The following is a 49,243-nucleotide window of genomic DNA, read 5'->3' on the forward strand; positions in this document are numbered from 1 at the left end:
GCAGGTCGGCCCACGACTTGGGCACCGGCTTGCCCTTGAGCGCGTCGACGTTGACCATGAAGCCGAGCGTGCCCGAGTGGATGGTGAACCAGTTGCCTGCGGGGTCCTTCAGGCCGTCGGGAATGTCTTTCCACGCGGCCGGCTTGTAGGGCTCGACCACGCCGTCTTTCGCGGCCTGCACCGCGAAGGTCACGCCGAGGTAGGTCACGTCGGCCACGGGGCTGGCCTTTTCGGCGACCAGCTGCGCGAGCGACTGGCCCGAATTCTTGTTGTCGGCCGGCACGGTGATGCCGGTCTTGGCCTTGATGGCCTTGAGCTGGGTGCCCCAGTCGGCCCATTCGGTCGGGCAGTTGTAGCAAATGGCGGTCTGGGCCATGGCGCCGCCGGCGGCGACGAGGGCGGCGGCCAGCACGCCGAGGCGGGCGAGTCGGTGAAAGCGCAGGGACATGGAAAAACTCCTGGGAGGGGTGGTGAGGTCAGGACAGTGCGGCGTCGTTGTCTTCGCGCGCATTCGCGCACGACTCGCCGTCTCGGAAGGCATGAGGCAGCAGCAGGCTCGCGTCGGCCTGCAGCGCGCGGCCGCCGGCGATCGCCTGCGCCAGCAGCTCGACGCTGTGGCGGCCGATGTCGCTGTTGGGCTGCGCGACGGTGGTGAGCGCGGGCGTGAGGTCTTCGCCGAGCGCGATGCCGTCGAAGCCGACCACGCTGAGGTCGTCGGGCACCACCAGGCCGCTCAGGTGCGCGGCGCGGATGCTGCGGATGGCGAGCAGGTCGTTCGAGCAGACCAGCGCCGTGGGGCGGCTGCACGGGCGCAACTCGGCGCACAGCGCATCGACGGCGGTCTCGACGAAGGGCACCTCGACCAGCGGCGGCGCATCGAGTCCTGCTTCGGCCATGCCGCGCTGGTAGCCGCGGTAGCGCTGCTGCGCGCGGTCCGACGCGGCCAGCGTGCCGCTGACCATCGCGATGCGCCGGTGGCCCAGCAGCACGAGCCGCGTGACCGCGTCGGCCACGGCGCCTTCGCTGTCGACCGACACGCAGGGGTGGTCGGCGTGCCGGTTGTAGGCCAGCACGTAGGGCACGCCGGCGGCCTGCAGGCGCTGCAGCGCGGCCGAGGTGGACGGGTTCGACACCACGAGGATCAACCCGTCGACGTTGCCCGCCAGCAGCAGCTGGACGGCGCGCTCTTCCTCCTCGAGCCGGTAGCCGGTGGTGACCGGCAGGATCGCGTAGCCGCCCGCGACGGCCGCGCGCGCGATGCCCTGCAGGCATTCGGCAAAGGTTGGGTTCAGCAGCGTGGGCAGCACCACGCCGAGCGTGCGGCTGCGCTGGGTGCGCAGGGTGCGGGCGCTGGCGTTGGGCAGGTAGTTGAGTTCGCGCGCCACGCGTTCCACCAGCTCGCGCGTGGCCGGCGTCACCTTGTCGGGGAAATTGAAGGCGCGCGAAACCGTGGCCACGGAGACCCCGGCCTGGGCGGCTACTGCTTGGATGCTCATCGTGCGGGGTCCGTGGGGTGGGTCATGTAATCGATTACATTGGACCGCCGCAGTATGACTTCGCGATGACAGGGCAGGGAAGTGGGGAGAACCCCGGGGGCCGCTGGTGCAGCGTGCGGCCCAAAGAAAAAGGGGCCCGTGGGCCCCTTTGGTCTAGAACTGGCTTACTTGCCGCGTCGGACTCGCCGGATCTCGTCGACGATCAGGCAGATCGCCCCGAGCGTGATGGCGCTGTCCGCCGCATTGAACGCCGGGAAGTACCAGTTGCCCCAGTGGAAGCTCAGGAAGTCGACGACGTAGCCGTGCATCATGCGGTCGACCACGTTGCCGATCGCGCCGCCCAGGATGCAGGCCATCGCGAACGAGAAGAGCTTCTGGCCTGCGTGCGACCGCAGCATCCAGACGATGAAGATCGCTGCCGCCACGCCGATCGCCGTGAAGAACCAGCGTTGCCAGCCCGAATGGTCGGCCAGGAACGAGAACGCGGCGCCCGTGTTGTGCGCGCGCACGACGTTGAAGAAGCTCGTCACGTAGGTCGCGTCACCGAGCTTGTAGTAGCCCAGGATCAGCGTCTTCGTGAACTGGTCGATGATCACGATGATCGTCGCCAGCCCGAGCCAGGGCCAGATGCTGGCCCCGCGCGAACGCGAGGCCGATGAGGCGGAGCGTGCGGTCGCCATCAGGCCACGCTGCGCGATTCGCCCGCGCCGAACAGGTTGCTCGTGCAGCGGCCGCAGATGGTCGGGTGCGCCGGGTCGTGGCCCACGTCCTCGCGGTAGTGCCAGCAGCGCTCGCACTTCTGCGCGGTGCTGGGCGTGACCACGGTCGACAGCGTGTCGCCCGCCGCCAGCGCCACGGCCGAGGCGATGAACACGAACTTCAGGTCGTCGCCCAGCGAACCCAGCAACGCGAGGTCGTCTGCCGGTGCGTTCAGCTGCAGGTTGGCCTGCAGCGACGAGCCGACCTTGCCTTCGGCGCGCACCGCCTCGATGTCCTTGTTGACGCCGTCGCGGATCTCGCGGATGCGCCCCCACTTGGCGAGCAGTGCTTCGTCGGGTGCGGCGAACTGGCTGTAGGTCTGCGTGAAGATCGACTCGCCGGCCTTGCCGGTGCCCACGATCTTCCAGGCCTCTTCGGACGTGAAGCTCAGGAACGGCGCCATCCAGCGCAGCATGGCTTGCGAGATGTGCCACAGGGCCGTTTGCGCGCTGCGGCGCGCGAGCGAGCCCGGGGCCGTCGTGTAGAGGCGGTCCTTCAGGATGTCGAGGTAGAAGCCGCCCAGGTCTTCCGAGCAGTAGATCTGCAGCTTGGCTACCACCGGATGGAACTCGTACACCTGGTAGTGCGCGAGGATCTCGGCCTGGAACTGCGCCGCGCGCGACATGGCGTAGCGGTCGATCTCGAACAGCTGGTCGAGCGGCACGGCATCTTTCGCGATGTCGAAGTCGCTGGTGTTCGCGAGCAGGAAGCGCAGCGTGTTGCGGATGCGGCGGTAGGCGTCGACGACGCGCGCGAGGATCTTGTCGTCGCCCGCGATGTCGCCGGAGTAGTCGCTCGCGGCCACCCACAGGCGGATGATTTCCGAGCCCAGCTTGTTGCTGATTTCCTGCGGGTCGATGCCGTTCTTGAGCGACTTGCTCATCTTGATGCCCTTGGCATCCACCGTGAAGCCGTGCGTGAGCAGGCCCTTGTACGGTGCGCGGTCTTCCAGCATGCAGGCGATCAGCAGCGACGAGTGGAACCACCCGCGGTGCTGGTCGTGGCCTTCGAGGTACAGGTCGGCCTCGGGCCCGGTCTCGTGGTGCACGTTGGGGTGCGTGCCGCGCAGCACGTGCGAGAAGGTCGAGCCCGAGTCGAACCACACCTCGAGGATGTCGGTGCTCTTGGTGTAGCTCGGTGCGTCTTCGGCGCCCAGGATGTCTTCGACCGTGACGCGGCTCCAGGCCTCGATGCCGCCCTTCTCGACGATGTCGGCGGCCTGGTCGAGGATCTCCATGGTGCGCGGGTGCAGCTCGCCCGAATCCTTGTGCAGGAAGAACGGGATCGGCACGCCCCAGCTGCGCTGGCGGCTGATGCACCAGTCGGGCCGCCCGGCGATCATGTCGTGCAGGCGGGCCTTGCCGTTCTCGGGATAGAAGCTGGTCTGCTCGATGGCGTCGAGCGCGGTCTGGCGCAGCGTCTTGGGCGCCTTGTCCTTGGTGAACACGCCTTCGCCTTCGTCCATGCGCACGAACCACTGGGCGGCCGCGCGGTAGATCACCGGCGTCTTGTGGCGCCAGCAGTGCGGGTAGCTGTGGGTGATGGTCTCGGTGGTCAGCAGGCGGTTGGCCTCGCGCAGCGCGGCGATGATGACCGGCACGGCCTTCCAGATGTTCTGGCCGCCGAACAGCGGGAAGTCGGGCGCGTAGCTGCCGTTGCCCTGCACCGGATTCAGGATGTCGTCGTACGCCACGCCGTGGGCGATGCAGGAGTTGAAGTCGTCCACGCCGTAGGCGGGCGAGGAGTGCACGAGGCCCGTACCGTCGGTGGCGGTGGCGTAGTCGGCCAGGTAGATGGGCGACAGGCGCTGGTAGCCCGCATCCACGTCGTACAGCGGGTGCTCGAACTCGAGCCCGCCGAGCGCTTCGCCCTTGACCGTGGCCAGCACCTTGCCGTCGAGCGCGTAGCGCGTCATGCACATCTCGACCAGCGAGTTGGCCAGGATCAAGAGGCCGCGCTCGGTGTCGACCAGCGAGTACTCGAGCTCGGGGTTGAGGTTGATCGCCTGGTTGGCGGGGATCGTCCACGCGGTGGTGGTCCAGATCACGGCGAAGATGTCGCCCAGGATCGTGTGGTCGGTACCGAAGGCCTTGAGCACCTTCTCGCGCTCGTGCGCCTTGAAGGCCACGTCGATGGTCTGGCTCTTCTTGTCGGCGTACTCGATCTCGAACTCGGCCAGCGAGGAGCCGCAGTCGAAGCACCAGTACACGGGCTTCAGGCCCCGGTACACGAAGCCGCGCTCGATCACGCGCTTGAACGCGCGCAGCTCGCCGGCTTCATTGGCGAAGTCCATCGTCTTGTAGGGGTGGTCCCATTCGCCCAGCACGCCCAGGCGCTGGAAGTCGGCCATCTGCTGGGCGATCTGCTCGGTGGCGTAGGCGCGGCTCTTGGCCTGCATCTCGTCGCGGCTCAGGTTGCGGCCGAACTGCTTTTCGATGGCGTTCTCGATCGGCAGGCCGTGGCAGTCCCAGCCGGGCACGTACAGCGCGTCGAAGCCTTCAAGCTGGCGCGCCTTGGTGATCATGTCCTTCAGGATCTTGTTCACCGCGTGGCCCATGTGGATCTGGCCGTTGGCGTACGGCGGGCCGTCGTGCAGGATGAACTTGGGCGCGCCGTGGCGGGCGTCGCGCAGGCGGTGGTAGCGGCCTTCGTCGTTCCATTCCTTGACCCAGCCCGGTTCGCGCTTGGGCAGGTCGCCGCGCATCGGGAAGGGGGTGTCGGGCAGGTTCAGCGTGGAACGGTAATCTTTGGGGGAAGCGGCGTCAGACATGTTGGGGTGCGGCGAAACAGAGGGGCTTCGACAGGCTCAGCCCGAACTGCATTGAGCGGTCGGTGCGGAAGATATAGCCGTTCGCCCTGAGCTTGTCGAAGGGCGGCAGCACGGGGCGTGCAGGGCTAAATTCGGTCGCGCGTGGTCTGGCGGTGGGTCTCGGCGTGGGTCGATGCGAAGAACGCGCGTGCGTCGCGGCCATCCTTCGCGATGCCCGCAGTGAGGGCTTCGAGGCTGGTGTAGCGCAATTCGTCGTGCAGTTTGTGCAGGAGTTCCACGCGCACGATTTTACCGTAGGCCCCTTCGGCCCCCAGATGCGAGGGCCACTCCAGGCAATGCGTCTCCAGCAGCACGCGCCCGGCGTTGACGTCGTTGGCGTCCAGCGAGGGCCGCACGCCGAGGTTGGCCACGCCGGGCAGCGGCTGGTCGGCCAGGCCGTGCACCAGCACCGCGAAGATGCCGCTGGCGGCCGGTTTCCAGTGCTTGAAGCGCAGGTTGAGGGTGCGAAAACCGTCGTCCTTGCCCGGCGACGACGCGCCCAGCGCCCGGCCCAGCTTGCGGCCGTGGACCACGTGGCCCGAGATGGTGTACGGACGCCCCAGCAGCGTGTGGGCGTCGGCCATGCGGCCTTCGGCCAGCGCCTCGCGCACGGCCGAGCTGGACACGCGCAGGCCGTGCACCTCGTAGCTGTTCATGCGCGCGACGTCGAAACCGTGGGCTTCGCCGGCGGCATCGAGCATGGCGTAGTCGCCCGCGCGCTTGGCGCCGAAGCGGAAGTCGTCGCCCACCAGCACGTAGCGCGCGCCCAGACCGTCGATCAGCACGTTCTGGATGAACGCCTCGGGCGACTGGGACGCCAGCCGGCCGTCGAAAGGCAGCACGATGGTCTGGTCGACGCCGCAAGCCGCCAGCTCGGTCAGCTTGTCGCGCAGCGTGCCGATGCGGGCCGGGGCCAGGTCGGGTTTCTTGGTGACGGCGGCGAAATAGTCGCGCGGGTGCGGCTCGAAGGTCAGCACGCAACTGGGCAGCCCGCGATGGCGGGCCTCGGTCTGCAACAGCGCCAGCATGGCCTGATGGCCGCGGTGGACGCCGTCGAAATTGCCGATCGTGAGGGCGCAGGCCGGAGCTACGCCCGGGTGTCGGAAGCCGCGGAAAACCTGCATGGGAGAGTATCTTTTTGATAGCGCCTGATGCCCGTCGAATGGGCAAATCAGGCCGATTTGTCACAAAGCCGGTATATTGTGACGCAGTGCGTGGGTTGGCGTGAGTCGCCGATGCACCCCGAGTCTCTGGTCTCTGCGTGTTTTTCTCGTGTCGAGGAGGCGTGTGTGAAGGTCTTGAAGCTGTCGGCCCAAGGGCTGCCCCAGTCATGGATATCGCTGGAACAGGCGGTGATCCACTACGCAGCGGACGAAGTCCGTTGGGAAGTGGGCGCGCAGGTGGCCGTGTTCCGTGGCGGCCACAACGCGATCACGGGCGAGCAGTCGCAGATTGCGATCAACAGCATCATCGGCACCAAGGGCGTGCCGCGCATCAACCCCTTCGCGCAGCGCCCGGGCCTCACCAACAGCAAGCTGTTCTCGCGCGACCGCAACATCTGCGCCTATTGCGGCGGCCATTTCCACGAAGACGAACTCACGCGCGAGCACATCATTCCGTTCGCGCAGCGCGGCATCGACACCTGGATGAACGTGGTCACGGCCTGCAAGCCCTGCAACCACCGCAAGAGCAGCCGCACGCCCGAGCAGGCGAACATGCCGCTGCTGTACGCGCCCTATGTGCCGAGCCTGTGGGAAGACTTCATCCTGCGCAACCGCCGCATCCTGGCGGACCAGATGGAGTTTTTGATGGCGCACCTGCCGCAGTCGTCCCGGTTGCACGACATCTGACACCCGACGCGCAAGAAAAAAGGAGGCCTCGGCCTCCTTTTTTCTTTCAGCCCTTCCAGGCCGGCGGTCGCTTCTCGATGAAGGCCTGCACCCCTTCCAGCGCGCTCTCGTCCATCATGTTGCAGGCCATGGTCCGGCTGGCGTCGGCCAGCGCGGCCTCGATGCCGGTTTCGAGCTGGCGATAGAACAGCGCCTTGCCCAGCGCGAGTGCCGTGCGGGGCTTGGCGACGATGCTGGCGACCAGCGCCTCGACCGCGGCGTCGAGCGCCTCGGGCGGTGCGACCCGGTTGACCAGGCCTTTCTCGCGCGCTTCCTCGGCGCCGATGAATTCGCCCGTCACCAGCATTTCGAAGGCTTCCTTGCGCCCCAGATTGCGCGACAGCGTGACGCCGGGCGTGGCGCAGAAGAGGCCGACGTTGACGCCGCTGACCGCAAAGCGCGCGTCGCTGGCGGCCACGGCCAGATCGCACACCGCCACCAGCTGGCAGCCCGCCGCGGTCGCGATGCCGTGCACGCGCGCGATCACCGGCACGGGCAACCGCTGGATCGACAGCATCATCGCGCCGCACCGGTCGAACAGCTGCTGGTAGTAGCCGAGCGAGGGCTCGGCGCGCATCTCCTTCAGGTCGTGGCCCGCGCAGAAGGCCTTGCCCGCCGCGGCGATGACGACGGCGCGCACCGTGTCATCGGCGGCGACCGCGCCGAGCGCCTGTTCGAGCGCGCCGAGCATGCCTTCGGACAGCGCGTTGAAGGCGGCGGGGCGGTTCAGCGTTAGCGTGACCACGCCGCGCGCGTCGCGTGCCGTCAGGACGAAGGGGGCCGTGTCGTTCATGGCTGTTCAGTACGTCAGCTCGAGCACCGTCGTGTGCCCTTGCGCGGCGGGCCAGCTCTGGCCGGTGAGGCGCTCGCCGTTGAACTCGGCGCTGACCGTGCGCTGCGGCGCGCCGGCCGCGATGCGCAGCCGCGAGCTCGACTGCCCCGCGCCCTGGGCCGGTACGCCGGGCGGCGGGCTCTGGCCGTCGAAGTTCATCGTGTCGCGCTGCGCATCGAAGTAGCCGCGCGGGCGCGTGAAGACGACCACCGCGCCCGCGCCGCTCTCGGCCGGCGCCAGGCGCTCGGTCCGCAGGTTGACGACGCCGCTGCTGCGCACGAACGGGCTGCGGTAGATGTGCGTGGTGCCCTGGCCGGGCACGTCGAGCACGAACTCGTAGCGTGCGGTGGGCTGCGCGCTGAACGGGCCCCAGCGGCCGTCGGCGCCGACCGTCTGCTGGTGCGCCGCCTCGCCGCGCCGCGCGCCCGAGGCCGGGTCGATGGCAAAGACCGTGACGCGCGCGCCTGTCAGTGCCAGGTTGTCCGCGCCGGTCGCGCGGCCGTCGAGCACGACCTTCGATTCTGGTGCCACCGCCGTGCTGGCCGGCGCCTGGCCGGTCAGGAAGCGCCAGGTCGCCGCGAAGGCCGCCGGCGAGAACGAGGTCTCGCGGTGGTCCACGCGCGGCAGCACGAGGTTGGTGGCGCCCTTGAGCGCCGGCCCGTCGAAGCCGATGTTCGTCGGCTGGCCCGGCGCGCCGATCCACAGGCCGTCGGGCTGGGCGTACTTGTCGTTGGTGTCCGAGCGCAGCGTGAGCCACTGCACGCCGGGCGTGACCTCGTCGCCGTTCGGTCCCTTGGGCGCATTGAGCTGCTGCATGAAGGCCGAGAGCCCCGAGAACTCGTTGTTCTCGCGCAGGCCCTTCACCTTCCAGATGCCGTGCGCCGGATTGCCGCCCAGCACCACATGGCTCGCTACGGCCGCGCCGCCGCCGTTCTGCACGTAGTTGCGGATGGTGTTGCCGCCGCGCGAATTGCCGATGAGCACCACCTTGGGCGCGCCCGTGGCCTTCAGCACCTTCTCGACCTCGGCGCGCAGGAACGCGGCCGAGTCGGCGGTGGAACTGCGCCCCGGCTGGGCCACGGCGTCGTCGTCGCGGGCCAGGGGATTCGGCTGGTCGAGTGCAAACAGCCGCTCGCGCGGCCAGCCGTTCAATTCGAAGCGCCAGATCGTGGTCTGCCACAGCGCGGCCGAGTCGCCGTTGCCGTGCATGAAGACGATGGGCGGACGCTCGGTGGAAGAGGGCGCGGAGGTGGCGCAGCCGGTCAGCAAGGTGACGGCGGTGCTTCCGGCAAGGGCCAAGGCAAGCAGGGTGCGGCGGGAAGGCATGTCTGTCTCTCTCCTGGCTGGGGGCTTGGGCCCCACAAGTGAAAACGCCCGCCGGCGCAAGGCGGGCGGGCGTTGGATGCTATAGAAAAACAGCCGTCAGGCGAAGACGCCGGCCGTGTCCTGCATGCGTGCCGACACTTCACCCAGGTGGTGCAAGGTGTCGCCGAAGGTGAGTTCGAGCTGCGTGAGCTTGCGGAAGTAGTGGCTGCCGATGTATTCGTCGGTCACGCCGATGCCGCCGTGCAGCTGCACCGAGTTCGCGGCAACGTAGCGCATCGACGTGCCCAGCTGGTACTTGGCGCGGGCCAGCGCCTGGCGGCGCTCGTCGGCCGGGGCGTTGAGCTTGAGTGTCGCGTAGTAGCTCATCGAGCGTGCCAGCTCCAGCTGCATCTTCATGTCGGCGACGCGGTGGCGCAGTGCCTGGAAGCTGGAGATGACCACGCCGAACTGCTTGCGCTGGTTCATGTAGTCGATGGTGACGTCGAGCGTCTTGTCGAGCACGCCGACCGCTTCGGCGCAGGTGGCGGCAATGCCGACATCGACCGCGTACTCGAGCGCGGCCAGGCCGTCGGCCGTGACCAGCGTGGCGTCGGCCTTGTCGAACACCACTTCGGCCGCGCGGCCGCCGTCCTGCGTGCCGTAGCCGCGGGCTTCGACGCCGCTGGCGCTGCGCTCGACCAGGAAGAGGGCGATCTTGCCGTCGACCTTGGCGGGCACGATGAAGGCATCGGCCTCGTCGCCCACGGGCACCACGCTCTTGGCGCCGGTCAGCGAGTAGCCGTTGCCCGACTTGGTGGCCGTGGCCTCGCACACATCGAGGCGGTAGCGCGCCTTGCGCTCCTGGTAGGCCAGCACCACGAGGGCCTGGCCGCCGGCGATGCGCGGCAGCCAGTTTTCCTTGGTGGCCGCGTCGGCGTAGCCGCCGAGCACGGCGCCGGCGATCAGCGTCTGGGCGAAGGGCTCCAGCACGATGCCGCGGCCCAGTTCTTCCATCACGACCATGCCGGCCACCGGGCCCATGCCCAGGCCGCCGTCGTCTTCGCTGATGTACAGGCCGCCCAGGCCGAGCTCGGCCAGTTCGTCCCAGGCTTCGCGCGAGAAGCCGCCCTTGGCCTCGATGCCGCGGCGGCGCTCGAAGTCATAGCCCTTGTCGACCCACTTGCGAACGGCGTCGCGCAGCTGGTCCTGGTCTTCCGAAAAATTGAAATCCATGTTGGTGTCTCCTCAGCCCAGGACGGTTTGCGCCACGATGTTGCGCTGGACTTCGTTCGAGCCGCCGTAGATCGTGGTCTTGCGCATGTTGAAGAAGGTCGATGCCAGCGGTGCCAGCGCCGGGTTGCCGCCGGGGAAGTTGCCCTGCCAGCCGGCTTCCATGGCTTCGCGGATCAGCGGCAGCGAGTAGGGGCCGCCGGCCAGCATCATCAGCTCGGCGTAGCGCTGCTGGATCTCGCTGCCGCGGATCTTGAGCAGGCCGGCCACGTCCAGCGAGTTCTTGCCCGAGGTGGCGGCGGAGAGCACGCGCAGCACCATCATCTCGAGGGCGACGATGTCGACCTCGAGCTTGGCAATCTCGTCGCGGAAGCGCAGGTCGTCGTACACGCCTTCGCTCTTGGCGATGCGCTTCAAGCGCTCGAGTTCGCGCTTGGCGCGGTTCACGTCGGCGATGTTGGTGCGCTCGTGCGAGAGCAGGTGCTTGGCGTAGGTCCAGCCCTTGTTCTCTTCACCGATCAGGTTCTCGGCGGGCACTTCGACGTTGTCGAAGAACACCTCGTTCACCTCGACGCCGCCGTCGATCAGCTTGATCGGGCGCACGGTGACGCCGGGCGACTTCATGTCCAGCAGCAGGAAGCTGATGCCGGTCTGGGGCTTGCCTTCGTTGCTGGTGCGCACGAGGTTGAACATCCAGTCGCCGTGCTGGCCGAGCGTGGTCCAGGTCTTCTGGCCGTTGACGATGTACTTGTCACCCTTGCGCTCGGCCTTGGTCTTGACCGAGGCCAGGTCGGAACCCGAGCCGGGTTCGCTGTAGCCCTGGCTCCACCAGACTTCGCCGCTGGCGATGCCGGGCAAGAAGCGCTTTTGCTGCTCGGCGTTGCCGAAGGCCATGATCACCGGGGCCACCATGACGGGACCGAAGGGGATGATGCGCGGCGCGCCGGCCAATGCGGTTTCTTCCTCGAACAGGTGGCGCTGCACGGCGGTCCAGCCGGGGCCGCCGAATTCCTTGGGCCAGCCGTAGCCCAGCCAGCCCTTCTTGCCGAGGATCTTGGCCCAGCCTTGCAGATCGTCGCGCGTCAGTTCGAGCGCGTTGTGCACCTTGTGCGAAATCTCCTGGGGGAGGTTGTCCTTGACCCATGCGCGAACTTCTTCGCGGAACTTCTGTTCTTCGGGTGTGAAGCTCAAATCCATGCGTGCCTCGCTGTGTTGATCGGTCCACCGCAGACGCGGGGTGTCTCCGGAACTGCGAGTTTTAGCACGGTCGTGCTGCGATCCGGTGTCCGCGTCGCGACAAGCCCGCCGGCGTGCGGGTTGGCGGGAGGCTGATCGGGGTGTTGGCGGGGCACGGATAATCCCGGCCTCCCATGAAGAACATCGTGATCCTGATCTCCGGCGGCGGCTCGAACATGGCGGCCATCGTGCGCGCCGCCGAGCGCGACCGCTGGCCCGAGCGCTTCGGCGCGCGCATCGCCGCCGTCATCAGCAACAAGGCGGAGGCCGGCGGGCTGGCGCTGGCCGCATCGCACGGCATCGCGACCGCCGTCGTGCCGCACCAGGCCTTCGACAGCCGCGAGGCCTTCGACGCGGCGCTGGCCGAGGCGGTCGACGCCCACGCGCCGGCGCTGGTGGTGCTGGCGGGCTTCATGCGCATCCTGACGCCGGGCTTCGTGGCGCGCTACGCGGGGCGGCTGGTGAACATCCACCCCTCGCTGCTGCCGGCTTTTCCGGGGTTGCACACGCACCAGCGCGCCATCGAGGCGGGCTGCAAGGTGGCCGGGGTGACGGTGCACCAGGTCACGGCCGAGCTCGACCACGGGCCGATCCTGGCGCAGGCCGTGGTGCCGGTGCTGCCGGACGACACGGCCGCCACGCTGGCCGCCCGGGTGCTGTCCCAGGAGCACCTGCTGTATCCGCGCGCCATCGCTGGATGGCTGTTGGATACATTGAGTCACAAAGCTTAAAGTTGTTTATATTGTTGGGTTTTCGGGAGCACAGAACTTTGAAAACCCAATCGCTGCTGTTGACGTTGGCCACCGCGGCCCTGCTGGCCGCCTGCGCCGCCCCGGCCCCCGCGCCGGCACCGGGCGCCGCTGCGCCCGCGCCCGCCGCGCCGGCCGAGCCCGTCTTCCAGTGCAACGCCGAAGGCGCCCGCTTTGCCGTGGGCCAGCAGGTGACGCCCCAGCTCGAAGCCGCCGCGCGCGCACGTGCCGGCGCCGGCACGGCACGGGTGCTCAAGCCCAACCAGGCGGTCACGATGGAACTCAACCCCGGGCGGCTCAACATCAGCGTCGACGCGCGTGGCCGCGTCAAGGACGTTCACTGCGGCTGAGCGTCGACCGGGGCAAACCGGCGCTGCGGGCGGCCGTCGATCTCGATGGTTTCCTCGAACATCGCGGCGGGCCGGACCCACAGGCCGCGGGCACCGTAGAGGGCGCGGTACAGCGTCATCGGCTCCAGCGTCTCGCTGTGGCGGACGGTGCCGATCACGTCGTACTCGCCGCCCTTGTAGTGGCGGTAGCGACCGGGGGGCGTTTCGATCAGGGGAGGGAGGTCTTCGTCGTTCAACGGGGGCTTCTTTCTTCGGTAACAACTGTCGGATGAGTCTTTGACGGGAGTCGGATGGACCGTGCGGATTTTGTTCACCTGGTTCGCCTGAGCGAGCACGCGAGTGCGGACGACAGCGCGCGCTACCGGCGTGGCGTCGCGGCGTTCGCCGCGCTCGGCTACCTTTGGGTGCTGGCCTGCCTCGGGCTGGCGGTGGGCATTGTGGCCTGGGTGGTCGTGTCGGTGGCCGACGGGCGCTTCAACTTCACCCGCGGCTGGCTGCTCGTGTTCGCGCTGGGCCTGTTCTGGGCGACTTTGCGTGCGCTCTGGGTGCACTTCGACGAGCCCGACGGCGAGCCGCTCACGCGCGCCGACGCGCCGGGGTTGTTCGAGGCGCTGGACCGCATCCGCGAGCGCATCAAGGGTCCGCCGGTGCACCGCGTCTACCTGGACGACAACTTCAACGCCAGCATCAGCCAGGTGCCGCGCTTCGGCCTGTTCGGCGGTGCGCTCAACTCGCTGAGCATCGGCCTGCCGCTGCTGATGATGCTGGACCGGCAGCGCCTGCTGTCGGTGCTGGCCCACGAATACGGTCACTTGCGCGGCAACCATGGCCGGCTGAGCGCCTGGATCTACCGCACGCGGCTGTCGTGGCTGCGGCTCGATGCCAGCCTGCAGCGCGACGAGGGCGTGATGGCGCTGGTGTCGCAGGCCTTCTTCCGCTGGTACTTTCCGCGCTTCGCCGCCAAGACCTTCGCGCTGGCCCGCCAGGACGAGTACGAGGCCGACCGCATCTCGGGCCGGCTGCTCGGCACCGCGGTGGCCGCGGCTGCGCTCACCGAAGTGGCCATCAAGGGCAACTGGTACGCCAGCGAGTTCTGGCCCTGGCATTGGGCGCGCGCCGAGCGCGAGCCGCTGCCGCCCGGCCCGTTCGCCGCCCTGCGGCAGCGCGCCCGCACGCCGCCGAGCGAGGAGTTCGCGCGCCAGGCGCTGCGCGAGGCGATGCGGCGCGTCAGCGACCTGGACGACACCCATCCGGTGCTGCGCGACCGGCTGGAAGCGCTGAACCAGAAGGCGGCGCTGCCGGCCTGGTCGCAGCGGCCCGCACTCGACATGCTGGCCGACAAGCACAAGTGGATCGCGCATTTCGACAACGCCTGGCGCCGCGCCCACGCTGCCGACTGGAAGCAGCACCACGCGCACCGCTCGCGCATCCGCGAGCGCATTGCGGTGCTGGCGGCCCGCGGCGAGCGCAACACGCCTGACGAGATGGTCGAGTGGGCCGACGCCGAGCGCCGGCTCGATCCGGCGGCGCCGGTGCGCGCGCGCTACGAAAGCGCGCTGCGGATCGCGCCGGACCATCCGGGCGCGCTGCGCGGGCTGGCCCAGATGCTGCCCGTGCGCGAGCGCGCCGAGCGCCTGACGGTGCTCGAACGGCTGCACCAGTCGGGCGTGGCCAGCCGATGGTGGGCGGCCAAGAACGCCGTCGCCTCGCTCGAAGACGCCGAGGCGGGGCCGCACGACGAGCAGGGGCTCAAGCTGTGGCGCGCGCGGCTCAAGGAGGCGGAGGAGGCCGAGGCGCGCGCCTGGGAAGAGATCACCGACACGCCGTTCTTCAGCCAGATCTCGCGCCACGACCTGAACGACCACGAGCTGGGCGAGCTGCGCGCCGACATCGCGCGCTGCCTGCCGGTGTCGCGGATGTGGGTGGTGCGCAAGAACCTGCGCGAGTTCGCCTGGCGGCGGGCCTACATCGTGTTCGTCGAGGTGCCGGGGCTCGACGACGAGGACCGCTGGCACCTGTGCCGCGAACTCGAGCAGACCCTGACCTTGCCGGGCGCGGCGCTGGTGCTCTGGGCGGGGCATTCGCCCACGCTGGAAGACATCGAGAGGCAGGCTTTCGGAACCGTCTGGGTGCGCGGCGCCTGAGGCGTTTCGGCCGCGAGGTCGGCCGGCTGAGACAATCGGGGCTATGCATCCCAAAGCCCTGTTGGAGGCCACCGCCGATCTGGTCGGCCTGGTCCTGAAATTCGATCACCCGGCCGACCAGGTCGTTTCGCGCTTTTTCCGCGACCACCGCGAGTTCGGCCCGCGCGAGCGCGCGACGCTCGCCGAAACCGTCTACACCGTGCTTCGCAAGAAGCTGCTGTTCGATCACCTGTCGCCCTCGGGCAGCGGTTCGAAGGAGCGCCGCATGGCGATCCTGGGCTTTCACGGCCCGCGCGACTTCCTGAAGAGCGCGCTCAACGACACCGAGAAACGCTGGCTCGACAACTGCGACGCCGTCAAGCCCGACGACCTGCTCGAACGCCATCGCCACAACCTGCCCGAATGGCTGGTCGCGCCGCTCAAGGCGCAGCTGGGCGACGGCTTCTGGCCGATGGTCGAGAGCCTGCAGCAGCCGGCGCCGCTCGACCTGCGCGTCAATGCATTCACCGACAAGCGGGCCGAAGTGAAGGCGGAGCTTGCGAAGGCTGCTATCAAATCGGAAGTGACGCCGTTCTCGCCCTGGGGGCTGCGCATCGACGGCAAGCCGGCGCTGACCAAGCTCGACGCGTTCGTGCGCGGCGCCATCGAGGTGCAGGACGAGGGCTCCCAGCTGCTCGCGCTGCTGCTGGACGCCAAGCGCGGCGAAATGGTGGTCGATTTCTGCGCCGGCGCGGGCGGCAAGACCCTGGCCATCGGCGCGACCATGCGCAACACCGGCCGGCTCTACGCCTTCGACACCTCGGCCCACCGCCTGGACGCGCTCAAGCCGCGGCTGGCGCGCAGCAAGCTCTCGAACGTGCACCCGGCTGCGATCGCCCACGAGCGCGACGACCGGATCAAGCGCCTGGCCGGCAAGATCGACCGCGTGCTGGTCGATGCGCCCTGTTCGGGGCTCGGCACGCTGCGCCGCAACCCCGACCTCAAATGGCGGCAATCGGCCAAGTCGGTGGCCGAGCTGACGGCCAAGCAGACCGCCATCCTGCAAAGCGCGGCCCGGCTCGTGAAGTCGGGTGGCCGGCTGGTGTACGCCACCTGCAGCGTGCTGCCGGAGGAAAACGAGGCCATCGCCGAGGCTTTTGCCGCCGCGAACCCCGATTTCGTGCCCATGGATGCCGCGGAACTGCTCCAGGCTCTCAAGGTGGAGGGCGCCGAGGCCCTCTGCGCGGGCGGGGAAGACGGCCGGCGCTACCTGCGGCTGTGGCCGCATCGCCACGCCACCGACGGCTTTTTTGCTGCCGTGTGGAACCGGAAATAGGCGCGGGGCTCCAAACTAGGGTAAATCTGCGGTGTGACAGAAGGACAAAAGGCCTCGTTTTGGCCCTGACATCCTAAAATCGCGGGTTACCTGAAGGCTGCACCTTCGTGTGGCCATGGAGTACCTGACTCAATGATGCTTCCTGACTCCGCCGTTCTGAACGCGGTCATCCAATGGCTCGGACACGGCCTGTGGGACATTGCCTGGTGGCAAGTCGTGCTGTACACGCTCGTCACCACGCACATCACCATCGCAGCGGTCACGATCTTTCTGCACCGCACGCAGACACACAAGGCGATGGACCTCGGTCCGATCCCCTCGCACTTCTTCCGTTTCTGGCTCTGGCTCGGCACCGGCATGGTGACGAAGGAATGGGTCGCCATCCACCGCAAGCACCACGCGAAGTGCGAAACCGTCGACGACCCGCACAGCCCGCAGGTCAAGGGCATCGACGAAGTCTTCTGGCGCGGCGCCGAGCTGTACCGCAAGGAATCGAAGAACAAGGAAACGATGGAGCGCTACGGTCACGGCACGCCCGATGACTGGATCGAGCGCAACCTGTACACGCGCTACAGCTGGCAAGGCGTGGGCCTGATGCTGGTGATCAACCTGGCGCTGTTCGGCGCGCTCGGCCTGACCGTGTGGGCGGTCCAGATGCTCTGGATCCCGATCACCGCCGCCGGCATCATCAACGGCATCGGCCACTACTGGGGCTATCGCAATTTCGAGGCGTCCGACGCCAGCCGCAACATCATGCCCTGGGGCCTGATCATCGGTGGCGAAGAGCTGCACAACAACCACCACACGTACCCGACTTCGGCCAAGTTCTCGGTCAAAAAGTACGAGTTCGACATCGGCTGGGTCTACATCCAGGTGTTCCAGAAGCTTGGCTGGGCCAAGGTCAAAAAGGTGCCGCCGAAGATGCAGATGGGCGACATCCAGCCCGTGGCCAACGAGAAGACGCTCGAGGCCGTCATTGCCAACCGCTACGAAGTGATGGCCGGCTACGCCCGCGAAATGCGCCGTGCGACCAGCGAGGAAATCGACGTACTGAAGGCCAAGGGCGCCGACCTGTCGGTGCTCAAGGCGGCCAAGCGCTGGCTGCATCGCGACGACGACAAGGTGCCTGCCTCGGCGCGCACCCATCTGGTGCAGGCTCGTGCTGCGCACCCGGTGCTCGACAAGATGGTCACGATGCGCGAAGAGCTGCGCCAGCTCTGGCTGAACACCTCGCAATCGCGCGAGCAGCTGGCGGCCGACCTGGCGGCCTGGTGCCACCGTGCGGAAGCCAGCGGCATTGCCGGCCTGCGCGAGTTCTCGACCCGCCTGCGCGCTGCGCGCGCCTGACGAAGAGCAAAGGGCCGGCGCCTCCCGCGCTGCTGCTCTTGCCCAGTGAAGAAGCCGACCTGCGGGTCGGCTTTTTTGTGCCTGCCTTTTTCTGCTTTCACAAAAACGACAGGCAATAAAAAACCCGCTGGGTGAGCAGCGGGTTTTTTGGGGAGAACAGGCCGAATTACTTCAGCTTGATTTCCTTGTATTCGACGTGCTTGCGCGCCTTGGGGTCGAACTTCATGATCGACATCTTTTCAGGCATCGTCTTCTTGTTCTTGCTCGTCGTGTAGAAGTGGCCGGTACCCGCGGTGGATTCCAGCTTGATCTTTTCGCGTCCGCCTTTGCTCGTTGCCATGATTCAGCTCCTTAAGCTTGGCCGCGGGCACGCAGGTCTGCGAGCACGGCATCGATACCGTTCTTGTCGATCAGGCGCAGTGCAGCGCTCGAAACGCGCAGGCGAACCCAACGGTTTTCGGTCTCGACCCAGAAACGGCGGTATTGCAGGTTCGGCAGGAACCGGCGCTTGGTTTTGTTGTTGGCGTGGGAAACGTTGTTTCCGACCATCGGGCCTTTGCCCGTTACGTCGCATACGCGTGCCATGTGGACACTCTTTCTTGAACAGCTGGCACCGGCGCAATCAGGGCGATTGCAGGGTGTTTTACAGCTTGACCTCGCCAGAAACGGGTGGCGGTACCCCGGATTTGCCGCAACCCGACTCCCGGTGGGAGGTAGGCCCTGTTTCGGCAAAGCCTCGGATTATAGCCCTTTCGGGCTCAGCGAGGCAGGAGGGCGTCGCAGATACGGGCAATCCGGCCGCGCTGGCCGGTGCCCCGTTCCCCGTGGGATAGGCCTCAGTGCTCTTCCAGGAAGCGCTGCGCGTCGAGGGCAGCCATGCAACCCGTGCCGGCGCTGGTGATGGCCTGGCGGTAGATGTTGTCCTGCACGTCGCCGGCCGCGAACACGCCGGGCACGGTGGTCATCGTCGCGAAGCCCTTCAGGCCCGAGCGGGTCACGATGTAGTTGTCCTTCATTTCCAGCTGGCCCTGGAAGATGTCGGTGTTCGGGTGGTGGCCAATCGCGATGAAGCAGCCCTTGAGCGTGATCTCTTCGGTCGCGCCGGTCTGCGTGTTCTTGATGCGGATGCCCGTCACGCCCGTGCCGTCACCGAGCACCTCGTCAAGCTGGTTGTGCAGCTTCAACACGATCTTGCCTTCAGCCACTTTTTCCATGACCTTGTCGATCAGGATCGGCTCGGCGCGGAACTTGTCGCGGCGATGCACGAGTGTGACTTTGTTTGCAATGTTGGAGAGGTACAGCGCCTCTTCGACGGCCGTGTTGCCGCCGCCGATCACGCAGACCTCTTGCTCGCGGTAGAAGAAGCCGTCGCAGGTCGCGCAGGCGGAGACGCCGCGGCCCATGAACTTCTCTTCGGAATCCAGGCCCAGGTACTTGGCCGATGCGCCCGTGGCGATGATCAGCGAGTCGCAGGTGTAAGTGCCGCTGTCGCCCGTGAGCGTGAACGGGCGCTTGCTCAGGTCGACCTTGTTGATGTGGTCGAACACGATCTGCGTCTTGAAGCGTTCGGCGTGCTCGAGAAAGCGCTGCATCAGCTCCGGGCCCTGCACGCCGTGCACGTCGGCCGGCCAGTTGTCGACCTCGGTGGTGGTCATGAGTTGACCGCCTTGCGCGATGCCCGTGATGAGCAAAGGCTGGAGGTTGGCGCGTGCGGCGTAGACGGCGGCGGTGTAGCCGGCCGGGCCGGAGCCCAGAATGAGAACCTTGGCGTGTTGGGGTGCGGACATGAGTAGAAAACCTAGGATGGACGCTGCGGCAGCGTGTACATTTTCAGGGTGGTAGCGATACGTGGGGAGTATCACCGCCCGGTTCAACACCGGGTGCACGGTGTTTTCAATGCGCGCGATTGTAGTAATCCATGGGCTCAGCATCAGGATCACATCGCGCGCTGTTTCAGGGATTGATTAATGTCGATGCTGTCCAACCTTGAATTGCTTCGGCGCGTTCCATTGTTCGCGTCGTTGACGGCCTCGCAGTCCGCAAGCATTGCGGATGCGATCATCAAGAAGCGCTTCAAACGCGCCGAGGTCGTCGTGGAGCAGGGCAAGAAATCCGATGCGCTGTACATCATCCTGACCGGCCGCGCCCGCGTCACGAGCGCCGACAGCCGTGGCCGCGAGGTGATCCTGGCCACGCTGCATCCCGGCGACTACCTCGGCGAGATGAGCCTGATCGACGACGAGCCGCATTCGGCCACCGTGCGCACCGAAATCCAGTGCGACGTGCTCATGCTGGGCCGCGACGCCTTCGCGCGCTGCCTGCCCGAGAACTCCTCGATGGCCTACAACATCATGCGCGGCCTGGTGCAGCGCCTGCGCCACGCTGACCGCAAGATCGAGTCGCTGGCGCTGATGGACGTGTACGGCCGCGTCGCCCGTGCGCTGCTCGAGTTCGCCAGCCAGGACGGCATGGGCAACCTCAAGGTCCGCGACAAGATCTCCCGCCAGGACCTGGCCAAGATGGTCGGCGCGTCGCGCGAAATGGTGAGCCGCGTCATGAAGGACCTGGAAGAGCGCGGTTTCGTGCAGTCCCAGGAAGACGGCTCGGTGATCATCAAGGACCGGCTCCTGACGCTGACCTGAGCCCATAGGCCGGGCGCTTTCGGCGTCCACGGCCTTTTGTTGTAGTGTTCGGGGCGGTCGGCCTGCGTTTTTTCGGGCCGGGCGCCGTGCTTTTCATGACCTATTCGCTCCATACGCTTCAATCGTCCTCCTCTTCTTCCGCTGCCGAAGGGCAACCCGTGCGCCTGCGCGCCCTGCGCTTCGCCCACGAAATCACCTTGATCGCCGGGTTCGCAGCCCTCCTGTTCTGGCTGCTGGCGATGCTGAGCTTCACCCCGTCCGATGCCGCCTGGTCGACCTCGGGCACGGGCGGTGAGATCAAGAACTGGGGCGGCCGCATCGGCGCCTGGCTGGCCGATGGCAGCTACTTCCTTGCCGGCTATTCCGTCTGGTGGTGCCTTGCGGCGGGCCTGCGCGCGTGGCTCTCGTCGCTGGCCGGCTGGCTGCGCGGCGGCGAACCGACGCCGGCGGTCGAACAGCCCCCGCGCGGTCGCTTCAACCGCAGCCGGCTGGCTTTCTGGTTCGGCCTGGTCCTGCTGCTGTGCGCGAGCGCGGTGCTCGAATGGTCGCGCCTGTACCGCCTCGAATCGCACCTGCCGGGTTCGGGCGGTGGCGCCCTGGGCTACCTCGTGGGACCGGCGAGCGTGCGTTGGCTGGGCTTCACGGGCTCGGCGCTGGTCGCCATCGCCGGCGGCGTGATCGGTTCGGCGCTGGTGTTCCGTTTCTCCTGGAGCCTGATCGCCGAGCGCATCGGCGCGCGGGCTTATTCGTTGTTCGAGTCGCGCCGTGAAAAGCGCGAAATGGCCGCCGACATCGCCATGGGCAAGCAGGCCGCACGCGAACGCGCCGGCGACGAGGAAGAGCTGGCGCCCGCGCCGCGCGCCAAGAAAATGCGCCCCAGCAAGGAGGCCGCGTTCGGCGACGCCGGCCCTCTCGAGCCGAGCTTCGACGACGAAGAGGAAGAAGTCGCGCCCAAGCGCCGCCCCGCATCGCCGCCCGTGCAGATCGAACCCGCGATGACCGAGGTCCCCCGCAGCGACCGCGTCGTCAAGGAGCGCCAGAAGCCGCTCTTCAAGGAACTGCCCGACAGCAAGCTGCCGCAGGTCGACCTGCTCGACGCCGCGCTGGTGCGACAGGAAACGGTGTCCTCCGACACGCTCGAGATGACCTCGCGCATGATCGAGAAGAAGCTCAAGGACTTCGGCGTCGAGGTGCGCGTGGTGCTCGCTTCGCCGGGCCCCGTCATCACGCGCTACGAGATCGAGCCCGCCACCGGCGTCAAGGGCTCGCAGATCCTGGGCCTCGCCAAGGACCTGGCGCGCTCACTCTCGCTGGTGTCGATCCGCGTGGTCGAGACCATTCCTGGCAAGAACTACATGGCGCTCGAACTGCCGAACGCCAAGCGCCAGTCGATCAAGCTCAGTGAAATCCTGGGCTCGCAGGTCTACAACGAGGGCAAGTCGATGCTCACGATGGGCCTGGGCAAGGACATCATCGGCAACCCCGTGGTGGCCGACCTCGCGAAGATGCCGCACGTGCTGGTGGCCGGTACCACCGGCTCGGGCAAGTCGGTCGGTATCAACGCGATGATCCTGTCGCTGCTCTACAAGGCCGAGGCACGCGACGTCCGCCTGCTCATGATCGACCCGAAGATGCTCGAAATGTCGGTCTACGAAGGCATCCCGCACCTGCTGGCGCCCGTGGTCACCGACATGCGCCAGGCGGCGCACGGCCTGAACTGGTGTGTGGCCGAGATGGAGCGCCGCTACAAGCTCATGAGCAAGCTCGGCGTGCGCAACCTGGCCGGCTACAACACCAAGATCGACGAAGCCAAGGCGCGCGAGGAGTTCATCTACAACCCCTTCAGCCTCACGCCGGACGATCCGGAACCGCTGAAGCGCGAGCCGCACATCGTGGTCATCATCGACGAGCTGGCCGACCTGATGATGGTGGTCGGCAAGAAGATCGAAGAGCTGATTGCCCGCCTTGCGCAAAAGGCCCGCGCCGCCGGCATCCACCTGATCCTGGCCACGCAGCGCCCCAGCGTCGACGTGATCACCGGCCTTATCAAGGCCAACATCCCCACGCGCATCGCGTTTTCGGTGGGCTCCAAGATCGACAGCCGCACCATCCTCGACCAGATGGGCGCCGAGGCGCTGCTGGGCATGGGCGACATGCTCTACATGGCCAGCGGCACGGGCCTGCCGATCCGCGTGCACGGCGCCTTCGTGAGCGACGAGGAAGTGCACCGCGTGGTGGCCTACCTCAAGAGCCAGGGCGAACCCGACTACATCGAAGGCGTGCTCGAAGGCGGCACGGTCGATGGCGACGGTGACGGCGACCTGCTCGGCGGCGGCGACGGCGAAAAAGACCCGATGTACGACCAGGCGGTCGAGGTCGTGCTCAAGAACCGCAAGGCCAGCATCTCGCTGGTGCAGCGCCACCTGAAGATCGGCTACAACCGCGCCGCGCGCCTGGTCGAGGACATGGAAAAGGCCGGCCTCGTGAGCGCCATGAGCGGCAGCGGCCAGCGCGAGATCCTCGTGCCCGCACGCCAGGCGGAGTGACCCGCCGGCGCACCATCGACGACGACCCCCATCACCACCGCGCCAGGACTGGTTACGTGCTGAGAGGCAATTTGCAAACGCGCACCGGCGCTGCTGCAAATCTTCATGAAAGCCTACAGAAGCCGGCACCTGCGGCGGGTAGTGTCGATGGGCATCGCAGCAACGTTTTTCCGAGGAACCTCCCATGAAGAAAACCCGCCTCTGGCTGTTGGCCGGCCTGATCTGCACGGTGGCCGGCAGTGCCTGGGCCGACGGGCTCGAAAGCCTCGAAGCCTTCGTGAAGACGGTCAAGTCCGGCCGTGCCGAGTTCACCCAGACCGTGACGGCCCCGCCGCGCGAGGGCCAGCCGGGCCGCGCGAAGACGTCGACCGGCACCTTCGAATTCCATCGCCCCGGCAAATTCAAGTTCGACTATCGCAAGCCCTTCGCCCAGAGCATCGTGGCCGACGGCAAGACGCTGTGGCTCTACGACGCCGACCTGAACCAGGTCACGCAGCGCACCCAGGCGCAGGCGCTGGGTTCGACGCCCGCCGCGCTGATTGCTTCCGCCGCCGACCTGCGCGCCCTGCAGGCCGACTTCGCGCTGGAAGCCGCGCCCGAGCGCGACGGCCTGCAGTGGGTCAAGGCCACGCCGAAGAACAAGGACGGCCAGCTGCAGAGCGTGATGGTCGGCTTCCAGGGTGACGCGCTCGCGGCCCTCGAGATCCTGGACAGCTTCGGCCAGCGCTCGGTGCTCAAGTTCAGCAAGGTCGAGGTGAACCCGGCCTTGCCCGCCAGCACTTTCGAGTTCAAGGCGCCCGCGGGTGCCGACGTGCTCAAGCAGTAATCACCCACAGCAGGACAGTCCCCGGTTTGGCCCCGCGCACCCACCAGCCCCTCGCCGAGCGCCTGCGTCCCAAGACGCTCGGCGAAGTGATCGGCCAGCAGCACCTGCTCGGTCCGGGCATGTCGCTGCGCATCGCCTTCGAGTCGGGCCAGCCGCACTCCTGCATCCTCTGGGGCCCACCGGGTACCGGCAAGACCACCATCGCGCGGCTCATGGCCGACGCCTTCGACGCGCAGTTCCTGAGCATCAGCGCAGTGCTGGGCGGCGTGAAGGACATCCGCGAGGCGGTCGAGCAGGCCACGGCCGCGCGCGACGGGCTCACGCAGCAGCGCACCATCGTCTTCGTCGACGAGGTGCACCGCTTCAACAAGAGCCAGCAGGACGCGTTCCTGCCGCACGTCGAGTCGGGCCTGTTCACCTTCATTGGCGCGACCACCGAGAACCCGTCGTTCGAAGTCAATTCGGCCTTGCTGTCGCGGGCGGCGGTGTACGTGCTGCAGTCGCTCAACGAAGGCGACCTGAAGCAGATCGTCGCCAAGGCGCAAGCGATCCAGGCGGTTCCGGCCATCGACGAGGCGGCCATCGACCGCCTGGTCGCCTACGCGGACGGCGACGCGCGCCGCCTGCTCAACACGCTGGAGACGCTGGCGGTTGCGGCCGGCGCCGAGAAGCTCACGAACATCACCGACGAGTGGCTGCTGCGCGTGCTCGGCGAGCGCATGCGCCGCTACGACAAGGGCGGCGAGCAGTTCTACGACACCATCAGCGCGCTGCACAAATCGGTGCGCGGCAGCGACCCCGACGCCGCACTCTACTGGTTCGTGCGCATGCTCGACGGTGGCGCCGACCCGCGCTACATGGCGCGCCGCCTGGTGCGCATGGCCAGCGAAGACATCGGCCTGGCCGACCCGCGCGCGCTGCGCCTGGCGCTCGATGCGGCCGAGGTCTACGAGCGCCTGGGTACCCCCGAAGGCGAGCTGGCACTGGCGGAATGCGTGGTCTACCTGGCCATCGCACCCAAGTCGAACGCGGTCTACAAGGCCTACAACGCGGTGCGCGCATTGGTGAAGAAAGACAGCACGCGCCCGGTGCCGATGCACCTGCGCAATGCGCCGACCAAGCTCATGAAGGAGCTCGACTACGGCAAGGGGTACCGCTACGCGCACGACGAGGAGGGCGGTTTCGCCGCCGGCGAGCGCTACCTGCCCGAGGGCCTGGAAGGCCAGGTGTTCTACGAACCGGTCGAGCGTGGACTCGAAATCCGCATCGCGGAAAAGCTGCGCGAACTGCGTCGCCTCAACACAAATTCAGATCGCTGATACAGGTTTGCGCATCTGCATGACTTCACGCGCATACAGCATGAAGTGAGCGGGTAAACCCCGGTCATCCCGCCCCAAAACAGCGCCGGGGCGTGTCTACAATCCCGCCCACCAAATCTGCCGGCGACACATGTTGGCTGGTTTTTTGCTTGTCAAGCCAGTGGCGCCAAACCGGTGCCTCGGTAGGTGAATGGCACCCGCAAGGTGCAACACATAGGGAATCGCGTTATGGAAATATTGCTGCAGCAGATCATCAACGGTCTGGTTCTCGGCAGCATGTATGCCTTGATAGCCTTGGGCTACACCATGGTGTACGGCATCATCAATCTGATCAATTTTGCGCACGGTGAAGTGCTGATGGTGGGGGCGCTCACAAGCTGGACCATCATCGGGCTCATGAAGGACGGAATGCCCAACACACCGGGCTGGCTGATCCTCTTCGTTGCGCTGATCATTGCCTGCGTCGTCGCGGCAAGCCTCAACTTCGTGATCGAGAAAGTGGCCTACCGGCCGCTGCGCAACAGCCCCAAGCTCGCACCGCTCATCACCGCCATCGGCGTGTCGATCCTGCTGCAGACGCTGGCCATGATCATCTGGAAGCCGACCAACAAGGCGTATCCCAACCTGCTGCCGACCGACCCCATCCACGTGGGCGGCGCCGTGATCTCGCCCACGCAGGTCATGATCCTCAGCGTCACGGCGTTCTCGCTCGTGATCCTGATGTGGCTGGTCAACTACACCAAGCTCGGCCGCGCGATGCGCGCCACTGCCGAGAACCCGCGCGTCGCGGCGCTCATGGGCATCCGGCCCGACATGGTCATCTCGGCCACCTTCATCATCGGCGCCGTGCTCGCGGCCATCGCCGGCGTGATGTACGCCTCCAACTACGGCATCGCGCAACACGCGATGGGCTTCCTGCCCGGCCTCAAGGCCTTCACCGCGGCCGTGTTCGGCGGCATCGGCAACCTGGCCGGCGCAGTGGTCGGCGGCATCCTGCTCGGCCTCATCGAGGCCATCGGCTCCGGCTACATCGGCACCCTCACGGGTGGCGTGCTGGGCAGCAACTACAGCGACATCTTCGCTTTCATCGTGCTGATCGTGATGCTCACGCTGCGGCCTTCGGGTCTGCTCGGCGAGCGCGTGGCGGACCGGGCCTGAGGAGCAGCACACCATGAAGAACAGCAAGAACCTCGCGCTCTACATCCTCGGCGTGGTCGCCGTGCTGGCGCTGCCCATCCTGTTGCAGACCCAGGGCAACGCCTGGGTGCGCATCGCCGACATCGCATTGCTCTACGTGATGCTCGCGCTCGGCCTGAACATCGTGGTCGGCTACGCCGGCCTGCTCGACCTGGGCTACGTGGCCTTCTTTGCGGTCGGCGCGTACCTCTACGCGCTGATGGGTTCGTCGCACCTCTCGGACACCTTTCCGTGGTTCAAGGCGATGTTCCCGAACGGGCTGCACACCTCGCTCCTGATCGTGGTTCCGCTTGCGCTGGTGGTGGCCGGGGTGCTCGGCGCGATGCTGGGGGCGCCCACGCTGAAGCTGCGCGGCGACTACCTCGCGATCGTCACGCTCGGCTTCGGTGAAATCATCCGGGTGTTCCTGAACAACCTCGACCAGCCGATCAACATCACCAACGGGCCGAAGGGCATCACGGCGATCGACTCCATCAAGTTCTGGGGGCTGGACCTCGGCAAGGCGTGGAAGTTCGACGGCTTCACGATCTCCTCGGTCACGCTGTATTACTACCTGTTCCTGGCGCTGGTGGTGGCCACGATCATCATCTCGCACCGCCTGCAGATCTCGCGCATCGGCCGCGCCTGGATGGCCATCCGCGAAGATGAAATCGCTGCCAAGGCGATGGGCATCAACACCCGCAACATGAAGCTGCTGGCCTTCGGCATGGGCGCCAGCTTCGGCGGCGTGTCGGGCGCGATGTTCGCGGCCTTCCAGGGCTTCGTGTCGCCCGAGTCCTTCAGCCTGATGGAGTCGGTGATGATCGTCGCCATGGTCGTGCTGGGCGGCCTCGGGCACCTGCCCGGCGTCATCCTGGGTGCCGTGCTGCTGGCCGCGCTGCCCGAAGTGCTGCGCTACGTGGCCGGCCCGCTGCAGGCGATGACCGACGGCCGCCTCGACGCGTCCATCCTGCGCCAGCTGTTCATCGCGCTGGCCATGATCGTCATCATGCTGATGCGCCCGCGCGGCCTGTGGCCCTCGCCGGAACACGGCAAGACATTGGCGAAGAAGAACGGCGCGCCCGTCGACCCGGCCCATGCGGCCGTGGCGCCCGGCACGCTGCAGACCCATGCACCGGGCATCGACAGCCCCGCTGACGAAGTGCCGGGTGCGGCATCGCGTCCCATGTCCATCAATCCGTGAGCCAAGGACACACAGACATGACGACAGACACCATCCTCGACGTTCGCGGCATCTCCAAGCGCTTCGGCGGACTGCAGGCCCTCTCGGACGTGGGCATCACCATCAAGCGCGGCCAGGTCTACGGCCTGATCGGGCCCAACGGCGCCGGCAAGACGACCTTCTTCAACGTGATCACCGGGCTGTACACGCCCGACAGCGGCACCTTCGAACTGGCCGGCAAGCCCTACCAGCCGACGGCCGTGCACGAAGTGGCCAAGGCCGGCATTGCGCGCACCTTCCAGAACATCCGCCTCTTCGCCGAAATGACGGCGCTCGAGAACGTGATGGTCGGGCGCCACATCCGTACGCACTCCGGCGTGTTCGGCGCCATGCTGCGCACCAAGGGCTTCAAGGCCGAAGAAGCGGCCATCGCCAAGCGCGCGCAGGAGCTGCTCGACTACGTGGGCATCGGCAAGTTCGCCGACTACAAGGCGCGCACGCTGAGCTACGGCGACCAGCGCCGCCTCGAGATCGCGCGCGCACTGGCCACCGACCCCCAGCTCATCGCGCTGGACGAACCGGCCGCCGGCATGAACTCGACCGAGAAGGTCCTGCTGCGCGAGCTCATCGACCGCATCCGCAAGGACAACCGCACGATCCTGATCATCGAACACGACGTGAAGCTCATCATGGGCCTGTGCGACCGCGTCACCGTGCTCGACTACGGCAAGCAGATTGCCGAGGGCAACCCGGTCGAGGTACAGAAGAACGAAAAGGTGATCGAGGCCTACCTCGGCACCGGAGGACATTGAGATGAGCCCCGCAGAAGCAACGATGGCCACCGCGACGGCACCGGCCGCCACCACCAAGGCAGCGGGCAAGAACCTGCTCAAGGTCCGCGGCCTGAAGGTGGGCTACGGCGGCATCCAGGCCGTGAAGGGCGTGGACTTCGACGTGTTCGAGGGCGAGCTGGTCTCGCTCATCGGCTCCAACGGCGCCGGCAAGACCACCACCATGAAGGCCATCACCGGCACGCTGCCGGCCGGCGCGGGCGACATCGAGTTCCTGGGCCGCAGCATCAAGGGCCGCGGCGCCTGGGACCTCGTGGGCGAGGGCCTCGTGATGGTGCCCGAGGGCCGCGGCGTGTTCACGCGCATGACGATCACCGAGAACCTGCAGATCGGCGCCTACATCCGCAACGACAAGGCCGAGATCGCGAGCGACATGGAGCGCGTGTTCGTGACCTTCCCGCGCCTGCGCGAGCGCAAGGACCAGCTGGCCGGCACGATGTCCGGCGGCGAACAGCAGATGCTGGCGATGGGCCGTGCGCTCATGGCGCGTCCGAAGGTGCTGCTGCTCGACGAGCCCACCATGGGCCTGTCGCCGATCATGTGCGACAAGATCTTCGAGGTGGTGCAGACCGTGGCCTCGCAGGGCGTCACGATCCTGCTGGTGGAGCAGAACGCCAACCGCGCGCTGCAACTGGCCGACCGTGGCTACGTCATGGAGTCGGGCCTCATCACGATGAACGGCGACGCCAAGGAACTGCTGCGCGATCCGCGCGTGCGCGCCGCCTACCTCGGCGAGTAAGCACCCGCCAGCGCCACCGGCCAGCACCGCAGAACGCGGTGGCTGGCCGTTTTTTCGTCCAGCCCTATCCCATCATCGCGGCGGCGGCCTTGATCGCCTCGCGGATGCGTCCGTAGGTGCCGCAGCGGCACACGTTCTCGATGGCGTCGATGTCGGCGTCCGTCGGGGTGCGCGTGCGGCGCAGGAGGTCGACCGCGGCCATGATCTGGCCCGGCTGGCAGAAGCCGCACTGCGGCACGTCCAGGTTCATCCAGGCCTGCTGCACCGGGTGCAGCGTGTTGCCGTTGGCCAGGCCCTCGATGGTCGTCACCTGGCGCCCGCGCACGTCGGACACGCGCACCGAGCAGGTCGTCACGGCCTTGCCGTCGACGTGGCAGGTGCAGGCCTTGCACACGTTGATGCCGCAGCCGTACTTCGGGCCGGTGATGCCGAGCTTGTCACGCAGCACCCACAGCAGCGCCAGGTCGTCGGGCGCCTCGACGTCCACGTTCTGGCCGTTCACCTTGAAAGATTGCACAGGCATGGCGGGTCTCCTCAAGCGGGGATCGGAACGTTGACGGGCGTGGGCAGCTTGCCCGGCGGGATCGGCGTGAAGTCGACCGGGAAGTTCAGCGGGAAGCTGCGCGGCTTGATGCCGGTGGCGCGCCCATAGGCGTTGGCAATGGCGCCCGAGCTCGCCGACAGGCCGACCTCGCCCAGGCCGCCGATGGCCTCGCCATTGGCCGGCAGGATGATGATCTTCACGTCCTTCGGGTAGTGCTTCATGCGCGAGAAGTGGTACTGCGAGTAGCTGCCTTCCAGCGGCAGGCCGTTCTGGATGTGCAGCCCCGCCGACAGCACCAGCGCGATCGATTCGCACAGGCCGCCCTGCAGTTGCGCCTCGATGCCCGAGGGGTTGATCGGCGTGCCCACGTCGATGGCGATGGTTGCGCGCACCACGCGGGCCTGCGCCGGCACGCGCGCGTCGATCTCGACGATGCAGGCCGTGAAGGACTTCGACTCCTGGTGCACGGCCACGCCCTGCGCAAAGCCCGCCGGCATCGCCTTGCCCCACTGCGCGGCCTCCGCCACCGCCTTCAGCACCGCGCGGGCGCGCGGCAGGCGCAGGTACTCGAGCCGGAAGGCGATCGGGTCCTTGCGCGCGGCGCGGGCCATCTCGTCGACCAGGATCTCTTCCACCAGCCGCGCGGGCTGGATGTGCACCGAGCGGTAGGAGCAGGTGTTCATGTCCATCGGCACCGGCGTCAGCAGCTTGGTCGTGACGCCGAAGTTGTAGGGCGAGGTCACCATGGTCTTGAACATGACCTGCTCGATCGCGAAGTTGCCCACCGTCTGCGGGAAGGCGTTGGGCAGCGCGATGGCGGCGGCCTCGAGCATGTTGCCGAAGCCGTGGCGCGTGTCCAGGCGCACGCTGGCGATGCGCTGTTCGAAGGCGATCACCTGGCCCAGCAGCATCGTGGCGCGCGCCTTCTGGTAGATCGGCGGGCGGATGCGCGTGTGGCGCATGTCGTCGGTGCGGTGGTACATCAGGCGGCAGGGGCGCCCCAGCGCCTTCGACACCTGGATCGCCTGCAGCACCGGGTCCCAGAACAGGCGCCGCCCGAAGGAGCCGCCCGAGGGCACCGCATGCACGACGACCTTGTTCAGCGGCAGGCCCAGCTCGGCGGCCACCGCCTGCTGGGTGACGATGGGGCTCTGCAGCCCGGCCCAGATCTCGGCGCGATCCGCTCGCACGTCGGCAATCGCGCATTCGACTTCCATCGGGCAATGCGCGGCCGGCGCGAACTCGAACTCGGCCTCGACCGTCAGCGCGCCCAGCGGCGGCAGCGCAAAGGGCAGCAGCGACGACTTCAGCTTGCGCATGATGGTGGCGTTCGACTCGCCGTCGAGCGGGCCGGCGGCCCAGGTCACGTCGAGCGCGTTCACCGCGGCCCAGGCCTGGCCGAAGGTCTCGGCCATCACCGCCACGCCGGGCGGCGTCGGCGTGATGCCGTTGGTGGCGGGAATCGGCACCACGCCGATCACGCCCGGCATGCCCATCACGGTGTTCAGGTTGTTGATGCCGACGAACTTGCCGTTGATGGTCGGCGGGCGCCGCACCATCGTCGGCTTGGCATTGGGCACTGCCTGGTCGAGCGTGAACTTCTTGCGCCCGGTGACGATGTCCAGCGCATCGAGCCGCGTCACGCGCTGGCCGACCACCGAGGGCGTCGAGCCGGAGAGCAGGCCGCCGAGGCCACCCAGCACTGGCATGCCGGCGTGCATCGAGCGCACGCTCGACGAGCCGCCCGTGAGCTGGTTCCAGATCAGCTCGGGGCTCGCGTCGGCCGACGTGACTTCGATGGCGCTCAGCGGCAGGCGCAGCTTGTCGGCCAGCATCATCGCGCTGGCCGTGGCGATGCCCTGGCCCACTTCGAGGCGCGGCAGCGCGAGGCGCACGCGGCCGTCGCCGGTGTTCGTCACCTTCACCAGCGGCATGGTCGGCAGCGAGGTCAGTGTGACCGCGTCGCCGATGTCGATCAGGTCGGTGGTGTCGGGCGGGGTCATGGGCAGCAGCGCGGCCACCGCGGAGGCGGGCGCCGTGAGGGCACCGAGCCCCGCGATGCCGGCCGCCGCCGATGCCAGCGGCGCGGCCGTGGCGTAGCCGAGCACGTCGCGCCGGCGCAGGCCGTGCGCATCCCCGTCGTCGGGTCCGCACGCGGGACGCGGGTCCTTGTTCGAACGCTTCATCGTTGTCTCCTTGTTGTTTGGCGAACGCGGATGACTGTGGCACCATCGCCGCGCCGAAGATGTCGTTGCAACGACATTTCTTACGGACCCCGCCGACCGGCGCCTGCGACGGATCGGCCGATGCGATGTCACGAGGGACGACAGCAGGAGGCGCGATGTCGAACGCGTTGGAGAACATGCTTCGCGAGAGCTTGTGGGCGCGCGCGCTCACGGACGACGAACTCGACCGCGTCGTCCAGGAGTCGCACGAGCGCGTGGTGCCGGCCGGCGGCTTCGTCGTGCGGCGCGGCGAGCCGGCCGATCACTGGATCGGCGTGATCGACGGCCTCATGAAGATGTCGGTGTCGCTGCCCGACGGGCGCGTGTCCACCTTCACCGGCGTGACCGCCGGCGGCTGGGGCGGCGAAGGCTCGCTGCTCACCCCCGGATGCTGGCGCTACGACGGCGTGGCGCTGCGGCCCACGCGCGTGGCCTGCGTGCCGCGGCACAGCTTCGAGCGGCTGATGTCCACCAGCATCGGCTTCAATCGGTTTCTGTTGTTACACATCAATGCGCGACTGAGCCTGTTCATCGGCCTCATGGAATTCGATCGCCTGCTCGGCCCCGACGCGCGCGTGGCGCGTTGCCTGGCCAGCCTGTTCGACCCCATCCTCTATCCGCGCGCCACCCGCTTCGTGCGGTTGAGCCAGGACGAGATCGGCCTCTTGTCGGCCGTGTCGCGCCAGCGTGCCAACCGCGCGCTGCATGCGCTGCAGCGCGACGGCCTGTTGCGCATCGAACATGGCGGCGTGGAAGTGCTCGACCTCGCGGGCCTGCGCACCTACCAGAGCGGGGCGGCCGAAGCGGCGGTGGCCGTGGCCGCGGCCACCGACACGCAGGCCGCAGCGCCCCTGGACGACCTCGTCAGTCCACCTTCGCCCCGGTGGCCTTGACCACCTTCTCGTACTTGGCGAGTTCGCTCTTCATGAAGGCGCCGAACTGCTCGGACGAGTTGCCGACCGGCTCGGCCAGCATCGAGGCGAAGCGGGTCTTCGTTTCCGGTGCGTTCAGCGCGGCGACGAAGGCCTGATTCAGTTTCGCAACCACCTCGGGCGGCGTGCCGGCCGGCGCGACCAGGCCCCACCAGGTGTCGATCGAGAAGCCCTTGAGCGTGTCGGCCACGGGCGGCACGTCGGGCAGGGCGCTGCTGCGCTTGAGCGTCGTGACCGCGATCGCCTTCAGCTTGCCCGAGCGGATGTTCGGCGCGGCCGTGGCGAGGTTGTCGAAGTTGAAGTCGACCTGGCCCGACAGCAGCGCCAGCTGCGCCGGGTTGCCGCCGTTGTACGGGATGTGCACCGCGAAGATGCCTGCTTCCTTCTTGAACAGCTCGCCCGCCAGGTGGCCGGCGCTGCCGTTGCCGCCGCTGGCGTAGTTGAGCTTGGCCGGGTTGGCCTTGGCGTAGCGGATCAGGTCGGCCAGCGTGCGGATGTTCAGGCGGTTGGCCGTGTCGGCGTTCATCACCAGCACGTTGGGCACGCGCACCATCTGCGTGATCGGCGCGAAGTCGGTCGCGGCGTTGAACGGCATCTTGCTGTACAGCCACGGGTTCACCGCGTTCGTGGCCGTGGCCGCGATGCCGATCGTGAGGCCGTCGGCCGGCGCCTTGGCGACGAAGTCGGCGCCGATGTTGCCGCCCGCGCCGGGCTTGTTGTCGATGATGACCGGGCCGCCCAGCGTGTCCTTCACCTGCTCGGCCAGGATGCGCGCGGTGTTGTCGATCGGGCCGCCGGCCGCGTAGGGCACGACGAGGCGGATCGGGCGGTGTTGTTGGGCTGCGGCATGGCCGGCGGTGAGCACGGCAGCGCCGGCGATCAGGGTCAGGAGGAAGTGTCTCGTCTTCATGTTGTTCTGCGTCACGTCTGCGAAAAGGGAAGGGGAGCGCGAAGGCTCAGGGCAGGGCCTTGTCGGCTTCGGTGGTGAAGGCGTCGGCGAAGAACTCTTCTTCGGGCAGGCCCGCGAGCGCCACGTAGTCGTGCTTGGCCGAGTCGACCACGATCGGCGCGCCGCAGGCATACACCTGGTGGCCCGACAGGTCCGTGAAGTCTTCCAGCACCGCCTGGTGGACGAAGCCGGTGCGGCCGGTCCAGTTGTCTTCCGGCGTGGCGTTCGACACCACGGGCACGTAGCGCAGGTTCGGCATCGCGGCCAGCTGCTCGCGCAGCCAGGCGTCCATGTACAGGTCTTCGGGGCGGCGTCCGCCCCAGTAGATCGCGGCGGGCCGCTCGATGCCCTTGAACTGCATGTGCTCCAGCAGCGCCTTGATCGGCGCGAAGCCCGTGCCCGAGGCCAGCAGGATCATCGGCTTGTCGGAGTCCTCGCGCAGGAAGAAGCTGCCGAACGGGCCTTCGATGCGCAGGATCTCTTTTTCCTTCATCGCGCCGAAGACGTGGTCGGTGAACTTGCCGCCCGGCAGGTGCCGCAGGTGCAGTTCGAGACCCGTGCCCGGCACGGCCACCGTGTGCGGCGCGTTGGCCATCGAGTAGCTGCGGCGCGCGCCGTCGCGCAGGATGAACTCCACGTACTGGCCCGCATAGAACTGCAGCGGCTCGCCGGCCGGCAGCTGCAGGCGCAGCATCATCACGTCGTGCGACTGGCGCGTGAGCGCCATCACGCGCACCGGCATCTTGCGGATCGGCAGCGCGCCGGCCTCGGTGACCTGGCGCGACTCGAGCACCACGTCGCTCGTCGGGTGGGCGCAGCAGGTCAGCACGTAGCCGGCCAGTTGCTCCTCGGCGCTCAGCGCCTTGCTCTGGTGTGGGCCGAGCGTGACCTCGCCCGACAGCTTCTTGCACTTGCAGGAACCGCAGGCGCCGTCCTTGCAGCCGTAGGGGAGGCCGATGCCCTGGCGGATGCCGGCCGCGAGGATGGTTTCGTCGCCCTGGACCACGAAGTGGCGCCCGCTGGGCTCGACGGTGATGGAAAAGCCCGCTTCGTGCGGCGCTGTAGCAGTCATCGGTATTCTTCGGGGGTGAACTTTCCCGGCTGCGTGCGGCCGGGACAACTGAATTGAGACAGGAAACCCGGATTTTGCCTTCAATCAATAGTCCCTCCGGCGCACTGCCGGCCCGGTTCCGGCGCGAGCGCCTGCTGATCGTCGGCTGCGGCGACGTCGGCCAGCGCGTGGCGCGCAACCTGCGCGGGCGCATGCAGCTGGTGGCGCTCACGTCCTCGGCCGACCGCGTCGCGGCGCTGCGCGCGGCCGGCATCCGGCCGCTGGTGGGCAACCTGGACGACCGCGCCACCCTGCGCCGCCTGGCAGGCATCGCCACCCGCGTGGTGCACCTGGCGCCGCCCGCCCGCGAAGGCGGCGCGGCCTGGTGGCGCGACCAGCGCACCGTGTCGCTGGCGCAGGCGCTGCGGCTGCGCTCGCTGCCCTCGGCGCTGGTCTACGGCTCCACCAGCGGCGTGTACGGCGACTGCGGCGGCGCGCGCGTGAGCGAAACGCGCGGCGTGCGGCCCGACACCCCGCGCTCCCACCGGCGCGTCGATGCCGAGCGCGCCGTGCGCTGGTTCGGCCGCAGCACCGGCGTGCGCACCAGCATCCTGCGCATCCCGGGCATCTACGCGCCCGACCGCGAGAACGGCACGCCGCGCGGCCGCCTGGAACGCGGCACGCCCGTGCTGCGCCGCGAGGACGACGTCTACACCAGCCACATCCACGCCGACGACCTCGCACGTGCCTGCGTGGCGGCGCTGTTCCGCGGCAAGCCCCAGCGCGTGGTGCACGCGTCGGACGACACCGAGCTGCGCATGGGCGACTACTTCGACCTGGCCGCCGACCTCTACGGCATGCCCCGCCCGCCGCGCGTGGCGCGCGATGAGGCGCAGCGGCAATTGCCGCTGCAACTGCTGAGCTTCATGGGCGAATCGCGCCGCCTCGACAACACGCGGCTCAAGCGCGAGCTGCGCGTGCGGCTCGCGCATCCGACGGTGCACACCGGCCTGCAGCCCGCAGAAGCCTGACAGGACGCAACCCGTGAACAAACAGAGCGTGCGCATCCCCGACGGCCATCCGACCTTCGGCTCGACCGCCGTCTTCGACACCTTCAAGTACGCGCCCGGCGTCAAGGCCGGCGGCCTGCTGTTCGTGGCAGGGCAGGTCGGCCTGCGTGCCGACGGCAGCGTGCCCGAGAGCGCTTCGGAACAGGCCGACTGGGCTTTCCGGCGGCTGGGCGTGGTGCTCGAAAGCGCGGGACTCGGCTTTGCCGACCTGGTGGAGATCGTGAGCTACCACGTCGACGTCGAGCACGAGCTGGCGGGCTTTCGCGAGGTGAAGGACCGCTACATCACCGAGGATTTCCCGGCCTGGACGATCCTCGGCGTGGCGGCGCTGGCGCGGCCGGCGCTGCGGGTGGAGATTCGTGCGGTGGTGGCGTTGAAGACCGCGCAAGCGGGCTGACACCGAAGCGGATGCCCAGGGGCCGGGCGTACCATCGCGGCACAGGTTCCAGATCGAACCGATCGAAGCGAAGCGGACGAAACGAATGCCCCAAACGATTGAAGCGTTGCTTGCCGATCAAGGCGCACAGGCTGTCCTCGCCTACTTGAACGCGCGCGTGCCGCATCGGTACACCGGGATCTACAGGATCCGCGCCGACCTGGTCACGAGCCTCTACCTGCACGACAAGCAAGGCGAACTGATCCCCGAGAACATCGCCGTCGTGCCCTTCGAGGCGAGCATCTGTCCCTTTGTCCTGCGCGACGGGTGGTTCCGCACCGACGACTCGAGCGTGGACGAGCGCTTTGCCACGCACCCCGGACGGGACTACACCATCAGTTACCACGGCGTTCCGCTCTTGAACTCCGCGGGCGCGGTCGCCGGCACCTTGTGCCACTTCAACTTCACGGCCGTGCCGCTGCCGGACGACGAGTTCGAGCTGCTGCACCAGGCTGCCTTGTCGCTGCAGGTGAAGCTGGCCGACGCTCTTTGCTAGGGCGGGGCTTTACCCGGCCTGAAAAGCTCCGAGGCAAAGAAAAACCCGCTGCGCCAGTGAAGCGAGCGGGTTTCTTGATGTGGGGGTGAGACGGTGTCGTCTCGTGGTGCGGGGCCGGAATCGCAAATAGGGCTGCAGGCCGCATGAATGCTGTATTTTTCAATCCGATGCGGTGAGGTGCCGACAAAAGTACCGACAAATGTCAAAGCATCCGGAACTGTTGCTCGATGTAGGTGCAGAGTTGCCTGATAGCTATCCCTAACCTCGCATGTTAGTGACTGCTAGCAAGGTGAGTGTTTGGGATAGTGGTGCCGCACTACATCCGCACTTGCCATGTAGTCCGTGAATCCGGTAAGCCACTCTGGCGCGCCGCCACAACACTCCCTTACGATTCCCCTTCTGTCGGTGAAGTCTTGAATGATTCCTTAAAGGTAGCATCTACAATGACCTATGCTCTGCGGGAACATCCCGCGAAGCCGGCTGAAGATCTGCGAACGCAGCAGGACCATCAGCGCGCTATACCAGGAGGACCTCTATGGTGCCTAGATACCATTCGTGCGGACCTTTCCAATTTGAGCCTTGTTTACTCAGGTACGGCCAAGTTAGACGCCGTGGAGAAGCTCGCGTGGACTGCTGACAACGCGAAAGCGTTCCTCTCGCAACTGTCGAAGGCTCGCTACTACACGTCCGAATGGTGCTATGCATCAAACGGCCAGACTCCGTATGCGGCGGACGCCTACGTAATGGGCTTCAATCGTCACCGCGGATGTGAAAACCAAAAAACTGACCCCTGGGTTTATTTCAAGTTTTCAATCTTGACCAAAACCCAAAAGATTTTGGTTCTCTCCGCACACCCAGAGAAAGCAAAATGACTACTCACATTTCCCCCATCGCCGAGCAGTACTGCCCCTTCTGCGAGTCGGAGGATGTAGTGGTGCGCGCGTTTGAGAGCGCGACGCCCATTGGGCGGAGAAAGCATGTTGTCACCGGCTTGCAGGAATGTGAATGTCTTGCATGCGGTGAAAAATTTGCAAGCGAATCGCAAAATGACTATAACGCTTTTTTAATTGAGAGCGCGACCAGAAAGGAGCAATCCTTTCTCTCGATTGGGATTCTGAAGAAATTCAGAGAAAAATTCTGCCTTAGCCAGCGGTCTGCTTCAAGACTATTCGGGGCTGGTGAATCCTCGGTAGGAAAGTGGGAATCGGGACAGCTGCCTAGTGGCCCGGCAGCGTTGTTGATTCAGTGCGCTATTCATGTCCCAGGAGTTGCTCAATTCCTGGGGGCGCTGGCCAATGTCGAGATCGAAGAATCGAAAGATGGCTTGCAGTGGTCCAAGGCCGAAACACCATTTGAGAATTCCCCGAGGGTGCTACATGCCTTTATCGTCTCATCTCGCGAACACCTAGAGCCTCGTGCGTCGCACGGGAGTGATTTTTCGCTTGAAGAACTTTATGGAGCTGCTGCATGAGGCAGTCTAAGATCCAACTATTGGACCTAGATCTCGAAAGAGTTACGTTCAAAAAGAATCCGCGATATCAAAAAACGTCTTCTAAATCAGAGGACGCCAGTGTTGAAAGTTTTGCGCTACAGAGCGCGAAGACAATTACTAAATCCCCGGAATTTTGGGACGATGATGATCAAGTGGATCCCGAGGCTAAAAAGCATACATACACGGTACGACTAGGAATTCGAACCCCCCTCAGGGAACCTACCGCTTATCCCTATCAATTTGAAGTGATATTTTCAGGTGTGGTCGTCAATTTTGATCACACCGATGGGGACTCAGATCAGCTCGCCGCAAAGTACGGATTGGCTTTGCTTTACGGCGCTGTACGTGATCAGGTCATCGCACTTTCTGCAAAAATGAAGCATGGGCGGTTGTTGCTTCCCACGATGTCGTTCGAGGACGAAAGATATGAGGAGCTTTCTGCCGCCCACGATGCTATGGCGAAGAAAAACGCAGAAGTCGCTTCTACCCGATTGGACTCTTGATAGTGCCCTTCTTCCTTATAGGCACTCGGGCATAGCGAGACGCAGTTGGATCGGTGTGGAGGAGGGAGCGACCAAACTAGATGCGACCCAGGATCTTGTCGGGGTGTGACTCAGGTTTGACTGGGAGCTTTCGTGGAGAGAGCTGCTCGAACTGGGCCCCGGCGACCTAAGCGTTGTTTCTCGACGGCTGAGTCGAACCTGATCCAAAGGTCGCGAGACGCGGGAGATTGGCCCCATTTCCCTCGGTTTTCGCCCAAGTGGCTAATAGCTGCTAAGTATTCTGGTAACAACTCGGAAGAATCGCTGTTTTCGGTCCGTGCGACTGATTGATAGTAGCCATGGCAACTAGCAATCGGTTGGCAAAACTCGTCACTTCGGTCCAGCACTCAGAGGCAACCACCCTCCATAGCCCACCGGACGTGTGAGGAGGTAGCCCACGGCTGTGTCGTGACGACTGACTGCGAGTGAGTTGCGCCCTACAGTAGTCGTCAACCGGCTCGACTATTGAGCGGCCAAGCGCTCCGCAATGTCACGCGCGCCTAGGCCTCGCACCGATGCCAGACTTTCAAGCTGCGCCGCACGTGGGCGCGCCTTGCCTTGCTCCCAGTGATAGATCGTCTGGCCCGAAACCCCGACGAGGCTTCCATAGCTCGCGGCGGACAGCCCCAGCTTGGTCCGATGTGCCGCGAGCCGAGCTGCACTGAATCGACGCTTGGTGTCTGAGCCGTTTGCATCGCCTGGTGTTTCCGCAGCAGCTTGGCGCATAGCGCCCTTGCTGACGCGCCGCAATTCCTTCTCCAGCGCGGTAACCTGCCGGCGCAGATCTGCAATTGCCGCGCGATGGCTTGTTGAGGCCTTCTTGAGCGTTTCGATCTCTGCGCGGACCTCTTTTCGAGCTACGCGAGAGATTTCAGCTTTGAGGATTGATGTGATGTCAGGCATGGCGGTATTGTGACCCGCAGCGCAAGGCATTGCCTTATCGGAAGCTCATGCTGCAGGATCAGCCCGAATATCTCGACCTAGGAGCCCTCCGAATGCCTCGCAAAATCACGCTACTTGCATGGGCTGCTCAGCAGTTCGACCCGCCGCCTGTCGAGAACACTTTGCGGATATGGGCTCGCAACGGTCGCATCATCCCGCCGCCTGTGAAGATTGGCCGAACCTACTGGGTTGAGCCGACGGCGAAGCACATTGCTGAAGTCATGGCCGACGATCGGTTGGTAAACCGGCTTAGGTGCAGGTAGTTCTCACGAAATGCTGACCACCCAGGAAACCTTCCATCGGGAGGGCTAAAAACCCAAAAATGGCGGTGCTGCGGCCACGTGGATCGGCGAAACTCATAACGCCGCGCCATTGTGTGCGCATGGAGCCTCGCGCTTTTTCGCAGCTCCCCCAGCCATTATTTACTCGTGAAAGACGGAAAATGACGGAAAAGAAAATCGACTGGGGCAAGGAAATTATTCAAGCGGGCAGTGATGTCGCCGCCTCGGCAAAAGAAATGGGCATCCCAGGGGTTGGCCTAATTGCCAAATTTGCCCAAACTTTTTACGACAAACATCTGCAAAAAAGATTTGAGAAATTCATATCCGATGCGGAGATCGATGGTGAGTTTATCGACAAGATTTTGTCAAACGAAAATTACTCAAATTGCTTTTACGCCACTCTTGAAGCCGTTCGGCAGACGCACTCCAAGATTGGTGTGGTAGCACTCGCATTAATTTATAAAGAGCATTGGAATGATGAGGCGTATCTCCTTGCCGCAACACAGGCTTTTTCCCAAGTAAGCGACGCGACTTTAGAGGCCTTCATGGCTCTTTATTTGTCTATGACCGATGAAGACACGCACCTGGTGCTGAAGGTTCAAAAAGAAGGGGAAAACCACTTTCACGAGTACTACATTGAGGCCGTAGAGTTGGTCCGTCGTAACTTTTTTGTTCTCAGTACTGGCCCAGGGAATCATGCTAATGGACCGATCCAGGCTATGAAATGGGAACATACCGCTTCATACTATGTCTACTGCCAGAGAGCTTTGGCGCGAAAAAATAGTGTTTGATCCGAGGTGCGCCCCTTTTCAATTTCGAAGAGCACTGCGGATCTTCTTGGTTAGGTTAGGGCGTCCATCGCATCACGTTGTTCACGGAGCAGGGCATTCAATCCCTTGGAAAGCTCCCGTATCTCGCGCCAAGTTCCACCGGTATAGGCGTTACGCGACACCTTGGCTTTTCCTTCTGGGCTTGTCGGCCCGGTGGCCTTGTCCCACGGTCGCCAGGTGCGGATGAGTAGGGATTGCCGTTCGCGGCGCTCCTGTGTCCAGCCATTGGCCATCGTCGCTCTCCAATTTTTTGATTTGCGAGGATTCAGCTTGCTCCGCCTGAGCGGGAACCCCGTTGTTGATCTGCTGCTGCCCGTTGTTGATGTTCGCGTTCTTCGAATACACCACTTGGCGCGGGAACTTCAGTTCGACTAGTGCCTGCACCGTGGCCCGGCTTTGCGCCTGTGCCTTGAGCGCCATGCCGAAGAACGCTTCAAGATTGCGCTGTCCGGTCTGGAGCTGGGCACGGTTGGCGAAGTTTGCAGCCATGGTCTGCAGCGCCACCGCTTGACCGACCAACATCCCCTCAAGGTCCGAGAGGTCGCCGTCCTTCACCGCCGCGGTGATTCGCCGTACTTCGGCAATGTTGGCATTGACCGAGCTTCCTCCGCCAATGTGTGAGTTGTAGGCCATCGCCATCAGGCCGGCGCTGATTGCGGAATCGGCCAAGGAGCGGCCCACCACCTCGGCCTCTGTCTCCTTGGTGCCGTCAGCGCGTGTCTGCATAACAAGCTGCAAGGCGAAGCCTGGTTTCGCTGGAGTTGTCATTCTGTGCCCTCCTCGTTGTGTTTTCGGTCTATTGCCATGCCACGAATCCTTCTAAGATCCAAGACCATGAGCTTCGAGCTATTCGGATTCGAGATCCCGGCATTCCTGTTGTGGAAAGTGCTTGGCTTGTGTGCGCTCGCGTTCATCGTAAATTTTCTTTACACCCTCAAGACTGGCCGGAGTCTTACCTCTGACCGGAACCGGCTGGCAGAACAGGAAGCGTCCGAGCCAGCCCAATCCAAGCGGGATCGAGTAGGCCGATAGGTTGGTGTGACGACTGGCTGAGGTATTGAGCCAACGCCAGATCGAGGGCTTCGGGGTCGGCAAGAAGCCCTCCGATACGTTCTACCTTGCCCTTCTTCGCAGTCGCCTTCAGCCCTTCCAGAATTGGACCAGTGATCGATCCAATGAACGGGATTCGGCGAGCTGCCATGTCCACAAACTTGTTGTCTAGCGCACCGAGGTTCAGAGCGTTTTGTACCGTCGGCGACCCCTTTGCCATGTTCAGGGTTGCGGCGTTGTCAGCGCGCATCAGGTCTGCAGCCACACCTTGAAGCTGTGCCCGTTCGCCTTCGGTCATCAATCCATCAATCGCGCCGCTGCGAGCCTTCAGCCATGCGTTGAACTTTGCATTTGTGAGGTTGCCCAGGCGCTCAGTCTGGTTCGCGGCGTCAGTGACCGCGTAGTTCTTCAGCGCCTCCCGCGTTTCGGGCGTGGCGATCTTGTTGAAGGACGCAATGTCTGACGATTGCGACATGCGCGGGCTGAAGAACTTCCCAGCCAATTCTGCGCCCTGTGCCTGCGGCAGGCCATCTCCGGAGTTACGGAACATGGACGCCTGTGGGCCGGTGTGGAACTTGTTCATCTTGGCGGCGTGTAGCTGAACCGCCTCCTGCCATGCCTTCACGATGTCACTGGGAAAGTACTCACCCAGTCCTCCGCGGCCAGCTGCAACCTGTGCCGTTTGGTCGTCCAAGTCGGCAATCATCTGCCTTAAGGCTGCCGCCTCTTTGTTCGCGCCTTTCTCGCTCGCTTGCTGGGCAGCTTCCCCAAGCGAAGAACGCATGTTTTGAATCTCTCGGAAGGCAACCGGCCTAGGCAACTGCGAGCCCGCGCCTGGGGCCTTGGTCCCAGCTTCTGCAGGCAGCTCCGCAATGCCGATTCGGCGCGCCTCCGCCAGCGCTGCCTCTGCCTTGCTACCTGTCCCGAAAGTGCCCGGACCTAGGAATTTGTCGCGTGCCTGCTGCATCGCGTCGAGCGGGAGATTGATGCGGGTTTCATTGAACGGATCCACTGCGTCAAACGCTGCGTTCACGCGTCGCGACGCTTGCGCTTCTGCGGGGAGGACTGTGGCCGCAACGCTGTTGCCGAAGTTCTCTGCCGATTGCTGCACCGTGCCAGTCACCGGGGAGATTCGGTCCAACGCGGCAAGGCGGGCCACGTTCTGTGCCGCCTCCCTCTGCGTGATCGCGCTGCCGCCCGCGTTCTGAACTGTCCTGGCCAACTGACTGACGCCGGGGTTTTGGAGAATCTGCGGAACAGTCGGCCCCTCCGCGATGAGGTGCGGGCCCATTTGCCCGACTGCTGCGCGAACCGCCGCAATCTCTTGTGGGTTGCTCAGGCCGCCTGCTTCGAGGATGGCTTTCGCTGCGCGTACCTCGTCGGGAGTACGAAGCGCACGGATGCCATGGGCTACCAACGACCCGACCTTACCGGCCCCCGCAACCAAAGGGGGGAGGACCGCTCCGACGGCTGCGCCGATCTTGGCCGATGCCGGATCAATGAGTGCAGTGGATGTGCCGCCACTGATTGCGCCGCCCGTCATGCGCAATGCGATATTGCCGACTTGCCCGGCCACGCCAGAAGGTGCGAGCCCCGTAGCCATACCTCCCGTGCGAATGGACTCGCCAACCGCATTCAAAGCAGGAGCTGCCCGCGTGAGGCCGGGAAGCGCGCCCGCGCCTTTGACGGCACTTCCAATGACACCGCCAACGGGCATTGTTGCGATGACATTGCCACCGATCCGACCAGCGGTGAAAGGCAAGGAGGCGTTCTCGGCGTTGAAGCCTGCGAGCCCCGCCGCACGTTCTGCGTTCTCTCGCTCTGCCTGGCTCATTGCCGGCTCGCCAGGACGGCCCGAGGTCCGCTTCAGCCTTGGATCGATTAGGCCGTTCGGATCATCGATGCCGGACCACAAGTCGGCGCCGGCTCTTGTCCCAGAGTTGATGATCGTATTTCCAATGTCCGCGAAACCAGATGCCAGCCCCTTAGCGATCTTGTTCTCGGTGCTACCTGGTGTCACGGCGTTAACGAGCATGCCCGCAGGAGTCAGGCCCGCCACGGCCCGGATACCCGCAGCGACGACATCCGAAGAAGGCGCCCCAGTCTCTTGAACGGCTTGCTGACGGCGTTGCTGCGGATGATTGGAGGCAGGCGCCACCGTGGGCGCGAACTGTGCGTTCAATTCAGCCCACGGGTCGGCCTTGGCCTGTGTTGATTGCACATTGGGCGCGAACTGGGCATTCAGTTGCTGCCACTCAGGGGAGATGCTGTCTTCGGTAGGCTGGGCCATGTTCGGCTTCTGCGTGTTTTGTTGCGGCTGTGCGTTCGCCGAGGGGATGAGGGCGCTAACCCCCTTGCCGATGGCGTTCATCACCCGCCCTGGTGTGCCGCCTGCCATGCGTGAGGCCTGAATCAGCTTGTCGGCATAGCGCGGGTCTTCCGCATAGCCGCGTAGACCTGCTGCGAACTTGGCGGGATCACTACCAGCACCAACAGCGCCGGGATACTTGCGTTGAATCAGGCTTGCGTAGTCAGACGCGAAGGCTTCAGGCGATGCATACGTGCGGTACTTGTCCCGGCTTCCGGTCATGTTGTCCACCGCTGCGACGCCGCTGCCCGCAAAGTCCTTGATGTTGCCGAGATTGTTGGTTCCCGGAATGATCGACCGGCCCCACCCAGTCTCTACCCCCCATTGCCCGAGCAGAATCTTTGGATCGACGCCGAGCGTGCGGCCCGCCGCGATGGCGGCATCCGCGTACGTGTTGACGAAATCGGCGCGGTTGTTCACGCGTGGGATGCTTGCCATCTCCATCACTTGCTCCACTTCTGCAAGATCGGGTCATTCCAGATTGACCCTTGAACCTTGCGCCACATGCGATCCACTTTCGTCAGGTCGCCTTCGACTTGAGCTAGAGGCATGGCCTGCTCGTAATACTCTGCCTTGCGTCGGTCTTGGTTGGCTTGCGCTTCGGCCAGGTCAAGGATGAATTGATTTGCACCAGGCGTGTTCTTGAGCGCTACGAACGTCTGATTCAGCCGCTTCGCATCGCCCTCAGTGGCTGTACCCTTTTGCTCGATCTGTTTCTTCATGAGGCGATCCATCGCCACCGCCTGGAACTTCTGCGCGTTGGCCGCGTAAAGGTCTGAATTTGCGGTGCCCATGCCAAGCCCCTGAAGCACTGCCGCTGCATTCGCTTTGGCCTCGCTACCCCAGCCGGACTGGAAATCGATGTTGCGCAGCGCTTGCACGTTCGTTTGCAGATCTGTCGCGGCGCTGCCTGCTTCCTTCACGGGGTTGAACGAGGTCTTTATCCAGTTGTCGTTAAGTGCGGTGGCTGATTGCTGCTTGATCGGATTGCGTGCAGCGATATATGGGCTCTGACCTTGTGCTTGTCCCCCGATTGCACCGCCGAAGCCACCCACTCCGGGCTGCGCGCCAACAAGAGAGGCGCGGGGTACAAAGTCGGTGTCGCCCGTTCGCTGGTTTATCGCCTGCACTGGATCCAGTTCGGCCTGAAGGAACTGACGCGCGCGGTCGGCGGCAATGTCTGCGGGGGCCTTGGCCCATGCAGTCGCGCCTGCTTTCTCACCTTCCAGGCTTGCCAAGGCGCTTGCGCCAGGAAGACGAGACACCGTGCCATTTCTGAAGTCCACGCCCTTGGTCGGGTCGGGCAAGTACTGTGGAGCTTGGCCGGGAAGTTGCGTGTAGCCGCCTGCGCTGAGCTGCGTTGGCACATTGGCGAGCTTCCAAGCTTCGAGTAAGTCGGCGCCGCCTTCCGCCTTGAGTTGTGCTACCGCCTCCAGCGGGACGCCGCGTAGGCCTGCGGCTTGCTGCGGGGTCACGCTCTGACCGGTTGGCGACTGCATTGAAACGCCCGGGTTGATGCCAACCGAAAAACCCTCGCCCACGCCGCCCGGCGACGAGCCAAAAGAACCAGCTCCACCAAAAAGGCCGCTGGTCATGGATTGCAGGCGCGCGGCTCTTGCGATCTGCGATTGACGCAGTGCGTTCTGTGAGGCGTTTTCTTCCATCTGCGATTGCAGCAGCTTGCGCCTCATTTCCGCATCTTGCCGAGCCGCAACGCCCTGCATCGCCACCTGTACGCGCTGCCCGACGTTCATGGGCGTCGTGGATGGGCCACCAGCCGCGAGCAGGCCGATACCGAGCTGAGCGCTCGGGTCACTTAGAAGGGATTCAAAAAGGCCAGCCATGATTTTCCTTAGTGCTTTACTTCGTGAGGCTCGGCCCACGGCAAGAGGTTGATGTGTTCAGCCATTCGGTCCACCTCGAACCAGAGGCCTGGTGTGGATGGCATGGAGAATGCGCAGATGCCAACACCGACCAGGAGCTGCGCATTCGTTCCATCGAGGAATCGGTACAGCCAAGGCGACTCCTGACGAATCAGACAGAGCGCGAAGTCTGCGAAGGCTTCATGCTTTGCCAGATCGGGCTCTGAGCCGTCGATAGGCGTATTCCATTCGGTACGGACATCCAGTGCCATCAGAAGCCCCTTACCAGCTGCCACCGGGGCCTGCGCTATTGGCGCCACCAGGCGCACCAGCACTCGGACCTTCGCCTTCGCCAGGTGCTCCGCCAGCAAACCCACTCGTCCACATGTAGGCGCGCGGATCCGCGTTCGGATCCTTGTAGTCGGCGCCCTTGCCGTAGTAGTTGTTCGGGTCAACACCGCCATTGGCGAAGTAGGCCGACATATCGCGGTATTGCTGCGTGCCAGGCTGTGGCGTCGGCATGCCGTACTTGAACGTGCCATAGCCACCATTGCCGTACATGCTCGTCCCATCGAAGCTGGACATATTCATGCCAGAGACGATGCCGTTCTGCTGCGTGAAGGTGCCTTCTTCGGGCTTCGGTGTAGTCACCTGAGGCGTGTTGGCATAGGGGTTGCTGTTGGCGCCTGTCCCCGCGCTGAGGAGTGCCAGCAGACCGCCTTGACTGCCACCCGCCGCACCCGTCCCGTTGAAGTTGAAAGCGGTCGGTCGTGCGTTTGGATTGGAGCGATCAAAGCCGACCTGTTGGCCGCTGAGCTGACCGAGCAGCGACGGAACAGCAGCACGCATGTATGCGCTCTGGTTGCCCTGATTCGCATACGCCTGGTTCTGCAAGGCGCTGAACGGCTGCGCGGTATAGGCGTTCTGCAGGTTTTGTCCCTGCATCAGGTTGTTCATGATCCACGGTTGAGCGGGTCCCCACGGCTCCTTGCTTTGCGTCTGCGATCCTGCGCCGCCTCCACCACCGCCGCTATCGGAAAGCGCGCTACTTGCAACCGCGCCGATTACTGGCGCTGCAATGCTCCATGGCATATCAGTTACTCCCCGTCTTGATGCAGACGATCATGGTGATTCGGTCGCGCTGGCTGTCGTTCGTGACCCAATGCGTGAACGAGTTGTCAAACCAAAACAGGTCGCCCGGCTTGGTCACAAGTGACTGCCCGTCGAAATGAAAGGTCTGCTCGGGTGCTGCCTCGATCTGGATGGCGTACTTGTCGTAGTAACGGGCGTGCCATCCTGGATCTGTGTGAGGCTTGCAAATCTGGCCGGGCTTGATGCGGGTAATTAGGACACCCCCGAGGCGTTCGCCACGTACCGCAGCCATCAGCCCGTAGACAAGATCCTTGACCGCTAGGAGATCGGCGCAGGGATACCAGATCGATTCGTGGGAACCGTCTTCTTTCATCGTGGCCGGGTCTGCATAGCGTGCCCAAATGTCAGACAGGCCGTGATGAGGCGAAGCCTTCGGGGCAGTTCTGCCGGTGTTCTGGTCCCACAGTTCCGGATGCATTGCGAGCGCGTTCTGGATGGCCGACACGTCGAGCCCCTCAGCTAGCAACTTGATGCGCGCATTCGTCATTGAAGCGCCTGGATCATCGAGGCCATTTGCGCATCGTCGGGGGATGCAATCAGCACCTCATCAACTTCGCTTTCGTCGGTGCAGTCAGTCGCGTGGATGCAGTACCAAACCACATTGGTGAGGGCCTTCACGCCATGGTGCTTGCCAGCCGTGATGGTGATGCAGGCGGGGCCGGTCATCTCGCTCCGTACGCCGTCAATCAGCAGTTCGACGGTGCCGGAAGCAAGCACGGAAAGATGATCGTGTTCGTGCTTGTGCTGGACAAGAATCAAGCCTGCGGCAATGCGCGTTTCTTTGGCGTAAACCCCGCCGCCGAAGTGGTGCGAGATGGGTAAGTCTTCAAGGCTCGGGGGGCAATGCATGCCAAGTAGGTTAGGCAATGCATCGCACTTTTTCCATGCCGAAAGATGGCGATTAATGCGCTTTGGTTGCAGCAACTACCAGCTTTCGCGGCGTTGCTCGATCCAGATCGCCAGATCCATCAGGCGGTAACTGATCTTCGATCCGGAAACTGGCCTGTTGTAGTAGATTGGTCCTTTACCTTCACCGCGAAGGTTCTTGAACGATCCAGGCGCATAGCCAACCAACTTTGCAGCATCCTTCTCGCCAACTCTCATATCGGCACTCGTTGGAATGACGTCTCGGGTCACTACGTGCAAGAGCATCCCCATAGTGCTCTCCACGAGGTTTTGTAGCTCCTCCGGTGTTCGCTCCACAATCATTTGAAAGCCTCCGAGAAAAGCGGTCCCGCGATGGAATCATCCGAATCGCTAGATGTCCTCCGAGCCATTTCTCGGTTGCCATCTGATTTTCGAAGTGCGATAGCTTGTGTACTCCCCATACTGACGGGAACATAGGGCGCTGGGTCGTGTGACGTGAAGTCATCTACGAAGTCGTCCACGGCCATATCCAGTAGATCCACGAGCGAGTTGATCTGGCCCATTTCGAAGGTGAGATCTGCATGCTTCCAGTCTGCGCCGGTCGCGAACTGTTCCTGTAGTTGCAGGGCGTGTTGTCGGACACGAAGCATGTTCCGCTTCAACCGATCAAGATCGCGCTCCTGCTCCGCAAGGGTTGGCTGTTCCGCATCTGCTTCATGAGCGTTCGCGATCAGGCCGAGCCGTTCAGCAAGAAGGCGGACGTGGATCGGATGAAGGTCCACAACGTAGCTGTCGCCCATCGATTCGTTTTCCAGCCTCAGGTTGCCGTTGTCCAAAGTCTCGATGCTCAAGTGCGGGATGTGTTCGTTCATGACTTTCTTTCAATGCGAGGTTCTCAATGCAGGAGATGGCTTCTCTAGATGGTTTCCGCGAGACGGTGTAGAGAGAGCTTGAAAATGGGGGCTGATAGCACCGTGAGACGGTGTAGAGCGGGCCTTCCCTACACCGTGAGGCGGTGCAATAGAGTGGCCCTCTACACCGTGAGACGGTCTAAGGCTTGCGTTTTGGTAGGCGCCTCTCACAAAGGTCTGAGCCGCTCCATCGTCGTAGCCGGGCAGCCGATCCAATGCCCGCCACGTGACGGCGTACCAGCTTGCTTTATTTGGTCGGTGGCCCATCACGGTCTCGTGGATGAAGCCGGCCGCCAACAATTCGCGCTTGGCACGGGTGATCACGTCAGCGCTGTTCCATCCCCGTTTGGAAAGGTGGGTAGCAGAGGCCAGCAGTCGCCCGTTGTTATCGCGGACGAACTGCCGTGCAATCTCCAGCAGCAGGGAGCGCGCAGGATGGCTTAGAGCGGCGTAGGCTGGGCAATCGAGCACGGACCAAGGGAGGGCGACGAACCCACCCG

The 49,243-nt window shown here is 65.1% G+C and carries 50 protein-coding genes (1 of these 50 cut by a window edge); 23 read left to right on the top strand and 27 right to left on the bottom strand.

Annotated features, from left to right (window positions below; genetic code table 11):
* The 5 genes from AC07YS_RS16390 to AC07YS_RS16410 all read right to left on the bottom strand — a co-directional run.
* Positions 1–448, bottom strand: the 5' portion of a protein-coding gene (locus AC07YS_RS16390; protein WP_062480910.1) for an ABC transporter substrate-binding protein. It extends 566 nt beyond the left edge of the window; only the first 448 of its 1,014 coding nucleotides appear in the window; it begins with the start codon at positions 446–448; its stop codon lies off the left edge, out of view.
* A 28-nt stretch (positions 449–476) separates the two neighbouring features.
* On the bottom strand, positions 477–1,496 hold the full coding sequence (locus tag AC07YS_RS16395; RefSeq protein ID WP_495269269.1) for a LacI family DNA-binding transcriptional regulator: 1,020 nt from the start codon (positions 1,494–1,496) through the stop codon (positions 477–479).
* Between the two features lie 164 nt (positions 1,497–1,660).
* The gene (gene lspA / locus AC07YS_RS16400) at positions 1,661–2,176 is read right to left on the bottom strand and encodes a signal peptidase II (protein WP_062480914.1); all 516 of its coding nucleotides are present in this window, start codon (positions 2,174–2,176) and stop codon (positions 1,661–1,663) included.
* Positions 2,176–5,025 carry an isoleucine--tRNA ligase gene (ileS, locus tag AC07YS_RS16405; RefSeq protein ID WP_495269268.1) on the bottom strand — a complete coding sequence of 950 codons (2,850 nt, stop codon included), beginning with the start codon at positions 5,023–5,025 and terminating at the stop codon, positions 2,176–2,178. Before ileS ends, lspA begins: the two co-directional genes overlap by 1 nt.
* A gap of 125 nt (positions 5,026–5,150) precedes the next feature.
* On the bottom strand, positions 5,151–6,188 hold the full coding sequence (locus AC07YS_RS16410; protein WP_062480918.1) for a bifunctional riboflavin kinase/FAD synthetase: 1,038 nt from the start codon (positions 6,186–6,188) through the stop codon (positions 5,151–5,153).
* 165 nt (positions 6,189–6,353) lie between these two features.
* Here AC07YS_RS16410 and AC07YS_RS16415 point away from each other — a divergent pair, with 165 nt between their 5' ends.
* Positions 6,354–6,914, top strand: a complete 561-nt coding sequence (locus tag AC07YS_RS16415; protein ID WP_062480919.1) for an HNH endonuclease — start codon at positions 6,354–6,356, stop codon at positions 6,912–6,914.
* Positions 6,915–6,960: 46 nt separating this feature from the next.
* On the opposite strand, the gene AC07YS_RS16420 is transcribed toward AC07YS_RS16415, so the two are convergent.
* The 4 genes from AC07YS_RS16420 to AC07YS_RS16435 form a co-directional block, all read right to left on the bottom strand.
* Positions 6,961–7,746, bottom strand: coding sequence for an enoyl-CoA hydratase (locus tag AC07YS_RS16420; protein ID WP_159275535.1), 786 nt, complete (start codon positions 7,744–7,746; stop codon positions 6,961–6,963).
* Positions 7,747–7,752: 6 nt separating this feature from the next.
* Positions 7,753–9,111: an alpha/beta fold hydrolase gene (locus AC07YS_RS16425; protein ID WP_495269267.1), complete on the bottom strand. Its 1,359-nt coding sequence runs from the start codon at positions 9,109–9,111 to the stop codon at positions 7,753–7,755.
* 96 nt (positions 9,112–9,207) lie between these two features.
* Positions 9,208–10,323 (bottom strand): acyl-CoA dehydrogenase family protein, encoded by a 1,116-nt coding sequence (locus AC07YS_RS16430; protein WP_095746552.1) that lies wholly within the window; start codon positions 10,321–10,323, stop codon positions 9,208–9,210.
* Between the two features lie 12 nt (positions 10,324–10,335).
* Complete coding sequence (locus AC07YS_RS16435) at positions 10,336–11,517, bottom strand: acyl-CoA dehydrogenase family protein (protein WP_062482930.1); 1,182 nt, start codon at positions 11,515–11,517, stop codon at positions 10,336–10,338.
* A 173-nt stretch (positions 11,518–11,690) separates the two neighbouring features.
* Here AC07YS_RS16435 and purN point away from each other — a divergent pair, with 173 nt between their 5' ends.
* Both purN and AC07YS_RS16445 read left to right on the top strand, forming a co-directional pair.
* Entirely contained in the window at positions 11,691–12,287 is a 597-nt protein-coding gene (gene purN / locus AC07YS_RS16440) for a phosphoribosylglycinamide formyltransferase (RefSeq protein WP_495269266.1), read from the top strand.
* 38 nt (positions 12,288–12,325) lie between these two features.
* Positions 12,326–12,655 (top strand): I78 family peptidase inhibitor, encoded by a 330-nt coding sequence (locus AC07YS_RS16445; protein ID WP_070062140.1) that lies wholly within the window; start codon positions 12,326–12,328, stop codon positions 12,653–12,655.
* On the opposite strand, the gene AC07YS_RS16450 is transcribed toward AC07YS_RS16445, so the two are convergent.
* The gene (locus AC07YS_RS16450) at positions 12,643–12,891 is read right to left on the bottom strand and encodes a DUF1653 domain-containing protein (RefSeq protein WP_099795438.1); all 249 of its coding nucleotides are present in this window, start codon (positions 12,889–12,891) and stop codon (positions 12,643–12,645) included. The genes AC07YS_RS16445 and AC07YS_RS16450 overlap by 13 nt on opposite strands.
* 54 nt (positions 12,892–12,945) lie before the next feature.
* Between AC07YS_RS16450 and AC07YS_RS16455 the strand changes: the two genes are divergently transcribed.
* From AC07YS_RS16455 to AC07YS_RS16465, 3 genes are all read left to right on the top strand, one after another.
* Complete coding sequence (locus AC07YS_RS16455) at positions 12,946–14,799, top strand: M48 family metalloprotease (protein ID WP_495269265.1); 1,854 nt, start codon at positions 12,946–12,948, stop codon at positions 14,797–14,799.
* Positions 14,800–14,842: 43 nt separating this feature from the next.
* Positions 14,843–16,114, top strand: a complete 1,272-nt coding sequence (locus tag AC07YS_RS16460) for an RsmB/NOP family class I SAM-dependent RNA methyltransferase (RefSeq protein WP_495269264.1) — start codon at positions 14,843–14,845, stop codon at positions 16,112–16,114.
* Between the two features lie 132 nt (positions 16,115–16,246).
* Complete coding sequence (locus AC07YS_RS16465) at positions 16,247–17,461, top strand: DesA family fatty acid desaturase (protein ID WP_492731270.1); 1,215 nt, start codon at positions 16,247–16,249, stop codon at positions 17,459–17,461.
* 166 nt (positions 17,462–17,627) lie between these two features.
* Here the strand turns inward: AC07YS_RS16465 and rpmG are convergent, their stop codons facing one another.
* The 3 genes from rpmG to trxB all read right to left on the bottom strand — a co-directional run bounded on the left by rpmG (position 17,628) and on the right by trxB (position 19,248).
* The gene (gene rpmG / locus AC07YS_RS16470; RefSeq protein WP_007830291.1) at positions 17,628–17,801 is read right to left on the bottom strand and encodes a 50S ribosomal protein L33; all 174 of its coding nucleotides are present in this window, start codon (positions 17,799–17,801) and stop codon (positions 17,628–17,630) included.
* Positions 17,802–17,812: 11 nt separating this feature from the next.
* Entirely contained in the window at positions 17,813–18,046 is a 234-nt protein-coding gene (gene rpmB / locus AC07YS_RS16475) for a 50S ribosomal protein L28 (protein WP_007830293.1), read from the bottom strand.
* 251 nt (positions 18,047–18,297) lie between these two features.
* Complete coding sequence (gene trxB, locus AC07YS_RS16480; protein WP_070062145.1) at positions 18,298–19,248, bottom strand: thioredoxin-disulfide reductase; 951 nt, start codon at positions 19,246–19,248, stop codon at positions 18,298–18,300.
* A 180-nt stretch (positions 19,249–19,428) separates the two neighbouring features.
* Between trxB and AC07YS_RS16485 the strand changes: the two genes are divergently transcribed.
* From AC07YS_RS16485 to AC07YS_RS16520, 8 genes are all read left to right on the top strand, one after another.
* A complete protein-coding gene (locus AC07YS_RS16485) occupies positions 19,429–20,103 on the top strand; it encodes a Crp/Fnr family transcriptional regulator (RefSeq protein WP_062481025.1) in 675 nt (224 codons plus the stop codon).
* Positions 20,104–20,198: 95 nt separating this feature from the next.
* On the top strand, positions 20,199–22,649 hold the full coding sequence (locus tag AC07YS_RS16490; RefSeq protein WP_062481035.1) for a DNA translocase FtsK: 2,451 nt from the start codon (positions 20,199–20,201) through the stop codon (positions 22,647–22,649).
* Between the two features lie 184 nt (positions 22,650–22,833).
* On the top strand, positions 22,834–23,475 hold the full coding sequence (lolA, locus tag AC07YS_RS16495; RefSeq protein ID WP_307637488.1) for an outer membrane lipoprotein periplasmic chaperone LolA: 642 nt from the start codon (positions 22,834–22,836) through the stop codon (positions 23,473–23,475).
* Positions 23,476–23,501: 26 nt separating this feature from the next.
* Positions 23,502–24,794: a replication-associated recombination protein A gene (locus AC07YS_RS16500; RefSeq protein ID WP_139703237.1), complete on the top strand. Its 1,293-nt coding sequence runs from the start codon at positions 23,502–23,504 to the stop codon at positions 24,792–24,794.
* A gap of 228 nt (positions 24,795–25,022) precedes the next feature.
* Positions 25,023–25,952 carry a branched-chain amino acid ABC transporter permease gene (locus AC07YS_RS16505; protein ID WP_062481019.1) on the top strand — a complete coding sequence of 310 codons (930 nt, stop codon included), beginning with the start codon at positions 25,023–25,025 and terminating at the stop codon, positions 25,950–25,952.
* A gap of 13 nt (positions 25,953–25,965) precedes the next feature.
* Positions 25,966–27,174: a branched-chain amino acid ABC transporter permease gene (locus tag AC07YS_RS16510; protein ID WP_495269263.1), complete on the top strand. Its 1,209-nt coding sequence runs from the start codon at positions 25,966–25,968 to the stop codon at positions 27,172–27,174.
* Between the two features lie 17 nt (positions 27,175–27,191).
* Positions 27,192–27,965, top strand: a complete 774-nt coding sequence (locus AC07YS_RS16515; RefSeq protein WP_056572293.1) for an ABC transporter ATP-binding protein — start codon at positions 27,192–27,194, stop codon at positions 27,963–27,965.
* Position 27,966: 1 nt separating this feature from the next.
* Positions 27,967–28,743: an ABC transporter ATP-binding protein gene (locus tag AC07YS_RS16520; RefSeq protein ID WP_495269262.1), complete on the top strand. Its 777-nt coding sequence runs from the start codon at positions 27,967–27,969 to the stop codon at positions 28,741–28,743.
* Positions 28,744–28,807: 64 nt separating this feature from the next.
* Here AC07YS_RS16520 and AC07YS_RS16525 read toward each other — a convergent pair whose 3' ends face one another.
* Positions 28,808–29,266, bottom strand: coding sequence for a (2Fe-2S)-binding protein (locus AC07YS_RS16525; RefSeq protein WP_056572291.1), 459 nt, complete (start codon positions 29,264–29,266; stop codon positions 28,808–28,810).
* Between the two features lie 11 nt (positions 29,267–29,277).
* Positions 29,278–31,473, bottom strand: a complete 2,196-nt coding sequence (locus AC07YS_RS16530; protein ID WP_495269261.1) for a xanthine dehydrogenase family protein molybdopterin-binding subunit — start codon at positions 31,471–31,473, stop codon at positions 29,278–29,280.
* Between the two features lie 155 nt (positions 31,474–31,628).
* On the opposite strand from AC07YS_RS16530, the gene AC07YS_RS16535 reads away from it, so the two are divergent.
* Positions 31,629–32,405, top strand: coding sequence for a Crp/Fnr family transcriptional regulator (locus AC07YS_RS16535; RefSeq protein WP_495269260.1), 777 nt, complete (start codon positions 31,629–31,631; stop codon positions 32,403–32,405).
* Here AC07YS_RS16535 and AC07YS_RS16540 read toward each other — a convergent pair.
* Together AC07YS_RS16540 and AC07YS_RS16545 are read right to left on the bottom strand one after the other, a co-directional pair.
* Positions 32,377–33,354 (bottom strand): Bug family tripartite tricarboxylate transporter substrate binding protein, encoded by a 978-nt coding sequence (locus tag AC07YS_RS16540; RefSeq protein WP_495269259.1) that lies wholly within the window; start codon positions 33,352–33,354, stop codon positions 32,377–32,379. The genes AC07YS_RS16535 and AC07YS_RS16540 overlap by 29 nt on opposite strands.
* 46 nt (positions 33,355–33,400) lie before the next feature.
* A complete protein-coding gene (locus AC07YS_RS16545; protein ID WP_495269258.1) occupies positions 33,401–34,465 on the bottom strand; it encodes a CDP-6-deoxy-delta-3,4-glucoseen reductase in 1,065 nt (354 codons plus the stop codon).
* A gap of 74 nt (positions 34,466–34,539) precedes the next feature.
* On the opposite strand from AC07YS_RS16545, the gene AC07YS_RS16550 reads away from it, so the two are divergent.
* The 6 genes from AC07YS_RS16550 (at position 34,540) to AC07YS_RS16575 (ending at position 38,441) form a co-directional block, all read left to right on the top strand.
* Positions 34,540–35,475: an SDR family oxidoreductase gene (locus AC07YS_RS16550; RefSeq protein ID WP_354342501.1), complete on the top strand. Its 936-nt coding sequence runs from the start codon at positions 34,540–34,542 to the stop codon at positions 35,473–35,475.
* A 13-nt stretch (positions 35,476–35,488) separates the two neighbouring features.
* Positions 35,489–35,911 carry a RidA family protein gene (locus AC07YS_RS16555; RefSeq protein WP_495269257.1) on the top strand — a complete coding sequence of 141 codons (423 nt, stop codon included), beginning with the start codon at positions 35,489–35,491 and terminating at the stop codon, positions 35,909–35,911.
* Between the two features lie 85 nt (positions 35,912–35,996).
* Positions 35,997–36,446 carry a guanylate cyclase gene (locus tag AC07YS_RS16560; RefSeq protein WP_495269256.1) on the top strand — a complete coding sequence of 150 codons (450 nt, stop codon included), beginning with the start codon at positions 35,997–35,999 and terminating at the stop codon, positions 36,444–36,446.
* Between the two features lie 443 nt (positions 36,447–36,889).
* Positions 36,890–37,318 carry a hypothetical protein gene (locus tag AC07YS_RS16565; RefSeq protein ID WP_495269255.1) on the top strand — a complete coding sequence of 143 codons (429 nt, stop codon included), beginning with the start codon at positions 36,890–36,892 and terminating at the stop codon, positions 37,316–37,318.
* Positions 37,315–37,917, top strand: a complete 603-nt coding sequence (locus tag AC07YS_RS16570) for a type II TA system antitoxin MqsA family protein (protein WP_495269254.1) — start codon at positions 37,315–37,317, stop codon at positions 37,915–37,917. The genes AC07YS_RS16565 and AC07YS_RS16570 overlap by 4 nt, the downstream gene beginning before the upstream one ends.
* Entirely contained in the window at positions 37,914–38,441 is a 528-nt protein-coding gene (locus tag AC07YS_RS16575; RefSeq protein ID WP_495269253.1) for a hypothetical protein, read from the top strand. Before AC07YS_RS16570 ends, AC07YS_RS16575 begins: the two co-directional genes overlap by 4 nt.
* 501 nt (positions 38,442–38,942) lie before the next feature.
* Here AC07YS_RS16575 and AC07YS_RS16580 read toward each other — a convergent pair.
* A complete protein-coding gene (locus AC07YS_RS16580; RefSeq protein WP_495269252.1) occupies positions 38,943–39,383 on the bottom strand; it encodes a helix-turn-helix domain-containing protein in 441 nt (146 codons plus the stop codon).
* Between the two features lie 92 nt (positions 39,384–39,475).
* Between AC07YS_RS16580 and AC07YS_RS16585 the strand changes: the two genes are divergently transcribed.
* Together AC07YS_RS16585 and AC07YS_RS16590 are read left to right on the top strand one after the other, a co-directional pair.
* Positions 39,476–39,685, top strand: a complete 210-nt coding sequence (locus AC07YS_RS16585) for an excisionase (protein ID WP_495273895.1) — start codon at positions 39,476–39,478, stop codon at positions 39,683–39,685.
* Positions 39,686–39,744: 59 nt separating this feature from the next.
* A complete protein-coding gene (locus AC07YS_RS16590; protein ID WP_495269250.1) occupies positions 39,745–40,494 on the top strand; it encodes a hypothetical protein in 750 nt (249 codons plus the stop codon).
* Between the two features lie 150 nt (positions 40,495–40,644).
* Here the strand turns inward: AC07YS_RS16590 and AC07YS_RS16595 are convergent, their stop codons facing one another.
* The 9 genes from AC07YS_RS16595 to AC07YS_RS16635 all read right to left on the bottom strand — a co-directional run bounded on the left by AC07YS_RS16595 (position 40,645) and on the right by AC07YS_RS16635 (position 48,704).
* Positions 40,645–41,301, bottom strand: coding sequence for a hypothetical protein (locus AC07YS_RS16595; RefSeq protein WP_495269249.1), 657 nt, complete (start codon positions 41,299–41,301; stop codon positions 40,645–40,647).
* 184 nt (positions 41,302–41,485) lie between these two features.
* Positions 41,486–44,371, bottom strand: coding sequence for a glucosaminidase domain-containing protein (locus AC07YS_RS16600; protein ID WP_495269248.1), 2,886 nt, complete (start codon positions 44,369–44,371; stop codon positions 41,486–41,488).
* A 23-nt stretch (positions 44,372–44,394) separates the two neighbouring features.
* Complete coding sequence (locus tag AC07YS_RS16605; RefSeq protein ID WP_495269247.1) at positions 44,395–45,705, bottom strand: hypothetical protein; 1,311 nt, start codon at positions 45,703–45,705, stop codon at positions 44,395–44,397.
* 98 nt (positions 45,706–45,803) lie between these two features.
* Positions 45,804–46,085 (bottom strand): hypothetical protein, encoded by a 282-nt coding sequence (locus AC07YS_RS16610; RefSeq protein ID WP_495269246.1) that lies wholly within the window; start codon positions 46,083–46,085, stop codon positions 45,804–45,806.
* Positions 46,086–46,095: 10 nt separating this feature from the next.
* Positions 46,096–46,770, bottom strand: coding sequence for a hypothetical protein (locus tag AC07YS_RS16615; RefSeq protein WP_495269245.1), 675 nt, complete (start codon positions 46,768–46,770; stop codon positions 46,096–46,098).
* A gap of 136 nt (positions 46,771–46,906) precedes the next feature.
* Entirely contained in the window at positions 46,907–47,452 is a 546-nt protein-coding gene (locus tag AC07YS_RS16620; RefSeq protein WP_495269244.1) for an aspartyl/asparaginyl beta-hydroxylase domain-containing protein, read from the bottom strand.
* Positions 47,449–47,889 carry a hypothetical protein gene (locus AC07YS_RS16625; protein WP_495269243.1) on the bottom strand — a complete coding sequence of 147 codons (441 nt, stop codon included), beginning with the start codon at positions 47,887–47,889 and terminating at the stop codon, positions 47,449–47,451. Before AC07YS_RS16625 ends, AC07YS_RS16620 begins: the two co-directional genes overlap by 4 nt.
* Positions 47,890–48,174, bottom strand: a complete 285-nt coding sequence (locus AC07YS_RS16630; RefSeq protein ID WP_495269242.1) for a hypothetical protein — start codon at positions 48,172–48,174, stop codon at positions 47,890–47,892.
* Positions 48,171–48,704, bottom strand: coding sequence for a hypothetical protein (locus AC07YS_RS16635; RefSeq protein ID WP_495269241.1), 534 nt, complete (start codon positions 48,702–48,704; stop codon positions 48,171–48,173). Before AC07YS_RS16635 ends, AC07YS_RS16630 begins: the two co-directional genes overlap by 4 nt.
* Positions 48,705–49,243: the final 539 nt, after the last annotated feature.

Source organism: Variovorax sp. GW458-11-26-14-LB1 (assembly GCF_059423965.1).

Bases quoted from the DNA above. Each gene is read 5' to 3' on its own strand.
- AC07YS_RS16395 (WP_495269269.1), bottom strand. From the start codon at position 1,496: ATGAGCATCCAAGCAGTAGCCGCCCAGGCCGGGGTCTCCGTGGCCACG.
- lspA (WP_062480914.1), bottom strand. From the start codon at position 2,176: ATGGCGACCGCACGCTCCGCCTCATCGGCCTCGCGTTCGCGCGGGGCC.
- ileS (WP_495269268.1), bottom strand. From the start codon at position 5,025: ATGTCTGACGCCGCTTCCCCCAAAGATTACCGTTCCACGCTGAACCTG.
- AC07YS_RS16410 (WP_062480918.1), bottom strand. From the start codon at position 6,188: ATGCAGGTTTTCCGCGGCTTCCGACACCCGGGCGTAGCTCCGGCCTGC.
- AC07YS_RS16420 (WP_159275535.1), bottom strand. From the start codon at position 7,746: ATGAACGACACGGCCCCCTTCGTCCTGACGGCACGCGACGCGCGCGGC.
- AC07YS_RS16425 (WP_495269267.1), bottom strand. From the start codon at position 9,111: ATGCCTTCCCGCCGCACCCTGCTTGCCTTGGCCCTTGCCGGAAGCACC.
- AC07YS_RS16430 (WP_095746552.1), bottom strand. From the start codon at position 10,323: ATGGATTTCAATTTTTCGGAAGACCAGGACCAGCTGCGCGACGCCGTT.
- AC07YS_RS16435 (WP_062482930.1), bottom strand. From the start codon at position 11,517: ATGGATTTGAGCTTCACACCCGAAGAACAGAAGTTCCGCGAAGAAGTT.
- purN (WP_495269266.1), top strand. From the start codon at position 11,691: ATGAAGAACATCGTGATCCTGATCTCCGGCGGCGGCTCGAACATGGCG.
- AC07YS_RS16455 (WP_495269265.1), top strand. From the start codon at position 12,946: ATGGACCGTGCGGATTTTGTTCACCTGGTTCGCCTGAGCGAGCACGCG.
- AC07YS_RS16460 (WP_495269264.1), top strand. From the start codon at position 14,843: ATGCATCCCAAAGCCCTGTTGGAGGCCACCGCCGATCTGGTCGGCCTG.
- AC07YS_RS16465 (WP_492731270.1), top strand. From the start codon at position 16,247: ATGATGCTTCCTGACTCCGCCGTTCTGAACGCGGTCATCCAATGGCTC.
- rpmG (WP_007830291.1), bottom strand. From the start codon at position 17,801: ATGGCAACGAGCAAAGGCGGACGCGAAAAGATCAAGCTGGAATCCACC.
- rpmB (WP_007830293.1), bottom strand. From the start codon at position 18,046: ATGGCACGCGTATGCGACGTAACGGGCAAAGGCCCGATGGTCGGAAAC.
- trxB (WP_070062145.1), bottom strand. From the start codon at position 19,248: ATGTCCGCACCCCAACACGCCAAGGTTCTCATTCTGGGCTCCGGCCCG.
- AC07YS_RS16485 (WP_062481025.1), top strand. From the start codon at position 19,429: ATGTCGATGCTGTCCAACCTTGAATTGCTTCGGCGCGTTCCATTGTTC.
- AC07YS_RS16490 (WP_062481035.1), top strand. From the start codon at position 20,199: ATGACCTATTCGCTCCATACGCTTCAATCGTCCTCCTCTTCTTCCGCT.
- lolA (WP_307637488.1), top strand. From the start codon at position 22,834: ATGAAGAAAACCCGCCTCTGGCTGTTGGCCGGCCTGATCTGCACGGTG.
- AC07YS_RS16505 (WP_062481019.1), top strand. From the start codon at position 25,023: ATGGAAATATTGCTGCAGCAGATCATCAACGGTCTGGTTCTCGGCAGC.
- AC07YS_RS16510 (WP_495269263.1), top strand. From the start codon at position 25,966: ATGAAGAACAGCAAGAACCTCGCGCTCTACATCCTCGGCGTGGTCGCC.
- AC07YS_RS16515 (WP_056572293.1), top strand. From the start codon at position 27,192: ATGACGACAGACACCATCCTCGACGTTCGCGGCATCTCCAAGCGCTTC.
- AC07YS_RS16520 (WP_495269262.1), top strand. From the start codon at position 27,967: ATGAGCCCCGCAGAAGCAACGATGGCCACCGCGACGGCACCGGCCGCC.
- AC07YS_RS16525 (WP_056572291.1), bottom strand. From the start codon at position 29,266: ATGCCTGTGCAATCTTTCAAGGTGAACGGCCAGAACGTGGACGTCGAG.
- AC07YS_RS16530 (WP_495269261.1), bottom strand. From the start codon at position 31,473: ATGAAGCGTTCGAACAAGGACCCGCGTCCCGCGTGCGGACCCGACGAC.
- AC07YS_RS16535 (WP_495269260.1), top strand. From the start codon at position 31,629: ATGTCGAACGCGTTGGAGAACATGCTTCGCGAGAGCTTGTGGGCGCGC.
- AC07YS_RS16540 (WP_495269259.1), bottom strand. From the start codon at position 33,354: ATGAAGACGAGACACTTCCTCCTGACCCTGATCGCCGGCGCTGCCGTG.
- AC07YS_RS16545 (WP_495269258.1), bottom strand. From the start codon at position 34,465: ATGACTGCTACAGCGCCGCACGAAGCGGGCTTTTCCATCACCGTCGAG.
- AC07YS_RS16560 (WP_495269256.1), top strand. From the start codon at position 35,997: ATGCCCCAAACGATTGAAGCGTTGCTTGCCGATCAAGGCGCACAGGCT.
- AC07YS_RS16565 (WP_495269255.1), top strand. From the start codon at position 36,890: ATGACCTATGCTCTGCGGGAACATCCCGCGAAGCCGGCTGAAGATCTG.
- AC07YS_RS16570 (WP_495269254.1), top strand. From the start codon at position 37,315: ATGACTACTCACATTTCCCCCATCGCCGAGCAGTACTGCCCCTTCTGC.
- AC07YS_RS16575 (WP_495269253.1), top strand. From the start codon at position 37,914: ATGAGGCAGTCTAAGATCCAACTATTGGACCTAGATCTCGAAAGAGTT.
- AC07YS_RS16580 (WP_495269252.1), bottom strand. From the start codon at position 39,383: ATGCCTGACATCACATCAATCCTCAAAGCTGAAATCTCTCGCGTAGCT.
- AC07YS_RS16585 (WP_495273895.1), top strand. From the start codon at position 39,476: ATGCCTCGCAAAATCACGCTACTTGCATGGGCTGCTCAGCAGTTCGAC.
- AC07YS_RS16590 (WP_495269250.1), top strand. From the start codon at position 39,745: ATGGCGGTGCTGCGGCCACGTGGATCGGCGAAACTCATAACGCCGCGC.
- AC07YS_RS16595 (WP_495269249.1), bottom strand. From the start codon at position 41,301: ATGACAACTCCAGCGAAACCAGGCTTCGCCTTGCAGCTTGTTATGCAG.
- AC07YS_RS16605 (WP_495269247.1), bottom strand. From the start codon at position 45,705: ATGAACGTCGGGCAGCGCGTACAGGTGGCGATGCAGGGCGTTGCGGCT.
- AC07YS_RS16610 (WP_495269246.1), bottom strand. From the start codon at position 46,085: ATGGCACTGGATGTCCGTACCGAATGGAATACGCCTATCGACGGCTCA.
- AC07YS_RS16615 (WP_495269245.1), bottom strand. From the start codon at position 46,770: ATGAACAACCTGATGCAGGGACAAAACCTGCAGAACGCCTATACCGCG.
- AC07YS_RS16620 (WP_495269244.1), bottom strand. From the start codon at position 47,452: ATGACGAATGCGCGCATCAAGTTGCTAGCTGAGGGGCTCGACGTGTCG.
- AC07YS_RS16630 (WP_495269242.1), bottom strand. From the start codon at position 48,174: ATGATTGTGGAGCGAACACCGGAGGAGCTACAAAACCTCGTGGAGAGC.
- AC07YS_RS16635 (WP_495269241.1), bottom strand. From the start codon at position 48,704: ATGAACGAACACATCCCGCACTTGAGCATCGAGACTTTGGACAACGGC.